Origin of the sequence: Kitasatospora sp. NPDC092286 (assembly GCF_044755565.1) — a bacterium.
Classification (GTDB): Bacteria; Actinomycetota; Actinomycetes; order Streptomycetales; family Streptomycetaceae; genus Kitasatospora.
In genome coordinates, this window is record NZ_JBIVRD010000046.1 from 1 (window position 1) to 57106 (window position 57106).

54 protein-coding genes and 1 pseudogene (1 of these 55 cut by a window edge) are annotated in these 57106 nt (G+C 72.7%); 35 read left to right on the top strand and 20 right to left on the bottom strand.

Features of this window, described 5'->3' with window-relative positions; translation table 11 throughout:
• The 10 genes from ACIQIB_RS33095 to ACIQIB_RS33140 all read left to right on the top strand — a co-directional run.
• Positions 1 to 204: hypothetical protein (locus ACIQIB_RS33095; protein WP_400762627.1), on the top strand; the 204-nt coding region annotated here is incomplete at its 5' end.
• Between the two features lie 77 nt (positions 205 to 281).
• On the top strand, positions 282 to 1148 hold the full coding sequence (locus ACIQIB_RS33100; RefSeq protein ID WP_400762518.1) for an SAM-dependent methyltransferase: 867 nt from the start codon (positions 282 to 284) through the stop codon (positions 1146 to 1148).
• Entirely contained in the window at positions 1145 to 2314 is a 1170-nt protein-coding gene (locus tag ACIQIB_RS33105; protein ID WP_400762520.1) for a hypothetical protein, read from the top strand. Before ACIQIB_RS33100 ends, ACIQIB_RS33105 begins: the two co-directional genes overlap by 4 nt.
• Before the next feature lie 61 nt (positions 2315 to 2375).
• Positions 2376 to 3374 carry a Scr1 family TA system antitoxin-like transcriptional regulator gene (locus ACIQIB_RS33110; protein WP_400762522.1) on the top strand — a complete coding sequence of 333 codons (999 nt, stop codon included), beginning with the start codon at positions 2376 to 2378 and terminating at the stop codon, positions 3372 to 3374.
• On the top strand, positions 3371 to 6481 hold the full coding sequence (locus ACIQIB_RS33115) for a Helicase associated domain protein (protein WP_400762523.1): 3111 nt from the start codon (positions 3371 to 3373) through the stop codon (positions 6479 to 6481). The genes ACIQIB_RS33110 and ACIQIB_RS33115 overlap by 4 nt, the downstream gene beginning before the upstream one ends.
• Positions 6482 to 6540: 59 nt before the next feature.
• Positions 6541 to 7377 (top strand): SAM-dependent methyltransferase, encoded by an 837-nt coding sequence (locus tag ACIQIB_RS33120; protein ID WP_400762524.1) that lies wholly within the window; start codon positions 6541 to 6543, stop codon positions 7375 to 7377.
• A gap of 2 nt (positions 7378 to 7379) precedes the next feature.
• Positions 7380 to 8309: a hypothetical protein gene (locus ACIQIB_RS33125; RefSeq protein WP_400762526.1), complete on the top strand. Its 930-nt coding sequence runs from the start codon at positions 7380 to 7382 to the stop codon at positions 8307 to 8309.
• Complete coding sequence (locus ACIQIB_RS33130; protein ID WP_400762528.1) at positions 8306 to 9298, top strand: phosphotransferase enzyme family protein; 993 nt, start codon at positions 8306 to 8308, stop codon at positions 9296 to 9298. Before ACIQIB_RS33125 ends, ACIQIB_RS33130 begins: the two co-directional genes overlap by 4 nt.
• Before the next feature lie 41 nt (positions 9299 to 9339).
• Positions 9340 to 10596, top strand: a complete 1257-nt coding sequence (locus ACIQIB_RS33135; RefSeq protein ID WP_400762530.1) for a hypothetical protein — start codon at positions 9340 to 9342, stop codon at positions 10594 to 10596.
• Entirely contained in the window at positions 10586 to 11959 is a 1374-nt protein-coding gene (locus ACIQIB_RS33140) for a transcriptional regulator (RefSeq protein WP_400762532.1), read from the top strand. The genes ACIQIB_RS33135 and ACIQIB_RS33140 overlap by 11 nt, the downstream gene beginning before the upstream one ends.
• Before the next feature lie 46 nt (positions 11960 to 12005).
• Here the strand turns inward: ACIQIB_RS33140 and ACIQIB_RS33145 are convergent, their stop codons facing one another.
• From ACIQIB_RS33145 to ACIQIB_RS33190, 10 genes are all read right to left on the bottom strand, one after another.
• On the bottom strand, positions 12006 to 12572 hold the full coding sequence (locus ACIQIB_RS33145) for a nitroreductase family protein (protein ID WP_400762534.1): 567 nt from the start codon (positions 12570 to 12572) through the stop codon (positions 12006 to 12008).
• A complete protein-coding gene (locus ACIQIB_RS33150; RefSeq protein ID WP_400762535.1) occupies positions 12569 to 13849 on the bottom strand; it encodes a cation:proton antiporter in 1281 nt (426 codons plus the stop codon). Before ACIQIB_RS33150 ends, ACIQIB_RS33145 begins: the two co-directional genes overlap by 4 nt.
• 136 nt (positions 13850 to 13985) lie before the next feature.
• Entirely contained in the window at positions 13986 to 15089 is a 1104-nt protein-coding gene (locus ACIQIB_RS33155) for a class I SAM-dependent methyltransferase (protein WP_400762537.1), read from the bottom strand.
• 151 nt (positions 15090 to 15240) lie between these two features.
• Positions 15241 to 16113, bottom strand: a complete 873-nt coding sequence (locus tag ACIQIB_RS33160; protein WP_400762538.1) for a dimethylarginine dimethylaminohydrolase family protein — start codon at positions 16111 to 16113, stop codon at positions 15241 to 15243.
• A gap of 123 nt (positions 16114 to 16236) precedes the next feature.
• Positions 16237 to 16707 (bottom strand): GFA family protein, encoded by a 471-nt coding sequence (locus tag ACIQIB_RS33165; RefSeq protein ID WP_400762540.1) that lies wholly within the window; start codon positions 16705 to 16707, stop codon positions 16237 to 16239.
• Entirely contained in the window at positions 16707 to 17570 is an 864-nt protein-coding gene (locus ACIQIB_RS33170) for a DUF3865 domain-containing protein (protein WP_400762542.1), read from the bottom strand. The genes ACIQIB_RS33165 and ACIQIB_RS33170 overlap by 1 nt, the downstream gene beginning before the upstream one ends.
• Complete coding sequence (locus ACIQIB_RS33175; RefSeq protein WP_400762544.1) at positions 17567 to 18847, bottom strand: hypothetical protein; 1281 nt, start codon at positions 18845 to 18847, stop codon at positions 17567 to 17569. The genes ACIQIB_RS33170 and ACIQIB_RS33175 overlap by 4 nt, the downstream gene beginning before the upstream one ends.
• Positions 18848 to 18917: 70 nt before the next feature.
• A complete protein-coding gene (locus tag ACIQIB_RS33180; RefSeq protein ID WP_400762546.1) occupies positions 18918 to 20057 on the bottom strand; it encodes an inosamine-phosphate amidinotransferase 1 in 1140 nt (379 codons plus the stop codon).
• A gap of 106 nt (positions 20058 to 20163) precedes the next feature.
• Entirely contained in the window at positions 20164 to 21240 is a 1077-nt protein-coding gene (locus ACIQIB_RS33185) for a fatty acid desaturase family protein (protein WP_400762548.1), read from the bottom strand.
• Between the two features lie 110 nt (positions 21241 to 21350).
• On the bottom strand, positions 21351 to 21482 hold the full coding sequence (locus tag ACIQIB_RS33190; protein ID WP_400762550.1) for a hypothetical protein: 132 nt from the start codon (positions 21480 to 21482) through the stop codon (positions 21351 to 21353).
• Between the two features lie 431 nt (positions 21483 to 21913).
• On the opposite strand from ACIQIB_RS33190, the gene ACIQIB_RS33195 reads away from it, so the two are divergent.
• The 16 genes from ACIQIB_RS33195 to ACIQIB_RS33270 all read left to right on the top strand — a co-directional run bounded on the left by ACIQIB_RS33195 (position 21914) and on the right by ACIQIB_RS33270 (position 37074).
• Complete coding sequence (locus ACIQIB_RS33195) at positions 21914 to 22807, top strand: amino acid--tRNA ligase-related protein (protein WP_400762551.1); 894 nt, start codon at positions 21914 to 21916, stop codon at positions 22805 to 22807.
• A gap of 14 nt (positions 22808 to 22821) precedes the next feature.
• Entirely contained in the window at positions 22822 to 23739 is a 918-nt protein-coding gene (locus ACIQIB_RS33200; protein WP_400762553.1) for a TauD/TfdA dioxygenase family protein, read from the top strand.
• A 42-nt stretch (positions 23740 to 23781) separates the two neighbouring features.
• Positions 23782 to 24882 carry a DNA alkylation repair protein gene (locus tag ACIQIB_RS33205; RefSeq protein WP_400762555.1) on the top strand — a complete coding sequence of 367 codons (1101 nt, stop codon included), beginning with the start codon at positions 23782 to 23784 and terminating at the stop codon, positions 24880 to 24882.
• A gap of 108 nt (positions 24883 to 24990) precedes the next feature.
• Positions 24991 to 25575, top strand: coding sequence for an NUDIX domain-containing protein (locus ACIQIB_RS33210; protein WP_400762557.1), 585 nt, complete (start codon positions 24991 to 24993; stop codon positions 25573 to 25575).
• 182 nt (positions 25576 to 25757) lie between these two features.
• Positions 25758 to 26333 (top strand): NUDIX domain-containing protein, encoded by a 576-nt coding sequence (locus ACIQIB_RS33215; protein WP_400762625.1) that lies wholly within the window; start codon positions 25758 to 25760, stop codon positions 26331 to 26333.
• Entirely contained in the window at positions 26330 to 26899 is a 570-nt protein-coding gene (locus ACIQIB_RS33220) for an NUDIX domain-containing protein (protein WP_400762559.1), read from the top strand. The genes ACIQIB_RS33215 and ACIQIB_RS33220 overlap by 4 nt, the downstream gene beginning before the upstream one ends.
• 8 nt (positions 26900 to 26907) lie before the next feature.
• The gene (locus ACIQIB_RS33225) at positions 26908 to 27900 is read left to right on the top strand and encodes an NUDIX domain-containing protein (RefSeq protein ID WP_400762561.1); all 993 of its coding nucleotides are present in this window, start codon (positions 26908 to 26910) and stop codon (positions 27898 to 27900) included.
• 467 nt (positions 27901 to 28367) lie between these two features.
• Positions 28368 to 30308, top strand: coding sequence for an ATP-binding cassette domain-containing protein (locus ACIQIB_RS33230; RefSeq protein WP_400762563.1), 1941 nt, complete (start codon positions 28368 to 28370; stop codon positions 30306 to 30308).
• Positions 30309 to 30513: 205 nt separating this feature from the next.
• The gene (locus ACIQIB_RS33235; protein ID WP_400762565.1) at positions 30514 to 31398 is read left to right on the top strand and encodes a phosphotransferase; all 885 of its coding nucleotides are present in this window, start codon (positions 30514 to 30516) and stop codon (positions 31396 to 31398) included.
• Positions 31395 to 31868 (top strand): NUDIX domain-containing protein, encoded by a 474-nt coding sequence (locus ACIQIB_RS33240; RefSeq protein ID WP_400762566.1) that lies wholly within the window; start codon positions 31395 to 31397, stop codon positions 31866 to 31868. The genes ACIQIB_RS33235 and ACIQIB_RS33240 overlap by 4 nt, the downstream gene beginning before the upstream one ends.
• Complete coding sequence (locus ACIQIB_RS33245) at positions 31865 to 33160, top strand: MFS transporter (RefSeq protein ID WP_400762568.1); 1296 nt, start codon at positions 31865 to 31867, stop codon at positions 33158 to 33160. The genes ACIQIB_RS33240 and ACIQIB_RS33245 overlap by 4 nt, the downstream gene beginning before the upstream one ends.
• Positions 33157 to 33729, top strand: coding sequence for a class I SAM-dependent methyltransferase (locus tag ACIQIB_RS33250; protein WP_400762570.1), 573 nt, complete (start codon positions 33157 to 33159; stop codon positions 33727 to 33729). Before ACIQIB_RS33245 ends, ACIQIB_RS33250 begins: the two co-directional genes overlap by 4 nt.
• Positions 33730 to 33757: 28 nt before the next feature.
• Complete coding sequence (locus tag ACIQIB_RS33255; RefSeq protein WP_400762572.1) at positions 33758 to 34552, top strand: class I SAM-dependent methyltransferase; 795 nt, start codon at positions 33758 to 33760, stop codon at positions 34550 to 34552.
• Positions 34549 to 35214 (top strand): PolC-type DNA polymerase III, encoded by a 666-nt coding sequence (locus ACIQIB_RS33260; RefSeq protein ID WP_400762573.1) that lies wholly within the window; start codon positions 34549 to 34551, stop codon positions 35212 to 35214. The genes ACIQIB_RS33255 and ACIQIB_RS33260 overlap by 4 nt, the downstream gene beginning before the upstream one ends.
• A gap of 155 nt (positions 35215 to 35369) precedes the next feature.
• The gene (locus ACIQIB_RS33265) at positions 35370 to 36206 is read left to right on the top strand and encodes a PIG-L deacetylase family protein (RefSeq protein WP_400762575.1); all 837 of its coding nucleotides are present in this window, start codon (positions 35370 to 35372) and stop codon (positions 36204 to 36206) included.
• A 40-nt stretch (positions 36207 to 36246) separates the two neighbouring features.
• Positions 36247 to 37074, top strand: a complete 828-nt coding sequence (locus ACIQIB_RS33270; protein WP_400762577.1) for a 5'-3' exonuclease H3TH domain-containing protein — start codon at positions 36247 to 36249, stop codon at positions 37072 to 37074.
• Positions 37075 to 37119: 45 nt separating this feature from the next.
• Here the strand turns inward: ACIQIB_RS33270 and ACIQIB_RS33275 are convergent, their stop codons facing one another.
• The 5 genes and pseudogenes from ACIQIB_RS33275 to ACIQIB_RS33295 form a co-directional block, all read right to left on the bottom strand.
• The gene (locus ACIQIB_RS33275; RefSeq protein ID WP_400762579.1) at positions 37120 to 38307 is read right to left on the bottom strand and encodes an NUDIX domain-containing protein; all 1188 of its coding nucleotides are present in this window, start codon (positions 38305 to 38307) and stop codon (positions 37120 to 37122) included.
• Positions 38307 to 42008 (bottom strand): hypothetical protein, encoded by a 3702-nt coding sequence (locus ACIQIB_RS33280; RefSeq protein WP_400762581.1) that lies wholly within the window; start codon positions 42006 to 42008, stop codon positions 38307 to 38309. Before ACIQIB_RS33280 ends, ACIQIB_RS33275 begins: the two co-directional genes overlap by 1 nt.
• A gap of 99 nt (positions 42009 to 42107) precedes the next feature.
• Entirely contained in the window at positions 42108 to 43082 is a 975-nt protein-coding gene (locus ACIQIB_RS33285; RefSeq protein WP_400762628.1) for a transcriptional regulator, read from the bottom strand.
• 114 nt (positions 43083 to 43196) lie between these two features.
• A pseudogene (locus tag ACIQIB_RS33290) lies at positions 43197 to 43406 on the bottom strand (multiprotein-bridging factor 1 family protein); the annotation flags it as partial.
• Between the two features lie 339 nt (positions 43407 to 43745).
• The gene (locus ACIQIB_RS33295) at positions 43746 to 45068 is read right to left on the bottom strand and encodes an XRE family transcriptional regulator (protein ID WP_400762583.1); all 1323 of its coding nucleotides are present in this window, start codon (positions 45066 to 45068) and stop codon (positions 43746 to 43748) included.
• Positions 45069 to 45258: 190 nt separating this feature from the next.
• Between ACIQIB_RS33295 and ACIQIB_RS33300 the strand changes: the two genes are divergently transcribed.
• From ACIQIB_RS33300 to ACIQIB_RS33330, 7 genes are read left to right on the top strand one after another with little or no spacing between them, the layout of a single operon-like run.
• A complete protein-coding gene (locus tag ACIQIB_RS33300) occupies positions 45259 to 46518 on the top strand; it encodes a radical SAM/SPASM domain-containing protein (protein ID WP_400762585.1) in 1260 nt (419 codons plus the stop codon).
• A 13-nt stretch (positions 46519 to 46531) separates the two neighbouring features.
• Positions 46532 to 47479 (top strand): hypothetical protein, encoded by a 948-nt coding sequence (locus ACIQIB_RS33305; protein WP_400762587.1) that lies wholly within the window; start codon positions 46532 to 46534, stop codon positions 47477 to 47479.
• Positions 47480 to 47527: 48 nt separating this feature from the next.
• Positions 47528 to 48289: a creatininase family protein gene (locus ACIQIB_RS33310; protein WP_400762588.1), complete on the top strand. Its 762-nt coding sequence runs from the start codon at positions 47528 to 47530 to the stop codon at positions 48287 to 48289.
• 56 nt (positions 48290 to 48345) lie between these two features.
• Complete coding sequence (locus tag ACIQIB_RS33315; RefSeq protein ID WP_400762590.1) at positions 48346 to 49524, top strand: arylsulfotransferase family protein; 1179 nt, start codon at positions 48346 to 48348, stop codon at positions 49522 to 49524.
• A complete protein-coding gene (locus tag ACIQIB_RS33320) occupies positions 49521 to 50480 on the top strand; it encodes a glycosyltransferase family 2 protein (protein ID WP_400762592.1) in 960 nt (319 codons plus the stop codon). The genes ACIQIB_RS33315 and ACIQIB_RS33320 overlap by 4 nt, the downstream gene beginning before the upstream one ends.
• On the top strand, positions 50467 to 51171 hold the full coding sequence (locus tag ACIQIB_RS33325; RefSeq protein WP_400762594.1) for a class I SAM-dependent methyltransferase: 705 nt from the start codon (positions 50467 to 50469) through the stop codon (positions 51169 to 51171). Before ACIQIB_RS33320 ends, ACIQIB_RS33325 begins: the two co-directional genes overlap by 14 nt.
• A 43-nt stretch (positions 51172 to 51214) precedes the next feature.
• Positions 51215 to 51793 carry an AAA family ATPase gene (locus tag ACIQIB_RS33330; RefSeq protein ID WP_400762596.1) on the top strand — a complete coding sequence of 193 codons (579 nt, stop codon included), beginning with the start codon at positions 51215 to 51217 and terminating at the stop codon, positions 51791 to 51793.
• Positions 51794 to 51976: 183 nt separating this feature from the next.
• On the opposite strand, the gene ACIQIB_RS33335 is transcribed toward ACIQIB_RS33330, so the two are convergent.
• The 3 genes from ACIQIB_RS33335 to ACIQIB_RS33345 all read right to left on the bottom strand — a co-directional run bounded on the left by ACIQIB_RS33335 (position 51977) and on the right by ACIQIB_RS33345 (position 54247).
• Positions 51977 to 52228: a hypothetical protein gene (locus ACIQIB_RS33335; RefSeq protein ID WP_400762598.1), complete on the bottom strand. Its 252-nt coding sequence runs from the start codon at positions 52226 to 52228 to the stop codon at positions 51977 to 51979.
• A 94-nt stretch (positions 52229 to 52322) separates the two neighbouring features.
• Positions 52323 to 52847, bottom strand: a complete 525-nt coding sequence (locus tag ACIQIB_RS33340) for a GNAT family N-acetyltransferase (RefSeq protein WP_400762599.1) — start codon at positions 52845 to 52847, stop codon at positions 52323 to 52325.
• Positions 52844 to 54247 (bottom strand): hypothetical protein, encoded by a 1404-nt coding sequence (locus ACIQIB_RS33345; RefSeq protein ID WP_400762601.1) that lies wholly within the window; start codon positions 54245 to 54247, stop codon positions 52844 to 52846. Before ACIQIB_RS33345 ends, ACIQIB_RS33340 begins: the two co-directional genes overlap by 4 nt.
• Before the next feature lie 170 nt (positions 54248 to 54417).
• Here ACIQIB_RS33345 and ACIQIB_RS33350 point away from each other — a divergent pair, with 170 nt between their 5' ends.
• The gene (locus ACIQIB_RS33350; RefSeq protein ID WP_400762603.1) at positions 54418 to 54900 is read left to right on the top strand and encodes an NUDIX hydrolase; all 483 of its coding nucleotides are present in this window, start codon (positions 54418 to 54420) and stop codon (positions 54898 to 54900) included.
• On the opposite strand, the gene ACIQIB_RS33355 is transcribed toward ACIQIB_RS33350, so the two are convergent.
• Positions 54848 to 55564, bottom strand: coding sequence for a PIG-L deacetylase family protein (locus ACIQIB_RS33355; protein ID WP_400762605.1), 717 nt, complete (start codon positions 55562 to 55564; stop codon positions 54848 to 54850). The two genes, ACIQIB_RS33350 and ACIQIB_RS33355, sit on opposite strands and share 53 nt — an antisense overlap.
• A gap of 68 nt (positions 55565 to 55632) precedes the next feature.
• On the opposite strand from ACIQIB_RS33355, the gene ACIQIB_RS33360 reads away from it, so the two are divergent.
• Complete coding sequence (locus ACIQIB_RS33360; protein WP_400762607.1) at positions 55633 to 56745, top strand: hypothetical protein; 1113 nt, start codon at positions 55633 to 55635, stop codon at positions 56743 to 56745.
• On the opposite strand, the gene ACIQIB_RS33365 is transcribed toward ACIQIB_RS33360, so the two are convergent.
• Positions 56724 to 57106 carry the end of an aldo/keto reductase gene (locus ACIQIB_RS33365; RefSeq protein WP_400762609.1) on the bottom strand. 562 nt of this gene lie beyond the right edge of the window, so 383 of the gene's 945 nt are visible here — the last part of the coding sequence; its start codon lies beyond the right edge, outside the window — the gene reads right to left on this strand; its stop codon occupies positions 56724 to 56726. The genes ACIQIB_RS33360 and ACIQIB_RS33365 overlap by 22 nt on opposite strands.

Here is a 57106-nt window from a genome sequence, read left to right on the forward strand (position 1 = left end):
GACCCGCGCGAGAAGCGCCAGGTCGGCAACTTCCCGCAGGCGTTCAGCCACGTCCCGCTGATCGACACCGCGCTGCGGCTGACGGCCTGCGGCGGCGCCTACCTGTCCGCCCAGCCGGACGGCCCCGCCGCCGACCAGGACACGGTCCGGCTGCCCGGCCAGCGCCGCCACACCGACGCCGACGCTCCGGCGGGCCGGCCGTGACCACAGTGAGGTACTCCAGCCCGCCTGCCCGCGCCCACCAGGACCGGTGGGACGCCGGACCCGAGCGCATGGTGGCAATGCTGGAAGACACCTCCTGCGCCGGCGTCCGCGACTACCTCCGCGGCGGGCACGCCGCCTACACCACCAGCCGCCAGGCCGCCTGGAGGCTGCTGGGCCTCCTGCCCCACGCGCCGTTCCTGGCCCAGGACGCCGCCTGGTTCGCCGAGCACGCCACCACGGTGCTGGTGCGTGACCACGGCGTGCGGCAGATCGTCCACCTGGACTGCGGCTATGCCAACGTCCCCGGTCACAACACCCACGAGATCGCCCGCGCGAGTGCTGCGGACTGCCGGGTCGTGTACGCGGCCGCCGACCCCCTCGCGGCTGCCGACGCACGATGCCTCCTGGCGGACAGTGACCAGGTCGAGGCCGTCACCACGCTCCTCGCCGCAGGAGTGGACGACATCCTGGACCACCCGGCCGTCAGCGCGTTGTTCGACCGGGCCCGGCCGGTGGCCGTGCTGTGCAGTTCCCTGGAGGCCGTCCCGGACCCCACGGCCGCCAGCCTCGCGGCCGCACTCGTCCGACGGCTGCCTGCCGGAGGCTACCTGGCGGTGTGCCAGCCGACGGTCCAGGAAACCTACCTGGCCCGACACATTGACGAGGAGATGGACGAGGCCCTCGACGGCCGGTGGGGACGCCTCCGCACCCCGGACCAGTTCGCGTCCCTGCTGCGCGACGCAGACCTCGGCGGGGGACCGGATGTGGTCACAGCGCCCCGATACATCCGGTCGTCCTACCGGCCCGCCGGTCCGCCCCGCGCCGCGGTGCTCGGCGCAATCGCCCGTATCCACCCGCACGGAGCGAACCGTGCGGCCGGCACCCGCACCACCCCGGCCGGTGCGGGTGCCGGCCCCGTCCCGGCGGAACGGAGCCGACCGTGACCTCGACCGCCCCTGTCACCGCAGCCGGCGCCCCGACGGCCGTCCTGCGTCCGCCAGCGCCCCTGCTCGGCGTTCCGGACCTCGCCGTGCTGCGCTTCGCGCTCCTGCCAGGCACGATCTCCACCGTCCTGACCCAGACCGACCCCCGGAGCTCCAGCGTGTCCACCAGCCCCCTCGCCCCATCCGTCCCGGCCACCCGGCCCCCCGAGGCGGCCGCCACCGTCGGGACCGCCCGGGCGGAGGTCCTGCTGACCGACGACCGCGGCCGCGTCCTGATCACCGCAGGCCCGGGGCCGGGTGACGCCGAGCTGCCGGGCGGCCCTCTCCTGCCCCACGAGACGCCGCCCGTCGCCGCCGAACGCCACGCCAAGGCCGCGACCGCGCTCGCGCACCTGACCCCAGGACGGCTGCTGGCCATCGACTGGCGGCCCGGCACCGGACCGACCTACACCTACGACCACCCGCCGCTGACCGGCGTCCAGGCCGCGGCACTGACCGCCGACGACGGCCGGCGCGGCGCACCGCGCCTGCTCGCCCCCGCCGAGCTCCTCACCCAGGCCCCCGCCGACGCGCAGCGCGTCCTCACCGCCCTGCGCGCCCGCGTCGAGGGCCGCACCGCCGAACTGGAACACGGCCGCCCCCGCACCCCGGGCGTGCTCGACACCCACCGCATCCTGCCCCGAACCGTCACCACCCCTGCGCCGTGGACGCCCGCCGACCGCCGGTACGACGGGGCCGCCACCAGCGTGGCGGGCTGGCTGTTCCTCTCCTCCGGGCTCGTCGTGCTCCACCACGACCCGGTGACCGGCCGCACCCGGCTGCCCGGCGGCCCTCTCTCGCCGAGCGACGCCGACGCGCTCGACCACGCGCTCGCCCGCACCTGCGCCGCCACCGTCGGCGTCCGCCCCCGCGACGGCGTCCTGATCGGCCACAGCGGAGCCGAGGCGCGCCTGGTCGCCACCGTGTCCCGGCTGGGGCCGTTGATCGCGGGCCCGTGCGAGCCCGCCGTCCTCCGCCTTCTCACCACGCCCGAACAGGCCGTCGAGCTGTGCGGGAACAGCATCACCGCGGCCGAGGTGCGCGACGCCCTGGAGAGCGCCGCGATCGCCACGGGCCTTCTGCGCCAGCCCGTCACCCTCGTCCCCGCCAACGGAATGACCTGGTAGCGACAGCCACCGCCTGCCGCACCACCGACCCCACAACGTCCCGTACACCCGGAGCATCACGTTGATCATCCGTCCACCGTTCCCGCCGGCCGCCCTCGCCGACCGGGTCCTCGGCGCGCACCTGCGCCACCTGCGGGAATGCCGAGGAGAGCAACTCGCCGCCGTGGCCGACCGGCTTCCCGCCCGGCTGCGCCTGACACCCGACGACCTGGCGGCCACCGAAGCCGGGCGTGGCACCATCCTGCTTCCGGCTTCGGTGACGGGCGAAGGCCCGGCGCTGGCGCGCGCGTACGGAGCCGGGCAGGTCGCGGCCGACGACTGGCGCACGTGCGCCGAGGAGCGTGGTCGACGGGCCACGGTCGGCTTCCCGGACGGCTTCTACGATCCGGGCCCCGGCTGGCCGCACCGCTACCAGATCCTTGAGGAGCGCGCTTCGAGCGTCCTGCTCACGGCCGGCGGCCGGTTCCTGCCGGTTCCGCTGCTCACCGACCGTCTCGAGGAGGAGCTGTGGAACCGGCGGCCCCAGGCACCTTCGCGCCGTGGGCATAAGGGCGTGCTGCTGGGGGCGCTACCGGGGACCGGGTGCACGCTGTGCCAGGTCTACCGCGGTGACCTGCTGACAGACCACGCGGCGCTCGCCAGGTGGCAGCGCGACGCCCACCGGGCCCGGGCCCGGGCCTTCGCGGCCCGGATCCGAACCCCCAACGCGCCGGCCACCACCGTGCTGCTGGACGAGGCGGTGCTCCACCGCCGTACCGGCGGCATGGAGCTGCACACCGAGCAGATGGCCCACTTGGCCGCCCTCGCCGAGTGCACGGCGCTGCGGATCCGTGTCGTGCCGATGGCCACCGGCATGCCGGTCCTCGTCGAGCACGTGCAGCTCGTCGTGGACGGGGACGTCCTCACCGTCGGCCTCTCGGAGTGGGAAGCCGCCTACCGGTCCGGCCCGGACCCGCGGCTGGCCGGCCTGGAGGAACACTCCCTGGGCGAGGGTGCGAGCCTCGGCCTTCTGCGGCAGGCGGCGGGCGGGACGCTGCACAGCGAGGGGATCGGGCGGTGAGCGTCACCATTGCGGCCCCCCGGCCACGACCCCCCGCGGCCCAGCCGCTGTGGCCACACCAGCGGGACGCCGTCGACGCCGTCTGCGCCCACCTGGCCGACGAGGAGAGGGCCGTACTCCACATGGCCTGCGGCACCGGGAAGACCCGAGTGGGAGCGGAGGTCGCGGCCCACGTCTCGGCACGAACCGCCAGCGCCACCCTGATCACCGTCCCCACCCTGCAACTGCTCAGCCAGACCGTCGCCGCATGGGTCCAGGCCCTCGGCCGCCCGGCCCTGGGCCGCCTGGTGGCAGTCTGCTCCCGGCCCGACATCGTGGACCACTACCGCAGCCGCCTCGACGGCTGGGAGGCCGTCGTCACCAGCGAACCGGACGTCCTGGCCGACCTGCTGCGCGGCGACCGCGTGACCGTTCTCTCCACCTACCAGAGCCTGGACGTCGTCACGGCCGCCTACCAGCGGTACAACCCGCCACCGCTCGCGCTCACCCTGGTGGACGAGGCGCACCGGACGGTCGGATCCGCGGGCAGCCTGTGGTCGCTGGTCCACGACGGCGTGCGCTTGCCCTCGCAACGGCGTCTGAGCATGACGGCCACACCGAAAGTGGTGCTGGGCGGTGGCGACGTCATCAGCATGGACGACGAGAAGCGGGTCGGCCCGGTGGCCTACCGGCTGACCTACGGCCAGGCACGCAGCCGCGGCCTCGTCGCGCACTTTCGCCTCGTGGTGCCGCTGGTGACCGACGAGGACACCGCGGCCGTCGTATCGGCGACCGAGCGGCCCGAATACCTCGCGAACGGCGGCGTCGGGATATCCGCACAGATGCTGGCCACCCAGATCGCGCTGCTGCGCGCCGCCCACGAGTACGACATCAAGCGCCTGATCACCTACCACCGTACGGTGGCGGACGCCAAGGCATTCTCCCGGACCCTTCCTCTGGCCCTGGACCACCTCGAGCCGCACGAACGGCCCGCCGGCCTGTGGGCCGGCCACATCCGCGGGAGCCACAGCCAGGCCGTCCGCGACGCGGTACTGGGCCGGCTGACGAACACGCAGGACGGCCTGGTCGTCGTGTCCAACGCCAAGGTCCTGTCCGAGGGAGTGAACATCCCGGAGATCGACGCCGTCGCCATCCTCGCACCGCGCAGCGAGATCGACTCCGTCCAGATCTTCGGGCGCGCCGGCCGGCTCACCGCACCGGGCACGTTCAAGATCGCGACGGTCTTCGTCCCCGCGGTCCTCGGCCCCGGGACCGCCGCCGGCCAGGCGCTCGAGGACTCCGCGTTCCAGCGCGTCTTCAGCGCCGCCCGCGCCCTGGCCGCCACGGACGACGTCCTCGCCGCGTACGGCACCAGCGCCCGGCGGGAGCTGGGATCGCAGGGCAGCGTCAGCGAGAGGGAGGACCAACCCGACTGGCTCGCCGTCACCGGCACCGCCGTCCCGGCCGGATTCGCCGACGCGATCCGGGTGAAGGTCGTCCGTGAGGTCTCCGCTCCCTGGCACGAGTACCTCGGCGCGGCCGACCAGTACCTCGCCGACCACGGCTCCCTCCAGGACATCCCCCGTAACTGGACCACACGGCAGGGCCTGCCGCTCGGGTCCTGGTGGCACACCACCCGGGCGGCCTTCAAACAGAACCGCCTGCCCGCCGACCTGCGTGAAGCCCTCGCCTCCATCGGCATGGTCCACAACCTTCTCGACCACACCTGGGACCTGTTCGTCGCCGACCTCACCGCGTACCACGCCGAATTCGGCCACGTTGACGTGCCACAGGACTACGTCAACACGGCCGGCCGGCCCCTCGGCGCCCAGGTCAGCTACCGGCGTGGACGCTTCGACAAGCTCACCGAGGCGCAGCGGGGGCAACTGGAGGCACTGGGGTTCACGCGCAGTGTCCAGGCGGCGGCCTGGGACCTGTTCGTCGCCGACCTCACCGCCTACCGCGACGAGTTCGGCCATGCCGACGTACCACAGGACTACGTGAACCCTGCCGACCGGCCACTCGGCAGGCACGTCCGCAGGCGGCGGCTGGCGTTCGACAAGCTCACCGCGGCCCAGCGGAGCCAGCTGTCCGATCTCGGGTTCACGCGCAGTGTCCAGGAGGCGGCCTGGGACCTGTTCGTCGCCGACCTCACCGCCTACCGCGACGAGTTCGACCACGTTGACGTGCCACAGGACTACGTGAACCCTGCCGACCGGCCACTCGGCAGGCACGTCCGCAGGCGGCGGCTGGCGTTCGACAAGCTCACCGCGGCCCAGCGGGGGCAGTTGAAGGCGCTGGGGTTCACACGCAGCCTCCAGGAGGCGGCCTGGGACCTGTTCGTCGCCGACCTCACCGCCCACCACGCCGAATTCGGCCACGTTGACGTGCCCCAGGACTACGTCAACGCGGCCGGCCGGCCCCTCGGCAAGCAGGTCCGCGGACGACGCGACGGGTACGACAGGCTCACCACTGCGCAGCGGCGGCAGTTGGAGGCGCTGGGGTTCACCCGCAGCGTCCACGGGGCGGCCTGGGACCTGTTCGTCGCCGACCTCACCGCCTACCGCGAGGAGACCGGCCACGCCGACGTACCGGAGGACTACGTCAACGCCGCCGGCCGACCCCTCGGCAAGCAGGTCCGACGGCGGCGGAACCGCTTCGACCAGCTCACCGAGGGACAGCGGCAGCAGCTGGCCGCCGTCGGCTTCGAGCGCACACTGCTCGAAGCCAGATGGCTCAAGCACCTGCGCGCGTGGGACGCCTACGCGAAGGCACGCGGAACGTCGGTCGTGCCCAAGGACCACACCGTCGACGGCTTCGCACTCGGACGATGGCGTCTTGCCCAACTCCACCTGCTACGCACCGGCAAGCAACCGCCCCACCGCGTGGCCCTCCTGGAACAGCACGGGTTCGCCAGCACGGGACCGCGTCCGGAAGGCGCTCTGGGGCAACCCGGAGCCGACGCCTCGACCACGGAGGAGCCCGCATCCACTGCACCGCCAGATCCGGGCAAGGCGCCCAACGACGCCGGTCTGGCGGGAGCTGAGCCCCAGGCGAGCTCCGGGACCTCCACGCGTTCCAGCCGCCGCGCCACCGGTCCGACCGGGCACAAGGGGGCAGCGCGATGACCCGAACCTGGAACAGAGGAACGGGGCCGGCGTCCTTTCCGCACGCGACCGTGCAGGGCATGGCGGACCAACTCGCCGGGGGCAACCACCACAACGCGCGACGCAACCTTACCGCCGCCCAAGCGCTGGACGCCCTGGTGAACGGGATCGGCGCCGCAGCCCGTGACGCCCACCTCTTCAAGGTAGCCGTGGTGCGCAGTGCGGCAGATCTCGGGATCGAGCAGATTCTCAACCTCGGGTGCGGCACACCCAGGGAGCCGACGCTCGCCGACGTCGCCCGACGGGCCGGTCGCCCTGCCTGCGTGGTCCATGTCGAGAACGACCCGCTCACCGCCGGCTACGGCCGCGCTCTGCTGGAGACCGACGGCAACACCGTCACCGTCGAGGCCGCCTGTCTGAGCGTCGCGGCTCTCGATCACCCCGCAGTGCGCGGGCACATCGACCTGGACCGGCCGGTGTGCCTGCTGCTGGTCGCCGCCGCGCACACCGCGCCGCTCGCCAGCCTCCGCGAACTGGTCTTCGCCTTGGCCGAGCGGCTGGCGCCGGGCAGCCTGTTCGCCGTGTCCCAATGGACGACCGACAATGCGGCGACTCGCTGGATGGTCAACGACTTCCTGTACGAGCAAACGCACGGCACGGCCGGCACGGTGCGCAGCACCGAGGAGGTCTCCGCGGCGTTCGAGCCTCATCTGCTCCTGGGCCCGCCGCCGGGCCCCGTCATCCGGTGGCAGCCGGCGCCCGGGCACGGCGGTGACCTGATCCCACTGCACGACGGGCGCAGCGGTGTCGTCGAGTTCGGCGCCGTGATCCGCCTCCCCGGCCCGGGCGGGCAGCAGGACCTCGCAGCCGGCGACGACCCTGGTGCGGCGTGGCGCGACGTGACCGGAGAAAGGTAACCGTGACCGACAGACTGCCCGTCTTCGACCCTTCCGACCCGGGCCGCAGCGCCCCCGCATTGGTCAACCACCGTCTGCGGCGGCTCGGGCTCGGTGAGCGCTACGGGCCGCGAGGGCGCGTGCTGCCCGAGGGGATCGGGTGGTGCAGGGCGCTGCCTGCCGCGGAGGAGGCGTGGCCGCCCGGGGCGCTGTGGTGCGTGCTGGTCGACTGGTACCCGGACGCTGCCCAGCGGCGCGATCCCGACACCGGTGCCGTCCCGCCCACGGCCGCCTGGCACTGGCGGGACCGGACCACGGCGACGATCACCGCCCTGACCCGGGCCGGCTTCGTGGCGCAGCTGCGCGGGCCGCGCCGCGACCCGCACCACCACCCGAGAGCCGAGCTCGTCGTCCACCAGCTGCCGCCCGGCGGCACCGTCGCGCAGGGGCCGCCGCACGGTGCCTGGGACGCGTACGGACCGGCCGAGCCTCACTTCCGGACCCGTCTCAGCGGCTGGGAGCCGACCCTGGGTCTTCGCCGGGTGATCGCCGACGCGGGCCTGCGGATGGGAGGCCGCGGCACCGGCGATTCCGTGACTGGGCTCGGCTGCGTGGTCCGGGACATCACGCAGTCGCTGTGGCCGGAGCAGGCGAGCGAGTGTGGCCTCGTCCTGTGGTATCCGCACCCCGACCCGCCCGACGGAGCCGAACTGCACTGGCGCAGCGCCACCGACCGTGTCCGGCAGGCGCTGGACGCGGCCGGCTACCGGGTCCGGCGCCGGGAGCGGCCCTGGCAGCCCGGCACCGACCAGTACGCGGCGTTCCTCGCCCACCGGATCGACCCCGCCCCGCCCGCACCGGCGACCCCCCACCCTCCCGAGGTGCTTCGCCACCCCGGGCAGGGCCGCGCACAGCTGAGCCTGCTCCCGGCACCCACCGACAGGACGACATGACCACCCACCGCACCACCGCGACGAGCTCGCTGGCGACTGCACGGCACACCTCGGGTGGGCGGGACTCCGCCATGCGAACCGCCCTCGAAGCCGCCGCCACCACCTACGGCCTTCCTACCGCCGGTGCCCGGATCCTCCAGGACGGCCTCAATCTCGTGGTCCGACTCCCGGATGCCGGGCTGGTCGCGAAGGTGTACCGGCCGGGCACCACACTGGCCGCGGCCGTGCGCCTGTCACGGCTCGCCGACTGGCTGCGGGCCAACGACGTCCTCGTCCCCGCTCCGCACCGGCTCCCGCTGTTCACCGAGGGCCGGCTCGTGGTGTCGTTCATGGAGGATCTCGGTTCGGCCGGAGCGATCAACCCGCAGCAGTTCGCCGCACTGCTGCGCCACCTGCACACTCTCACACCGCCGCCCGCCTTCGGCCTGCCCGCCTACGCCCCCGCCGACAGCCTCGCGGCCCGACTGCGTGCCCTGCCCGGTACGACGCCGGCGTCCCGGCAGGACCTGGAGCAACTGCTCACGCGCCTGGCAGAGGTCGCACGGCGCTGGCTGGAGGTCGACTGGCCCGGCGGCACGGGCCTGCTGCACGGCGACGCCGGGTACAGCAACACGGTCCTCTCACCGGCCGGGCCCGCGTTGATCGACTGGGACTACGCGAGCATCGGGCCGGTGTGCGTGGACCTCGCCCTGGAGGCATGGCACACGGAGGCATTCGACACCCCGGTGGCCCGCTACCGCAGCCTGGCCCGCGCCTACGGCCTGGACATCACCCGCCACGACGGCGCCGACGCCTACGCCCTGCTGCGGTCGGTGCTGGCGATCACCGGCGTGATCGTGTTCCTGGAGGCGGCCGCCGACGACCCGAGGTGGGCGGGCACGGCAGCGCACCGCCTGGCCTGCGTCCTCGGCGACGAGCCGCTTCCCTGGCACTGGCGGATCGATCCCGCGCTGACCGGCCGCACCGGGCTTCTGGCCCGAACGTTCTGATCCCGACCTCAAACCGGACCGAGAAAGGCAGTCGACCGCTCATGACCACCCGCACTCCCGCCGACGACACCCCCCGGCAGGCCTTCGCCGCCCGCCTCGCCGCCGAACCGGGCGTCCACGACCACCAGGTCGTCGCAGCCCTCGCCGCCGGCCACCGCGACCGGCTGATCCCGGCCGCGTTCGTCCCCGCCGACACCGGGCCCCGCCCCACGAAATGGAGCACGCTCACCGCCGACACGGACCCCGCCCGCCACCAGGAACTGGTGTGGGGGATGGACCAGGTCGTCGTCGAACTCGCCGGCCTGGCCGCCGAATCGGCCACACCCCGCACGGTTCACCAAGGCCGGCCCACCGCGCAGAGCAGCGGCGCCGGACTCGTCGCGCTCGCTCTCCAGGACCTCCAGCCCCTGGCGGGCACACGGCTGCTGGAACTGGGCACCTGCACCGGCTGGCTGGCGGCCGCGGGCGCCGCACTGACCGGCCGCCAGGTCACCGGGATCGAAGCGCAGCCCGAGATCGCCCGCCGCACCACCATGCGCCTGGCCGCCATCGGGGCCGACGTACGGATCGTGGCCGGCGACGCGCTGCGCCTGGGGTTCGGCGGTCCGGCCCGGCCGTGGAACCGCATCGCCGCCAGCTTCGCCGTGCCCTCGCTCCCGAAGCCGTGGCTGGACGCCCTCGCCGAGGGCGGCCGGATGACCGCCACCCTGTCCCAGGGCGCGCCGGGCTGGCACCTGAACGCCCTGGTCGAACGCGACGGCGCCGGGCGGCTGGCGGGGACGGTGTCCGCCGGCTTGTGGGGACATGTCCCGGCGCGCGGCGTCGACTGGCTGCCGGTGCCGGATCGTCCCGCGGGCGCCGGCATGAGCAGGTCGGCCGTGCTCGCCCCGCCGCACTTCGGTGAACGCGGGTTCTGGACACTGCTCGGCCTGTCCCTGCCCGGGGTCCGCCGCCACTGGTCACCCGGGGACGACACCGTGGTGCTGGTGGGCTCCGCCGACGGCTCGCGTGCGCACGTCGCTCCCGACGGCAGCACCGCCACCTGCTGGGGCCCGACCGACCTGTGGGCCCTGGCGGAACACCTCCACGAGCGGTGGACGTCGGCCGGCCGGGCGAGTTCGCCCTGGACCTCACCGGGGAGCACCAGGTCGTCGACGCCGGTGCCACGATCGGACGGGCCTTCCGCCTGCCCGCACCCCGGCACCCGGCAGGCGGTGCCGATGCCCTCTGACCAGGCGAACAGCGACGCACCGACCCAGGGTCCGGTGCGGGCGGACGGGCCGCCGCATGGTCGCTGACCCCGGTGACGGGCCCCGGCGCCCGCTCCCGCCCGGCCCCGTGGATCCACCGGGCGGCCCGGGACCGGCGGCCGAGGCAGACCGCAACGAGGCGCTGTACCAGGTCCTCCTGGATCTGGGCTGGTCCTACTCGGGCTTCGCGCAACGGGTCCGTGAGCGCTGCCTGGCGATCGGGGTGCCGAGGCCGGTGAGCACCAGCACGGTCTCGCGGTGGCTTGCGGGCGCGCAGCCGCGGCCGGAACTGGCGGCTGCAGCGTGCGATGTCCTCACCCGGGCGTGCAAGCGTCAGGTGACGCCCGAGAACCTGGGGTGGCCGTCCGGCGACAGGGACGTGGCGGAGCAGGCCGTCCAGTACGGCGATCTCGGGCACGCGGTACAGATGCTGCGACGGCTGTGGCAGATGGACGCCGCTCCCGGGAGCGCGTCGGTGCGAGGGATGCCGTTCGTGGTGACGCCCTCCGCGGTCGAGGCGCTGGTCATGCCTTCTGACACGGAGATCGCCGGGCACGGGCAGCGGCGGGTGACCGTCGCGGACATCGAGCTGCTGGACGCGCACACCGAGCTGTACGGGAGAACGGAGGCCCGGCACGGAGGTGGCCGGTTCCGGTCCGTGTTCGCCGGGTTCCTTGCCGCCCACGCCGGTCCGCTGCTCGAGGGCGGGTTCAGTGCCGGGCGCGGCCGGCTGCTGTACGGCAGCGTCGTCGACGCGGTCCTCGCGCTGGCGAGCATGGCCCACGACGACCAGTTGCCGGGCCTGGCGCAACGCTACGACCTGCAGGCGATGCGGCTGGCTCAGGCGATCGGGGATCGCGGTCGGCTGGCGCGGGGCTGCATCCACCAGGCGCGGCTGGCGGCGGTGCGGGGCGACGGCCGGGAGGTGCTGACCCACGCCCGCAGCGCGGTCGTCGCGGCGACCGGCGCGCCCGCGCTGGTACGGGCCTACGTCGCGGTGACGGAAGCGAGGGCGTGGGCCTACACCGGTGACGGGGCGCAGTGCCGGGCGGCGGTGGAGCGGGCGCGGGCCGCGTTCGACCGGGCCGGGCGCGGGTCGGACCCGAAGTGGCTGGCGTGGCTGGACCGTCCGGAGTTGGAGGGGCAGGCCGCGTGGGCACTGGCGATGGCCGGACTGACCGAGGAGGGCGAGCAGGCTCTGAAGGTAGCGGGGGGCCTGTCTCCGGAGCGCACCCGCGACAGTGTGGAACTGCTCATCACCGGTGCGGAACTGGCGCGGCTGCGCGGCGACCGCGCCGGGTGGGAGGAGTCGCTGGCGAAGGCGAAGACGGCCGCCCAGCACCTCAAGAGCCGGCGCCTGGCGCGGCGTCTGGCCGATGCCGGCGCCGGCGGCCCGCTCCACGACTTCTGACACCGGGCCGGTCAGCCCGGACCGGACCCGGTGTCAAGGCAGTAGGTCAGACTGCGGGCCCACCGAGCCAGGTGAGCTTGGAGCGGACGTCAGCCACGACACGGGGCCGCGGCGCCTCCCCGGGAGCGGGGGTTCCGACGTACAGGTAGCCGAGCAACTGCTCGTCGGCGCCGATGCCGAGGTGCTTGCGGACCTGCGGCGCCTCGGGGTACGGGCCGCCGAACCACACGCCGCCCCAGCCACGCGCGTCCAGGAGCAGCAGCAGGGTGGTGGCCATCGCCGACGTCGCGGCGAGTTGCTCCCAGCGCGGAACGGTCGGGTGGTCGCGGGGCTGGAAGACGAGGGCGATCATCAGCGGCGCGCGCAGGTGCTTGGCCCCGATCCGCTCGGCCAGGTCGGCGGTGGGCGCGGCCTCGGCGGCGGCTTCACCGAGCCGGGCGCGGGCCTCGCCGCAGATCGCGATCACACGCCAGGGGCGCAGCTGGCCGTGGTCGGGCGCGCCGGCGGCGGCCGCGAGCAGGTCGAGGAGTTCGTCCGGGCCCGGGGCGGGTTCGGTGAGGCGGATGGTGCTGCGCCGGGCGCGGATCGCCGTCTCGGCGGGAGCGTTGGTCATCGGGTCGCTCCCGGGGTGGCGGGCGTTGCGGTGACCGTCTCGGCGGCGGCGGCCGGGGTGGTGAGGTCGGGGGCGTCCCGGGTGAGGCGGTCGAGCAGGGGCGCGGTGGCGGCGGTGGTCACGACGGCCATCAGGACCATGATCGTGAACAGGTTCGTGGAGATGACGCCGAGCTGCAGGCCGATGCCGAGGACGACGATCTCGGTGATCCCGCGGCAGTTCATCAGGGTCCCCATCAGCGCCGACCACCGCCGGTCGCAGCCGGCGAGCCGGGCCGCGCCGGCGGCGCCGGCCCACTTGCCGGCGACGCCGACGACCAGGACGAGCGCGGCCCAGCCCCACTGGCCGGCCGGAAGGTGCACGAGGTCGGTGCGCAGGCCGGTGGCGACGAAGAACAGCGGGAGCAGCACCGGGACAAAGACCCCCTGGAGGCGGGCGGCGCTGCGCTCGACGGCCGGCAGGCGGCGCGGCACCGTCGCGCCGAACAGGAATGCCCCGAAGGCGGGATGGACGCCGATCCGGTCGGTGGTGGCTGCGGCCAGGAGCAGCCCGGCGATCAGCAGCACCGTCACCAGGTCCTCCGAGGTGCGCGCGGCGCGCGCCAGCGTCCGCCTCACGAGGGGGCGGGCCGCGGCCAGGGCGGCGGTGAGGGTGACGGTCAGGGCGAGGGCGGTGAGTGCGTCCAGTGGGGAGCCGGCGGTGGCCAGGGCGGTGACGGCGATGAGCAGACACCAGGCGAGGGCGTCGTCGGTGGCGGCGCACGCGAGGGCGAAGGCACCCAGTCGCGTATTGGTGAGGCCCCGGTCGGTGAGGATCCGGGCGAGGACGGGGAACGCGGTGACGGCCAGCGCGGTGGCGACGAACAGGACGAACGGCAGCCGGCTGACGCCGGGCGGTGCGAGAGCCGGGTACATGACGACCGCGAGGCCGGCCCCGAGGCCGAGGGGCAGCAGGATGCTGCCGGCGGCGACGGCGGCCACCGCGCAGCGGGCGGTGCGCAGCGAGCGGAGGTCGAGTTCGAGGCCGACGAGGAAGAGGAAGACGAGCAGGGCGAGGTTGCCAATCACCGAGGTGTACGGCAGGGCGGCGGGCGGCAGCAGCGTGTGCTGGACGGTGGGGGCAAGCCAGCCGAGAAGAGAGGGGCCGAGGAGCATGCCGGCGGCCATCTCTCCCACGACGGGCGGCTGGCCGAGACGGCGGGCGGCCCAGCCGCCTGCCTGGCAGGCCAACACCACGGTGGGAACGGCGACGAGGACGAGCGAGAGCGGACTGGACAACAGCGGTCTCCGGTCGAAGGTCGGCGTGGGGGCGGGTATGCGCGCGAACTCGGCGGCCCGGTGCGCGCGGGTGCTCCGGGACGGGCCGGGGCGGCCCTGGCCGGTGGCCCGCGTGTGGCCGCCCCCGGGCGTCCGGTCAGGCCGTGGGGAAGAGGCTCCGGTAGGCCGGGTGGGCCCTGAAGGGGCCGCCGTGGTGCGGTGACGTCAGGGAGCCGTGGTGTTCGGTCCCGTCGAGGGTGTGCAGCACGGCGACGAGCCGGTAGTCCGGGTGGATGCCGTCGTCACTGAGGGCCGTCTCCACGGTGAGCTCCAGGACGTCTCCGGGCGCGACCGGCACCGGGGCGTCGAAGAGCGGGAAATAGATGCTGGCCCAGTTGGTCCGCATGCGCAGCGCGTCGAGCGGCTCGTCGTCCGGCAGGCACCAGAGGTTGAGCCAGGTGAGCACGCCGTCGACCTGGCCGGCCCGGGTGATGGCCAGGCGGGTGGTGGTGCGCTGCTCGGTTCGCAGTTCGCCGTTGAAGTCGAGGACCTCGACCGGTCGGCCGTCGCTGAGCAGGGCGCCGGTGTGTGGGTTCTCGATCCGCAGCCGGATGTCGAAGGGCCTGCCGTGCCAGTCGAAGATGCTCTGCAGGTACGGGATGGCCGCCTGGGAGAACGCGACGGGCTGGCCGGGGAGCAGGTCGGCGAGGCGGACGGCTGCGGCGAGGGTCACCGCGCGGTGTGGCACCACCAGGCCCTCGGGTACCAGGTGGCGGTTGCGGGCGTCGGTCAGGACGGCTGCCGCGCCTTCGGCGCCGGCCAGGGAGCCGATGATCTCCGCCACGCAGACGTCGACCTTGGGCGCGAACCGCAGGGTGGTCGACTCGCCGAGCAGGAGCGTGATCAGGTCGCGCTGGTCGAGGGTGGCCAGGGTGTCGGCGGCCTTGTGGAACGCGTCGTCGATGACTTCGACGGCCAGGGCGTTGCGGGCTCCGGCTCGGACGCTCTCGTACGCCCAGAGGAGGTCTTCCCCGGTGCCGATGTCCAGGACACGTCGGCCCGGCGCGAGCTTGGCCAGCGCGGCGAGGAAGCGCTGGTTGCGCTCGTGGTCGGTGGTCATGGTCGAGTAGAGGAACTGGTCGTAGATGGGGTATTCGCCGACCGTCGGCCACAAGGCCGGCCGGCCGGCCCGTTTGGACCCGGGGTCCACGTCCACGAGCACGGTGTTTCCGTGCGCCTTGAGCTCTCTGGTCTCGTGCATGGTCGCCTTTCGCGGGTGTGCTGTCGGGTTCGGTGTGCTCGGGGCGTCGGTCGCCGTGCCGACGCTTCGCGGGAGCAGCGGGCATGCGGGCGTGGGAGTCCGGCCCGGCGGCAGGTGGCCGGCGGGCTCGGGCGGCTGGGTGAAGCGGGCTTCAGGTGCGCAGCAGGGGCAGGGTGGTGCAGCGCAGGGAGCCGGGGATGCGGGTGACCTCGGAGTAGTCGACGGCCAGGACCTCGAGTCCGAGGGCGGTCAGGGTGGCGGCGATGCGGTCGCTGCCCGCGGCGACGACGACCGTCGTGGGGGCGATGGCCAGGACGTTGACCTGGACGGCGAGGGCCTCGGCGTCGGTGACGGGGACGAGGTGGTCGAAGCGGGTGTCGAACCAGCGGTTCTGGTCGGCGGTGAATACGTCGCGGTGGATGAGGGCGGTGCCGGGTGCGACGACGGCGAGGTGGTCGTCGAGGTGGACGATCCCCTTGAGCGCGAAGGGCACGGGGACAACCTCGCGGTCGATTCCGTGCCGGGTGAGGGCGTCCTGGAGGGCGTTGGCGCCGTCGGGGCTGGTCTCCTCGCTCAGGCCGACGAGGACGGTGGCGGTGTCGGGGAGCAGAACGTCGCCGCCCTCGATCGTGCCGCGCGCGAGCCCGACCGGCTGCGTTCCGAGGGCGGGGTCGGCGAGGGCGTCGGCTTCGGCCCGGCGGTGCCCGGAGTTCAGGCGGGACCGGAACAGGACGTGGTCGACGACGAAAGCGATGTCGCGGGGGTAGTGCTGGACGGAACAGCCCGGCGCGTCGGGGAGCAGGACCACGTCGGTGCCGCGGTCGCGGAGCAGCCCGATCAGCTGGTCCTGCTGGGCACGGACGAGGGCCGGCTCGTAGGCGGCCCAGGTGCTGGTGGCCTGTTGGCGGGCGAGGACCGGGTGGACGTCGGGGCCGTCCAGGGGGCGGGTGAAGTCGCCGGCGTGGCGCATGGCCACGCGGGCGAGGGTTCCGTACTCGGTGGCGACATGGACGGCGGGGCGCACGGGTCCTCCTGGGGCCGGTCGGGGCGTGGTGGTGTGCGGGGTGGAGGTGCTCCCGGCACGGCCCATCGGCGGGCCTGCGGGGCGGGCGCTGTCAGGTGCGCCCGCCCCGCAGGGTCCGGGAACTCAGCCGGCCGCGGGGGGCGGGGTGTCGCACTGGGCGAGCCACGGCGCGGCCTCGGCGACCCGGTTGATGTTGGTGGGGACCAGGTCCGGGTCGGTGCCGTAGTGGTCGAGGGCGGTGGCGAGGATGCCGATGATCGTGTCGTCGCCGTAGTCGCGGGCGGCGATGTGGGTGCCGCACGTCCCGCAGAATCCGCGGGCGGTTTTGCCGGGGTAGGTGTCGTACCAGGTCGGCTCGCCGCCCTCGCCGCTCCACTCCAGCCCGGCCATCGAGAAGCCGATCCACCACTGGAACGGCGCGCCCGCTCGCTTGGCGCAGTGCCCGCAGTTGCAGACGTGCGGGTCGTCCACCGGGCCGGTGACGGTGAAACGGATCTCCCCGCACAGGCAGCCGCCGCTGCGGACCTCGGGGCCGGGGCGGGGGCCGGTGGCAGCGGCGGCCGCGGCGATGGCGGCGGCGACAGTCTCGGACACTAGTTCAATTCCTCAGCGCGGTAGGCCAGTTGGGTCCACCAGTGTGCCATCGCGTTGAAGATCTGCAGAAAACCCTCCAGGGCCTGCGGCAGGTCGAGGCCGAACAGGTCACTCTGACGGATGAACCGGGCCAGGCCCTCGACGTGGGCCTCCTCCACGCTCATGCCTCCGACCTGCGCGGCCTCGTGGTCCTCGTCGAGGTGGAGCCGGTAGTAGTAGTCCAGGCTCGTCAGCGCCGGGCCGCTGGCCCGGATGGTCAGCTCGCCGTACCGGTCGGTGATGGCCCGAAGGATCTCGGTCTCGGCGACGGCGACACCCTCGGTGGCGTAGTAGCCGCCGGCGATGAGGCCGGTCATGTGGGAGTTGACGAGAACCTGGTGCTGAAGGACCAGCAGGCCTGTCTCCGGGGCGGGGACGTGGCCGTTGACGAGCAGGCCGAGGTCGGTGAGCAGCGCGCGGGTGTAGAGGATGTAGTGGGCGGGGACTTTGCCGGGCTCGCCTCCCTCCTCCAGGAAGTTGCGGTCGAACTCGTGCCCAAGGGCTGGGCAGGAGCCGTAGACCTGGGCGGCGGCCAGGCGCAGGAACTGGGCGTTGTGCCGGGCGAACACGCTGAGCTCGGCGATGTACATGCGGGCCTGCGCCACAGTGAGGGTGGCGGGGTCGACCAGGGTGCGGATCTGCCGGTAGATCGCCTCGATCATGGGCTTGAGGTGCTTGTCGACGAGGTCGTCGCCGCTGGTGCGGTTGCCCTGGAGGGTGGCGTGGATGTAGCCGCGGGTCTCCGGGTTCGCCTGCAGGTACATCTCGACCAGGCTGGTGCCGCGCAGGTCCTCGAGCGTGGGTGCGGTGGCGGTGGTGGTCACGTGGTCTCCTCGGGCGTGGTGGTGAGGGTCAGGCCGCCGGTGGCGCCGAGCGTGCGGATCGCGGCGATCACCTGCTGGTCGTCGGGCAGGGGGGTGGGGCCGTTGTTGAGGCGCTCGACCAGGTCGGGGGTGAGGACGGCGGGGTCGGCAGGCGCCTCGCAGCCGCGCAGGAACGCCTGCTGGCCGGTGACGATCAGCCGGTAGGGGGCGCGGACGGCGACGTTCGTGCCGGGCGCGAGGGCGGCGGAGGCGAACGCGGCGGCGACCTCGTCACGGGCGAGGTCGCGCTCGGTCTGCTGCCAGCCGCCGTTGCTGAGGACGGTGTACCAGCGCTGGTGGGCGTGCTGGGCGGCGGCGGCCGGCGCCTGATCGGCGGCCGCGGTGAACGCGGCGGCGGTCGCCTCGCCCAGGCAGCGGGCGAGCGCGTCGGGGCCGGCGGCCAGCGGCTGCATCGGGGACGGCCGGCCGGCGGCGGTGTCGGGCTCGCTGGCCAGGAGGGTGTCCACCAGATCCGGCGCGATCCAGGCCCGGGCGACGGCGGCGTCGGGGAAGGTGTACAGGGGGATGGCGACGGAGACGGAGAACTCGCTCTGGCGGCCGACGTGGAAGACGCGCTCGGGCAGGAACAACGCGTCACCGGGCTCCAGGGCGAAGTGCTCGCCGGGCTCCAGGAGCCACGTGTAGTCCCCGTACAGCGGGTCGGAGCTGCCGGTGAGCTTGCGGTACTCCTCGGCCGACCAGCAGTAGAAGTCCTTGGTGCCGGGGCCGTAGTGGGTGAGGAACGCGTTCTCGTAGCCCTCGTGGACGCCGAACGCCGTCCCGCTGTAGTTACCGACGAACGCGACCAGCTCGGCGCCGCCGGCCGGAACGCCCCAGCCCTCGATCAGCGCGCCGACGAACTCGCCCAGGCCCGCGGCCAGCGGCTCGCTGACGCTCTCCAAGGTGTTGAGGACCAGGCTGAACCGCTCGGCGCCGACCTGCTCCTGCATCCACGCGACGAAGCCGGCCTGCGGCCAGGCGTCGGCAGCCAGCACCGCGTCCACCAGGTCCGGGCGGTGCTCCTCGCCCACGTAGACCCGGGCGTTCGCGGTGATCTCCACCCCGGCCCGGCTGGCGCGGCGGATCGCGGCGAAGCCCTCCAGCACGGCGGCCGCGTTCGCGGCCGAGGCGGGGACGACGTTCTTGAACAGGTACGGCCGGGTCATGCCGGCGGTCTTCTCCGGCAGGGTGCTGGTCCAGAACTCGCTCGGCGGGGGCCACTGTCCGGTGCTGCTCATAGCCGGGGAACTCCTTCGGGTGCGGGCCGCGCGGTGCGGCCGGGCGGGGGCGTGGACGCGGGGCGGCGGTTCAGGCCGAGAGGTAGTCCTCGGGGCCGCCGTCGCGGACGGTGTCGAGGGTGAAGCAGTGGTGCCCGCCGCCGAACAGGCGCCGGTGGCGGTGCTGGACCGGAACGACGGTGAAGCGGCGCTGCTCCAGTACCTCGATCAGCTCCGGGTAGAGCGAGTTGACGACGACCGTGGTCTCGTCGATCGACAGCACGTTGATGTCGATGTAGCGGGACGCGGTCGGGACCACGAACCCGAAGGCGTCGTAGTCGGGCTCGGGCACGGTGCTCGCCGGCGGGTAGATTGCCTCCCAGCCGCGCATCGCCTCCGGCAGGAGGCCGAGGTACTCCGGGGAGCGCAGCAGCATCAGGCCCGGGCGCAGCGGGACCACGATGGAGTCGACGTGGTTGTCGGCGATCCCCGGCAGCCGGTGCCAGCGCAGGTCGGGGAAGTTGCGCTCCAGCCACCGGTAGGCGAGCTCGTGGTTGTGGTTGGAGACGTTGACCAGCACGTCGCGGCCCAGGCGGATGCACTGGGCGCCGTCGAAGATCATCTCCAGGCCCAGGCCGTCGATGCTCTGGGCGTCCTCGCCGGTCATCGCCGCGGTGACGTCGATGCCGTGCCGGTCGAAATAGGCGGTGTCGAGGGAGTGGGCGGCGAGCGCGGGCCGCGGCATGGACAGCCAGTTCGACCCCTCGCCGAAGTAGCGGTTGAAGTGCGCCTTGAGGTGGTCGTTCTCGAAGACCCTGCCGCGGATGTGCGGGGCGGTCTCCACGATCGTCGTCCCGAGGATGACCGCGTTGTCGCGCACGTTCAGCGGCGGCGTCGCGCCGCTGCTCCACCACGGGGAAGCGATCTGGACGTCCTTGCCGGGGGTGGAGGGGCGCAGCACGCGCACCCCGCAGCCGGACAGGGCCTCTGCGAAGCCGGTGACGTCCTCGATCAGCTCGTCGACGATGCGCTGGGGGATCGTCAGCTGCCGCTGTCCGTCGGGCAGGTGGGGGGCCACGTTCTCGTAGTAGAACAGCCTCCAGCTACTGTCGGCGTCATGCTCGGTGTAGTGGTCGGCGCGGCCGACGACGACCTCGCGCAGCCTGGTGAAGTCGTCGAAGCTGTGCGCGCCGCGAGTGGGCGGGCCGAGCTGGGGGTGGGGTTGGGTCATGGGATGGGCCGCCTCCTCGGCGGCGGGTGCCGGCATGGCCCCGGCGGGCAGAGGGTGCCGCCCGGGCTGCACTGCGGCGGGCCGGTTGTGGACGGGGGACGGTCGGTCAGGCTGCGGCGTGTTCGGCGGCCGCGGCCTGGCGGGGGTCAGGATCGGCGGTGAGGCGGGCGATGACGTCCTCGATCACGCAGGGCACGTCGGGGGTGGAGCGGCGGCGGAAGAAGTAGCCGGAGCACCACGGCACCTCGTTCCAGCGCTCCAGGCGCTCGGCCAGGAGGGCCTGGGCCTCGGGCAGGCGCCGCCACGGGATCCTGGGGCACCAGTGGTGCACCGGGTGGTACATGTCGTCGAGGTGGCCGCCGAGCAGGTGCCGGGTGAGCCAGTGCGAGGACCAGCCGCGGGTCTGCAGCAGCACGTCGCCGTTCTCGATCAGCCCGGCGTGGTTGCCCAGGTCGGTGATCCAGGTGACCTGCGGCCGCACCAGCACCAGCGGGACCAGCCAGTACAGCAGCAGGTCACCGAGGACGCCGAAGGACCGGCACGCGGCGGCGACACCGGCCCACAGCACCGCGCGGGCGACGAGCGCCCACCGGCTCTCCCGCGGACCGCGGGTCACCAGCGTGCGCAGCGCCGACGTCGGCAGCCGCCACAGCCCGGCCCTGGCGATCACCCGCAGCGCGAAGGCGCTCCGGCTCATCGGCGTCCGGACCGTGTGCAGACGCCCGGCCCGGTAGGACTGGAACATCGGGTCGGCGTCGCTGCCCAGCTGTGCGTGGTGCACCCCGTGGGTGGCCCGGTAGGGCCGCAGTCCCTCGCCGAGCATCCCCGTGAGCAGGTACCCGACCAGGCGGTTTCCGCACGCGGTGGCCAGCAGCTTCGCGTGGACGCACTCGTGCGCCAGGTTCGACAGGTGGCGCTGGCGCACCCCGATGTACAGCATCGCCAGCAGTGGGCCGACGACGTGCCCCACCAGGGAGCCGGCCAGCGCGGCCACGACGATCGCACCGACATCGCAGGCGACATCCCGCAGCCCGACGCTCGGAGCGCCGCACAGGCCCTCGAGTTCGCCGATCAGCTCGGGCCCCAGCGCCTGCCGGACCGGACCGGACGCGCCGGTCGAGTGCCGGCTGCGGCTCCGGGTGTTCTCGCGCCGGCGTGCTGACCACCGGCTGGGCCTGCCCATCTGCTCTCCTCCGGACATCACTGGACTGTTGGAGTTCCGTGAACCGCTGACGGTGGGCGGGGCGCCCCGCCCACCGTCAGCAGCACGTCAGCCGATCAGGACGATCGGGGTCAGGCGGCAGCACCGGGACGCATGCCGAGCTTGACGCCCGGGCGGGCGCCGAGCTTCACGGCGGACGCGCCCGGGCGCATGCCGAGCTTCACGTCGCCCGGGCGCATGCCGAGCTTCAGGTCCTGGTCCATGGGTTCTCCTCTCGGACCGCGGGCATGCCGCGGCCGCGTGTGGTGAATCGGATGGTCGAGCCAGATGAGCACGGCTCGAAGAGCCGGCCGGGCGCTGCGCCGAAGGCGCCGGTGACCGTTGCGCCGAGTGGCCGTGCCATCACGCTAGGGCCGCTCCACGGTCGGCGGCAACGGGTCGTGCCGTTGCGTCAGATGCGCCGGGGCGTTGCGCACCCGTTGCGTCCATCTCGCGGTTGAACTGGGAAAACGCTCTGACGGCTTGCCGGATTCGCGGCCGTCTGCCCGGCGGCGGACCGCCCGGCGGCTGCGCGCGGTCTTCTGCACCCTCCGTGGCGGCGGCTACGTTGAGGCACCCCGGGAGAGCAGTACGCCCCGGAGACACTCCGTCGCATCAACGCCCATTCCAGGCAGTCGAGTTGAGGGGAATGCGCATGTCCGCGCCGTCCGACTCCATCCGCACCAAGGCCCACGTGCTGCACGGCCTGCGAGCCGTCCTCCACGACGAGGGCTTCACCGAGCTGGTCACCCCCGTCGCCCGCCGTGCCGACCTCGGCCTCGGCCGCCGCGTACCCGCCGGCCTCCACGAAGGCCGGCACCTGCGCGCGATGATCGGCCCGGCGCTGCGCGTCAACGTCAGCGCCAGCCTCCCACGGGTGTACGAGATCGGCCCCTGCTTCCGGCCCGAGCCCCCCGACGCCCTCCACGCCGCCGAGTTCACGATGCTCGACCTGTACACCGCGCACCTCGGCTTCGCCGACCTGATCGACCTCGCCTGGCGCCTGGTCGGCCCGCACCTGCCCCACTACGCCCCCGAGCAGCTCTCTGTCGCCGACCACGTCCACGACCAGTTCGGCATCGACCTGCGCACCGAGCCCCTCGGCGACCTGCACCCGCGCATGGCCGCCCGGATCGGCGCCGACGCGGCCGAGCCCTTCCGTGACATCCTCGGCCGCTACATCGCCCTCGAACTCGAGGCCGGCACCACGGGCCGCGCCGTGTTCCTGACCGACTACCCCACCGGCGGCGATGAGCCGTGTGCCCGGCTGGCCCCCGGGACCACCGCCGTCCTGGAGCGGTTCGAGCTGATCGTCGACGGCATCGAGCTCGTCCACGGCTACACCGACGAGACGGACCGCGCGGCCTTCACCGAGCGGGCCAAGGCCGTCGGCCTCTACGACGACGAGCAGCAGCTCGCCCTGGACGCCGTCGCGGCCGGGGCCGTGCCCGCGGACACCGCCGGCCTCGGCATCGGGATCGAGCGGTTGTGCGCCGTCTCCACCGGGCTCCGCGACATCACGCCGTTTCTCCAGTCCCCCCAGTTCTGACCCCGGAGGCCCCGATGGACCTTGAGATCACCCCGCTGGCCGGCGGCTTCGGTGCCCGTGTCGAGACCGACCTCGCCCGCACCGGTGGCCCCGCCGCGGCGGGCGCCCTCACCGCCGCACTGCACCGGCACCGGGTGCTGGTCCTGCCCGGCCAGCACCTCAACCACGCCGACCTGCATGCCGCCGCCGCCCTGTTCGGCGTCGTCGACACCGCCACCGACCGCCGCTACACCGTCCCCGGCTTCCCCGGCCTCACCGTCGTCTCCAACATCCACCAGGACGGCGCCCCGATCGGCATCTACGACGGCGACGAGGAGGAGGAGTGGCACGCCGACAACAGCTTCAAGCCGCAGCTGGCCGCCGCCACTCTGCTCTACTCGGTCATCACCCCCGGCCAGGGTGGCGAGACCCGCTTCGCCGACACCACCCGCGCCTACGCGGACCTGCCCGCCCGTCTCCGGGCCCGGGTCGACGGCCTGAGCGCCGTCCACTCCGTCCAGCACCTCGCCGCCCAGCAGGCCGGCAGCGCCGACGGCCGCTCCTCGACCAAGGCCGGCACCCTCGCCCGACTGCCCGAGGTCACCCACCCGCTCGCCCCTGTCCACCCCGTCACCGGCGCCCGTGCCCTCCTGCTCGGCTCCATGGTCATCCCCCGCATCGAGCAACTGCCCGACCCCGAGGGCCAGGCACTGCTGGCCGACCTCCTCACCCACGCCACCGGCCCCGACTACCTCTACACCCACCGCTGGAACCAGGGCGACCTGGTCGTGTGGGACAACCTCGCCGTCCTGCACACCGCCTCCCCCTGCGACAGCTCACGCCACCCGCGTCTGCTGGTGCGCGCCGCCGTCCGCCAGCCGACACGCCGCCCCGGTCCCTCCGACGGGGGAATCCCCGCCGAGCTGCCCGCCTCCCGATCGAACCGCCAGTAGGGTGGCCGAATGAGTTCCCAAGTGCCCATGAAGGAACGGGCCTTGAACCCGGATCGGATCGCCCGGATCGGGCGCGAGATGCAGGCCGCCTGCCCCGGCTTCGACGCCGTCTCGTTCACCGCCCAGGTCACCGCCGATCTGCCCAGCCTGGAGCTCAAGGCCCGCATCGTCCGCACCGCCGAGGGCCTGCACCAGCACCTTCCCGTCACCGGCCCGGCCGCCCTCGACACCTTGCTGCGCTCCCTGCCAGCCACACCGGAGGCCGCCGGCGCGGAAACCGAATTCGGCCTCTACATCTACGCCCCCCACTCCGCCTACGTCGCCGCCCACCACCTCCACGCCGAGCGGCTCGACCAGGCATTCGACGCGCTCGCCGCGATCACCCCGTACTTCTCCGCCGAGGACGCCGTCCGCGCCTTCCTCACCACCTACCCCGAGCAGACGCTGACGGCCGCCGCGACGTGGGCCACCGCCGCCGACCGCCGGGTGCGGCGCCTGGCCAGCGAGGCCCTGCGCCCCCACCTGCCCTGGTCCGTCGGCACCGGCCTGCCCGTCGACACCGCCCTGCCGCTGCTCGACGCGCTGCACGCCGACAGCAGCCGCTTCGTGACCACGTCGGTCGCCAACCATCTGCGCGACATCGCCCGCACCCAACCCGACCTCGTCCTGGCCACCCTGGCCAGGTGGCGCACCGAAGGACGCGCCACGAACACCGAGCTCGCCTTCATGACCCGCGAGGCGCTCAAGGCCCGCCTCAAGGACGGCTGGCCACCCGCCTACACGATCCTCGGCTACGACCCGCAAGCGGCCGTCAGCGTCAGCCCCCTCCGCCTGACCCACACCCACTACCGGCTCGGTGACGACCTCGCCTTCGAAGCCGACCTCACCGCCCCTACTGACACCCCAGTGCACGTCATGTACGTGCTGACCCGCACCGACCCCGACACCCAGGCCCGAGAGAAAGTCGCTCACCTCACCCGGGCCACCGTCAAAGCAGGCGCACCACTGCGCCTGGCCAAGACCCACCTCCTGACGTCCACCGGCACCGCCGCCCTCGCACCGGGCAGCTACCACCTCTCACTCCAGGTCAACGGCCGCCGCCACCCTCCGGCGCTGCTCCGCATCACCAACAGCCCGGCCTGACCAGGACGGCCCCACCGCACGCAGCCCTGGCGCCGGCAGACCCCGCGCACCGATCGCAGCGCCACACCGCCGTCCGTTCGACCGGCCGATCCCGAGGAGCAGCCCGCAGTGTTCCCCGCTCAACCCGACCACGACCGCCGTCGGCGGCTGCTCCAAGACCTTGCCGCCATCAGCCCCTGGGACTCGGTGGAGGCCCAGCACCTGGCGGAGACCGCGGCATGGATCTCCAGCGGGGCACCTCTGGACCGAACCGCCTACGACGCGCCCGACCCGCACCTGGTCGCCTACTTCGTCGTCGCCGACCCTGACCGCGAAGAGCTCCTGCTGGGCCACCACGTCAAGAGCGGCCTGCGCCTTCCGGCCGGTGGGCACGCGGAGCCCGGAGAAGCACTCTGGCAGACGGTCGAACGTGAGGCGGCGGAAGAACTTCGGCTCCCGGCTGTTCCCTTCCTCGGCCGGAGCCCGTTCTTCCTCACCCGCACGTCGACAGTGGGTCCTCGCAGTCACACCGACGTGTCGTGCTGGTTCGTTCTACGCGCTCACCGGCAAGACGTCAGCTGGTTCGACCCCGGCGAGTACACGGCCGTCGAGTGGCTGCCCTGGCGGCGGCTTCTCGAAGAGCCCATCCATCAACTCGACCCGAACATGCACCGGTTCACACGCAAGTTCCTGGCCGCGGTGACGGCCGACTGACCCGCGAAGGCACCCGGCAGCGGGACCCTGCGCAGCGAGATCGGCGGACCGCGGTCGGTGCCTTCGCGGTCCCCGCGACGACGAGTAGCCGGAGTGCCCCAGCAGGCGCTCAACGTCCGAGAGAACGAGGTGATGCAGTGACCGATCAGCAGACGGCCACGCCGGCGCGCTCAGTGCGGGAGGTGACCGCGAGCACGTTCCTCCTGCGCCGCGACGCGGGCCAATGGAGCGTGGGTTTGATCTGGCACGACCGGTTGGACAGCCACATGCCGGCCGGCGGTCACGGCGAGGTCGGGGAGGGAGTACACGACGCCGCTGTCCGCGAAGTCTTTGAAGAGACCGGCCACAGGGCCCGCCTGATCCCCGGCCCCACGGTACCCGTCCCAGCTGACTTCCCCCACCGTCCCGTTCCGGCTCCGTGGTGGATCTGCGAGGGCGGGGCGAGTCCTGACGGACACACCAGCACCCTGCACACCCACGTCGACCACATCTACCTGGCCCTCGTGGACACCGTGTCCGCGGCCGCCGAGCAGCAGGCCGACCACCAGCTCACCTGGTTCACCCACAGCCGCCTCACTACCGACCCGACCGTATCCGAGGACAGCCGACTCCTCGCGCTGCAGCTGATGACCTGGCTGGACGGCGCCCCCGCCGGTGCCGAGGACAACCCGGAGCGGCTCAGCGCCCACCTCGCCCACCGAGCGGCCCTGGGCCTCCTCCTGCCGACGCAGCAGCGCCAGCAGGAGGGCCCGGCATGATCGGCGGCTGGAGCACGGTCGCCTCGACCGTCCAATACACGGGACTGCGGGTGGTGGTGCGCCGCGACTCGGTCCGACGCGCCGACCAGAGCCTGGGGACGTACGAGTACACCGAGTCCGTCGACGGGGTGCGCGTCGTGGCCCTCAACGACCGGGGCCGGATCGCCCTGGTGGAGGAGGCCGTCTACGCCTGCGGCCAGCGGCTGCTGATGTGCCCCGGTGGCGGGTGCGAGCCCGGCGAGGACCCGCTGGCGGCCGCGCGCCGAGAGCTGGCCGAGGAGGCCGGAATCCACGCCGCCGAGATCGAGCTGCTGACGACAATGTGGCGGATGCCCGCTGGCGCGCGTACCCGCGAACACCTCTACCTCGCCCGGGGCCTGAGCGTCGGAGAACACCACCGGGACCCGAGCGAGGCCGACATGGAACTGCACTGGTTCCCCCTGGAGAAGGCGGTGGCGATGTGCACCGCGGGCCGGATCGTCGAGGCCGGCACCCTCGCGGCGGTCCTGCTGACCGCGCAGCGCGCAGACATCCAGGCCACGCCGTCCGCTGACCGCCCGAGCTGAGGAGACTGGTGACCGACACCGACATGGCCGGCGCCGAGCAGGATCCCGACCTAGTGCGTTACCTGGCCGCGCACGCTGCCCCCGCCGCGTGCGCGGACGCACTGATCCGCAACGCCCAGGGCCAGGTCCTGATCGTCGATCCGGTGTACAAGCCGGGCTGGGACCTGCCCGGCGGCATGCTGGACGACGAGGAGCCGGCCGAGGCACTCGTGCGGGAGCTGCGGGAGGAACTGGGGCTGCACGCCGAGGTCGGCCGCCTGCTGGCGGTGGACACGGTGTCCGCCCGCCGCTGGGGACGCACGATCGTCTGCTTCCTCTATGCGGCCCACCCCGGGAAGGCCATCGAGGTGGCCGACCTGGTGCTGCAGAGCAGCGAGATCCGAGAGGCCCGGTTCGTCGGCGACCAGGAGGCGCTCGCTCTGCTGGCCGAGCCGGTGGCCGCCCGCCTGGCGGCGACGCTGGCCGCGGAGCGCGGATCCCACACCGCGGTGCTGCGCGACGGCCGCCCTGTCCCGGTGGCGCGGCGTGACCACTACCTGCTGCTGCCGGCGCCGATGATGGCGGCCACCGTGCTCGTGCGGGACACCGCCGGTCGGGTCCTGGTCCTGGAGCCGAGTTACAAGGCGCACCTCGAACTGCCGGGCGGGATGGTCGAGGCGCACGAGACCCCGGCGCAGGCCGCCGGCCGTGAGCTGGCGGAGGAGCTCGGTCTGCGGGTGCCAATCGGCCGGCTGCTGGTCGTGGACAGCAACTCCGCTGCCCTATCCAAGTACGGGAGGGCTCTGACCTGCCACATCTACGATGTCGAGCCGCTGACGCCCGCTCAGGCACGGGAACTGTGCTTCGTTGACGGGGAGATCCGCGCGGCTCAGTGGCTGGAGCCGAAGGACGCCCAGAATTCGCTGCCTCCACTGCTGGCGGAACGGGTGGCCGCGGCGCTTCTGGCTCTGGAGGCCGGCACCGTCGAGGTGATCGAGCGAAGCAGACCGGAGGCAGCGTGAGCTCACGCTCCCCCGGCGGAGCGTGAGCGTGGCCGGCCACCACAGCCGCCTGCCCGATCCGGCAGCACAGCGCCCGGCATCGGAACCAGTGATCGCCACAAGTCATCGCTCGCCGCTCGGCCCGCGGAGGAGTCCCGCCGAGAGGGCCGCTCGAAGGCGGCCACGAAGCACGTGCTCAGTCAGCTCCACAAGGGTCGTGACGTACCGGAAGTCCCGCACTCTACAAGTCCGCCGGGCCCCATACGCACCAACGCGCCCCGCTGCCGTGCGGCGCTTGGGAACCTCGGCGATTCGGCCAACCGCCTCTTGTGGCAGTGCCGTTGCGCGAGCTGAGTCGGTGCAGCTTCCACGGTTCCCCGAACGCTCTATCCCGGGACTTCAGGACCGACCGAAAAACGTGTGTTCGATATCCCGGCTGTGTCGTTGAGCCTCGCGAACCAGCCGTGACGACCGACAGGGGGATCGACTTGACCTCGGGCAGCACAGCCGCACAGCCGAGCACGGACGAAGCGGAGGGGACTCCACCGGACAGCGGGGGCGCGGCGCAGGAGGAGGAGTTCCAGTACCGGGACGAGTCCCGGCTCCAAGCCGGCGCGCAGATGACGACGACCACGATGGCGCGGCGCCTGCCCGTGCTGGTGCGCCGGTCGCTGCGCATGGCGTGGCAGGTGGACCGGGGCGCGACGGCCGGGCTGCTCGCGTGCCAACTCGGCACTGGCGTGCTGGCCGCGCTGGGCCTGTTCGCTGTCACCGGGACCCTCACCGCGCTGATCTCCTCCGGCGATATCACCGAGCGACTGCGGGAGGCGGCTCCGCAGCTGGCCGTCATCGCGGCGGCTGCGGGGCTGCGGGCCCTGCTGGGAGTCACGGTGACCTGGCTGACCGGTCGGCTGCGGCCGGTGCTCGCCCGGGCCGCAGAAGTCAGCATGGTCGAAGCGGCTCTCGGCGCCGAGGCCGCGGCGAACAACAAGCCGGGATACAACGACCAGTACGACATCGCCGACCGCGGCGCCCAGGTCACCCCCGACCTCGTGGAGGAAGCCCAGGACGTGCTGGCCGCCACGGCGACCCTCGCCGCCGGCGCCACGGTCCTCACCGTGATCCACCCGATTCTCTTGCCTCTTCTTCTCCTGGCGTGCCTGCCGCAGGCCGCCGCGTACGTGCGCGCGGCCCGAGTGGTGTACCTCGCGGGCCTGGAGACGTCGGGGCGCCGGCGGATGCTGCACAAGCTCCGCTGGCACATGTCCTACATGGAGTCCAGCGAGGAGATGCGGGCCTGCCTGGCCGGCCCGTTCCTCCTGGGCCGCTACCGGCGCCTGGCCGCCTCCGTCAACGTCTCCGAGCGCGAGGCCGCGAACACGGGGGCCTGGATGGGCCTGGCCGGTGCGGCGGCCGGCGGAGTCGCCTCGGCGGCAGTCTGGGCGACCCTGCTGTGGCTGCTGGTCTCCGGCCGGATGGACCTGGCGGCTGGCGGCGGTGCGGTCTTCGCCCTGCAGACGGCGACCGGCTCCGTACGCGGCATCATCAACGGCGGAGCCCGGCTGGTGCGCACCGGCTGGTACGTGCAGGACTGGCAGAACTTCATCGATAACGCGCACGGGCAGGCGATGGTGGCCTCGCGTGGCTCCGAGGTACTGCCGGCGCCGCCGGAACGATTCGAGGTCCGCGACGTCACCTACCGGTACGACGGCGCGGACAAGGACAGCCTGGCCGGGGTGTCGCTGACGGTACGGCGCGGGGAGATCGTGGCGCTGGTCGGGGAGAACGGGTCGGGTAAGACAACGCTGTCCCGGCTGATCTGCGGGCTGCTGCTGCCGACCTCCGGGGAAGTGGCCTGGGACCACAAGACCACCGCGCGGCTGGAGCCGTGGGAGGCGTGGAAGCACGTGGCGGTGGCACCGCAGCGGTTCACCTACCTGCCGCTGACGCTGCGCGACAACGTCACCCTCGGACAGGGCGACACCAGCGACGCCGCGCTCATGGCGGCCTGCGAGGCGTCCGGAGCCGCGGACATGCTGCCCGCCCTCCGTTCCGGCCTCGACACCCTCCTGACCAGCGAATGGTTCGGCGGCCACCAGCTGTCCGGCGGGCAGTGGCAACGCGTCATCCTGACCAGGGCATTTCACCGGAAGGCCGAGCTGCTGGTGATGGATGAGCCCACGGCCGCGCTCGACGCCCGGGCGGAGCACCACGTCTTCACCGGCCTGCGGGACCTGGCCAAGGACCGGGCCATCCTTCTGATCACACACCGGCTCGCCAACGTCGCCGTGGCCGACCGGATCGTCGTCCTCGACCAGGGCCGTCTCGTCCAGGAAGGCACGTACGCGCAGCTCACCCGCGAACCCGGGCTCTTCCGGACCCTGTGGGAACTGGAGCAGCGCACCGGCGGCGCGCCCGGCCCCACCTGATCCCCGCCCGCAGTCCTGAGCCGACCCCGGCCGTCCGGCAACGGCCGGGGTCCGTCGATCCGCCAACCTGGCCGGCCGATCCGGCACCCCGACGACCAACGCGACCGACACCCCCGGGAGGAACCGTGTTCCCCGATCTCACCGAACCTGATGGCGGTGTGCCCTGGCGCTCCGCCGTCCCGCGCCCGGGCGCGAGGTGTGCCGGATGAGCCAGACGAAGCCGCTGCCCGCGGCCCTGAAGCGTTGGGCGGAACAACGGATCGGCCCCGTCGTGTCCGTCCGCGACGCCTCGCACGACTGGGACCGCTCCCGGGTGTGGGATCTGAAGGGCGAACGCGGGGTGCACCACTACCTGAAGGTCTCGCCCTCGGTGAAGTTCTTCACCCGTGAAAGCCGGGCCTACCGCCACATTGTCCCCGCACTCGGACACACCCGGGCACCCCACCTCATCGACAGCCGTGCCCAGGACCTGGCCCTACTGCTCACTGCGGTTCCCGGTGCCCCGGCGAAGGAACTCGGCTTGGACGCCGCCGGGTGGCGGACCGTGCACCAGCAAGCCGGGGCGCTCTGCGCCCGGCTCCACGAGGCCGGACCGCTCGACCCCGGCGACCGGGGGGAGGCCGAAGCCTCGTTGTCCGCCGCCGCTGACGGAGCGGAGAAGTATCTGGCTCGCGCTGGGAACCGGCTCAACCAGGACGAGCAGCAGCTGATCCGGGACTATGCTGACCGGCTTCGCCGCGTCAGCCCGGTGCCCGTCGGCTACGTCCACGGCGACAATCAGCCGAGGAACTGGCTGTGGTCCGAGCAGGGACTCGCCCTTGTCGACTTCGAGCGGTCCCGGCCGGCCGCCCGCGTCCAGGACCTCGTCATCCTCGCCACCACCCAGTGGGCTGACCATCCGGACCGTGAGAAGGCGTTCCTCCTGTCCTACGGGCGGGAGCTGTCCGACGCCGAGCGGCACGCGCTGCGCTGCCTGACCGCGCTGGACGCGGTCAACTGCCTGGCCTGGGGCCCGGACAACGGCGACGCCGAGGTCACTGCCCGGGGCCGGCGGACTCTGGACCGGCTCATCAGGGAGGACCGGCCGTGAGCGCCGTACACCGGAGTATCGGGAACGTCATGGTCCTGCTCCAGCGTCCCGCCGACGGCCGGATCCTGACCGTCCGGCACCAGGCGACGTCGTGGCACTCCCCCGGAATGCTCACGGTCGTCGGAGGACGCCTTGAGAACGGCGACTTCCTCGACGAGGGAGCGGTGCGCGAGCTCGCCGAGGAAGTCGGCATCCACATCAGTCCGGACCGCCTGCGGTTCTGCCAGCTGCTCCACTTCCACGCGGCGGACGGTGAGCGGGTGATCGGCGCCGCCTTCACGGTGCGGGAGTGGGAGGGCACCCCGTACAACCGCGAGCCGGGCACGCACACCGAGCTGGTGTGGGTCGACCCCGCCGCACCGCCGGCCGACTGCCACCCCTTCACCCACGCGGTCCTCACCCACTTCGCCACCGGCCGGCTCTATGCCAACGTGATCGCCCCGGAACTGCTGGGCGGTGAGGCCGGGTGACGACCTCCACCCAGACGGCCAAGGCCGCGACGGTCACCTTCCCGGATCTGCGCCGCTTGGTCGCCAGCGAGTGCGCGAGCCTGTCCGGATCCGCGGTCAGCACCGTCGCCCTCCCCACCCTGGCCGTACTGGAACTCCACGCCTCCACCACCCAGATCGCCGCGCTCGCCTTCCTCAGCCAACTGCCGAACGCCGTCGTGGCGCTCCCGGCCGGCGCGCTCTCGGACCGCTACGCCAAGCGCCCCCAGATGATCGCCGCGGACCTCACCGCCGCTGCGGGCCTCGCGACCATCCCGGCCGCAGCCTTCGCCGGGGTGCTCGGCATCGGCCAGCTGTACGCGGTCGCCGTCGTCCTCGGCATCACCAAGATCGTGCACGATGCGGCCGCCATCAGCTACCTGCCCATGCTCGTCGAGCCTGACCAGCTGCAGCACGCGAACTCGAGGCTCGGTGCGGCCTCGTCGGTGGCCGACAGCGCGGGCAGCAATGCAGGCGCCGCGCTGGTCGGCGCCATCGGCGCCGCCCGCTCGCTCCTCGCCGACGTCCTCTCCTACCTCGTCTCCGCCCTCCTCGTTTGGCGCATCCGCACCCCCGAGCCGCGAGCTCCGCTGCCCGTAGACCGGCGAAGCCTCGCGCGGGAAATCGGGGAGGGCCTGCGCTACGTGGCCGGGCAGCACACGATCCGAACGGTGATCGTGGCGCTCTCCACGCTCAGCTTCGGCCTGGCGATCATGAATACGTACTGGGCGTACTACCTGCTCGCCGACCTGCGCGTGTCCCCGACCGCGTTCGGCGTGATCATGGGGGTCGGTGGCGCCGGCAGCCTTGCCGGGGCACTCCTCGCCCCGCGGATCGCCTCCCGGATCGGGATCGGGCCGACGATCATCATCGGGTTCGCGGTCAGCCCACTGGCCCAGGTTCCCCTCCTGCTTGCCGGGCCCGGCATCCGCTGGCAGATCGCGCTCGCCGGGACGCTGACCGGTCAGCTGTTCTGGGCCACAGCCTCCGGCACGAGCCAGAGGTCCCTCCGGCAGATCTTGTGCGAACCCCGCTTCCAGGGCCGCATGCAGGCCGCGAGCACCACAATGACCGCCGGCGCCCGACCCCTCGCCGCCGCTACCGCCGGCGCCCTGGTCCTCCTCCTCGGGGTACGCGGCACCCTCGTCGTCGGTGCGGCCCTCCAGGTCGTCCCCGTGGCCCTCCTGCTCTTCTCCCCTGTCCGCGCTCTGCGGGACATGCCCGCCCCGCCCACGCGCGCCGCCGTTCCGCCCGCCCGTGAAGGAGCCTCATGACGACGACAGCGACCGCCGCGTACTGGGAACCGCTGTGGGCCGGGGGCCGCCGGTACCGGCAGCTCGACGTCCCCGAAATACGGCTGATGGACGAGCATCTCGGCCCCGGCCGCGGACGCCCCGCCCTTGACGTCGGCTGCGGCGATGGCGCCTTGGCCCGGCACCTCCACCACGAGCTCGGCTACCGCACCACCGGCATCGACATCTCCCCCAGCGCCATCGCACTCGCCGCCGGCCACAACTCAGGCCCCGGGCCCGCATGGCGGTGCGCCGACATCGCCACCGGCGACCTCTCGGCACTGCCGGAGCCCGCGTACGCGGTCATCACCTGCCGACTCGTCTACCGGTGGATGGACGACAAAAGAGCCTTCCTCAACCGTGTCCGCCAACTCCTCGCGCCCGGGGGGACGTTCTGGGTTGTCACCGAGATCACCGGCCGCCGCGAGAATGCCGACCCCCTTCACAGCCTCGGGATCAACCCCGCCGAGACCGAAAGCCTCACCTCGGCCTGGTCCACCGTCCGGACGGCCGACCTCGACGTGCTCCGCTGCTACGCCCTGCGCCCCTGAACCCATCCACCCCCTGATGAAGGACTTGGTGACCACCGAGAGGGACACCCTCGCTGTCTGGAACACCTATGGCACGCACCAGCTGACCAGAGACCTTCAGCTGCCCGAGCTGGACCAGTGGGACTGGGGCATCCCCGGCACCGGCCCCGGCATCGAATCCCTCGGCGAGGTGAACGGGCTGCGTGTTCTCGACCTCGGCAGCGGCCTCGGCCGACATGCCGCCCATCTCGCCGCCAGGGGCACCTCCGTCACCGCCGTGGACGCCTCCCCCGCCCAGCACCAACGTGCCCTCGCCCGCTACCCGGACACCCCGGGCCTGAACCTGGTGTGTGCCGATGCCGTCGCCCTCTTGCACGACGCCGACCCGTACGACCTGATCTACTCCGTGTGCTCCATGCCGTTCCTGGCCCCCGACCGGCTACTGCCCGCCCTGGCCAACGGCCTCACACCGGGCGGCCGACTCCTCTTCTCCGCGCTGCACACCACCTCGGACGGCACCGGACCGTCGACCGAGGTGGCCCCGCGCACCGAAATCCTGCGGCTGCCCGGCACCACCGAAGACCACCCCGTGAACATGTGGGTCCTCACCCCGCACCTGTGGCAGGACCTCCTGATCCGGCACGGCCTCACCTTGGAGTCCGTCACCGAGATCAACTCTCCGGAACCGAGCAACCACATCTCCTACCGGCTGTACGCAGCCCGGCGCCCGCAACGGGTGCCAAAGCCGGCATGTGGCGATCCCGCCGGGCCGGCCCCCGGGAGCGACGGCGACAGGACCGCCGACGGGCAGTCGACGGGGGTCCGACGGGAGGCGACGCCATGACCAGGCTGCCGAACGACCCCCGCTTCGCCGCGACGACGCTCGTGGTGATCGACTTCGAGGGCCTCACCCCAGCAGGACGGCCCGCCGAGCCGATCGAGGTCGCGGCGCTGGCGCTGCGCCCCGTGGATGGCCGACTGGTGGAAACCGGCCGCTTCGAGGCACTGATGCGGCCACCGGCCGACGTGCCCGTGACTGCACGGGACGTCCAGCTCAAGGGCATCACCCAGCAGATGCTCACCTCAGCCGCCCCTGCCGCCGAGGTGATGGCGCAGCTCGACGCGCGCCTGACTGCGTCGCCGTACCGGCTGGTCGCCCACCACGCATCCACCGAAGCCGGGATCATCGCCCGTCTGGCAGAGCACTGTCCCGTACTCGCCGCGACACCGCTGCTGGACACATTGCGCCTGGCCAAGGCCGTCGTGCCCGGTCTCGGCTCCTACGCCCTGGACAGCCTGCTCGGCCACTACGGCATCCCCAAGCCTGCCGGACGGCACCGGGCAATGCCGGATGTCGAGGTCACCGCCCAGGTGCTGACCCGGCTCCTGGACGACGGGTTCGTAGGCGGCCGGTGGAGCACGCTGCTTGAACTGGACGCGGCCGCCGGAATGCGGCCCACGCGGCCGCCCGCGGCCCCGGAAGCGGAACAGAGCGCCCTGTTCTGATGCTGCGCAGCATGCGCGAAGGATGGACGCCCCGGCGTCTACAGCCGCGGCTCCCGATGTGCTGGCAGGCCGAGAGCCGACCCGCCGCCGCAGGGAGGCAGCCGCTCATCCGGCCTCCCCTTCACCCGTACACCACCCCGAGGAGACGTCTTCACATGAACCACCCGCACCTGCCTTCGCTGCTGGGGGTATTCGCACACCCGGACGACGAAAGCCTCCTGGCCGGTGGTGTGCTCGCCCAGCACCACGCAGCCGGCGCCCGTACCGCCGTCGTCACCGCCACCTGGACAACCAACACCCACCGCATCCCCGAACTCGCCGACGCCCTGAATATCTTGGGCGCCGGAGGCCCGCGGCTGCTCGGCTACGCCGATGCCCGCAACCCCGCCTCGGCACCCGGCGGCGCCGTGCGCCTCGTTGACGCGCCGCTGGACGAGGCCGTCGGCCGCCTGGTCGCACACATCCGCGAACTCCAGCCCGACATCGTCGTCGGCCACGACGCCCTTGGGCAGCTCACCGGCCACCCAGACCACCGGCGTGCCCACCAGATCACCCTCCTCGCCGTAGAGGCCGCCGGCCTGCCACACCTGTATCCCGAAGCCGGCGAGCCCTGGCAGCCGACCGCCCTGTACGCGGCCACACACCCGGAATCGGGCGTGGGCCGGCTCGGCCCGCTCCTTCAAAGCGTGGGCCGCCCAGCCCCTGCCCGTCGAACATGCCGACACTCGGACCTGGCGCGTCACCGTCCGAAAAGGATGAGACCGCGGCCTGGTTCGCGTCGGCCAAGTGACCACCCGGCACGTCCGCCGTCGAGCACCGCGGCGAGGCTCAGCAGTGAGGCCGGCACAGCCCCCGTACGCAGGGCGAACTCGCTCAGGCGCGCCGCGCGGGCCGACCGTAGAACAGGTTCGATGTCAGGGCCCGCAGGGCCGGCCGCCGCTGCGGCTAGAATCCAGGGTCATCCGGGAACGGATGCCCGTACGCCGCGGTGACCGCACCAAACAGCACGCACCGCCGCCTGGAGACAGCGCCATGACCGCGCCCCTGCTGCTCGTTGACGGCCACTACCTCCTCCACCGTGCCTGGTACGGGTTCGCCACTCGCATTACCAGTCGCGACAAGACCAGCGACCGCACCGGCGTGTTCGGCTTCATCGCGCTCCTGCGCAAGGCACAGGTCCAGCATGCCGACGGGTTCGAGATCTTCGTGGTCTTCGACTCCGAGGAGGGCTCCCAGGGCCGGGCCGCAGTGGACAGCGACTACAAGGCCCAGCGGCCCGCCCCAGAGCCCGGGCTGATCGAGTCTCTTGCCCTGATCAAGAGCGCCCTCGACCGCACGGGCGTCCGGTGGATCGAGCAGGACGGCTGCGAGGCGGACGATGTCATCGCCACCCTGGCGACCGGTGCCCGCGCCGAAGGCCGTGCGGTCGACATCATGACCACCGACAAGGACTTCATCCAGCTCCTGGCCGACCCCAGCGTGCGCCTGTTGAACACCGGCTTCGCCATGGAGCACCGCTACACCGCAAGGGAGCACGTCCTCCCCCGCTACAGCGTCCTCGCCGAACAGTGGCCGGACTTCCGGGCCCTGATGGGCGACTCCGCCGACAACATCCGCGGCATCCGGGGCGTCGGCGCCAAGACCGCCGCGCGGCTCCTGACCGGCGGGCGCCGGCTCGAGAACATCCCTGCCGAGGAACTGCGCCCCGCCTGGACGGCGCAGTGGGCTCAGGTTCTGCGCTGGCGCGAGATGATCAAACTCGACACCAGGGCCACCGTCTCCGACAACCTCCTCATCACCTCCCCCACTGCGCCGCTGCCCACGGCCGCGCAGGTCCTGGAAGCGCTGCACCTGTGGTGATGACCAAGGTCGCGGCAACGCCTGGTTCTGTTCAGGCCGGGGTGGTCACAGGGCGCCGTCGAAGATCTGGCGATGAGCGTTGACGAAGGCATGCTCGCGGCGGCTCCATGCGATGCGTTGCGTGATGGCTTCCGCGCTGACGGGAAGGCCATCTGAGGCGAGCCCTTGCTCTGCCCAGAACCGGGCGTTGCGGATTTGCCTCTCCAGGATGGAGTCGACGAGCGCGCCGCGGGCCATGGCGTCCAGCCCGTACGCGTCCGCGAGGGCTCGGACCTGAGCCGCCTGGCCCTCGACGGCGGGTGCCGTCGGCTTGGCGCTGATGCACCAGGTCCACGCCATGTAGCCGAGGTCCTCCAGCGGGGAGCCGGGGGCCGCGGTGTCGAAGTCGATGAGAGCTGTCGGCACCCCGTCCCGGAAGACGACGTTGTTCGGACCGGGATCGTGATGGCAGACCACCGGGAAGCGGCCAGCGAGGTCGCTGCCTCTGGTCGCGTCGTGGAACGAGCGCAGGAGCGTACCGGCGGCGCTGACCTGCTGGTTTGACCAGGTGCGGAATCGCTGGGGGACCTCTCCGGGAAGGAAGTCGAGGATGTCGCTCGCTCCCTCGCGTCGAAGGTAGCGCGGAGCGCCGTCGAAGCCCCGGGCGTGCAGCAGCCCCAGGAGTGCGGCGACGAAGGGGGAGGCTGGGGTGGACGGGCGCCGGACGGTGGCACCGTCACGGACGATGCCCGTTGTCATGCGCCCGCCGGTCAACGCCACGGCGCCCGGTGTGGGCGTGGGGAGGACTGGCGGTGTGCTGGTCGCCGGGCGGCTGGGTCGGGCGGTGTGATGGGCGGTGCCTTCGGCGGCCAGCAGCGGGGGGAGGCCGCCGGTGGAGAAGGGCAGGTGCGCGTCGGCGGTGGAGAGTGCGACCCAGGCCGCTTCGGCGATCTCCTCGTCCCCGCCCGCGGCCGGATCGCCGTGGACGTAGGCCGCGCGGAAGACCGCGAAGAGGTCGTGGACGTCGGCAATCCGTTCGCCGACGTGGACCAGGGGGCCGACGTCCACGACCACCCCGGCTTTCGCCAGGGTCTCGCGGGCGGCGGCTTCGGGGAGGGTCTCACCGTGCTCACGGCGGCCTCCGGGTAGTCCCCATTGTCCGCTTCGGCGGCCTCTGACGAGCAGCACCCGTTGTGCCGTCGGGTCGGTGACCAGGGCGTACGCCGAGTCGACTCGTTCGAGTGGGGCCGGCATCAGCTGTTCCCTTCGCCGGGGCCGTTCCACCCCGGGTGTGGGCTCGCCGGGGAGGTCAGGACCTGGGCGAGGTGGTCGGCGATGGTGAAGGCGACCTTCGGGTCGGCGAGGAATCCGGCTGGTTCGATGCTGCGGGTGACCATCAGCGGGATGACGTCCCAGTCCAGGTCGTCGGGGGCCTGGCAGGCGCGGGCGGCCGCGGCCGCGTGGGCGGTGATGGTGGCGGCCTTGGCGAGGAGCTTGTCGCGGTAGCGGGCGGTGAAGCGCTGGACGTGCTGGAGCAGGGCGTGCGGGGCGACCGCGCCTTTGGGGTTCTTCGCCTCGATGACCCACAGCCGCCGGGTGGCCGGGTCGGCGACGAGCAGGTCGATCTCCCCGATGAGGCCGGGGATACCGAGCTGGGCGGCGGTCTTCTCCAGGAGGCGGAAGCGGTGGGGCAGGCCGGCGGTGCGGGCGACGGACTGGATGTCGGCTTCCAGGCGTTCGTCGAGCTGCTGGCGGTAGCGGCGCAGGGCGTCCCCGACGGGCCGGGGCAGGTCGGGGTGCGGGAGGCGACCCTCGTCGAGGTAGGCGGCGTAGAGCTCCTGGGAGGTGTGAAGGAGCCAGGGCAGCAGGAGCAGGCGGTCGCCATGTTCGATCAGCGGGTGGGTGGCGGGCCGGATGCGGCGTTCGACCTCGGTGTAGGCGTGCGCCCCAGACGGGGCGGCGTTGGCCGAGTGCAGACGCAGCCGGTCGACAGCGGCTGCCAGCTCGCCGTTGGGCAGCGCCGACCAGGCGGCGGCCTCGTTGATCAGCTCCTCGGCGGTGACGGCGGCGATGCCGTCCGCTCCGGTCGGCCAGTCGGCGGCCGTTGCCAGCACGGCCCCCAGCGCGGCGAATCCGAAGCCCCAGTGCCGCCGCAGGAGTTGGTCGGCGGCAGCAAGCTGGCTGCCCGCGGGCAGGCGCGGCGCGGTGAACTCGACGCGGGCCCGGGTGCGGGCCGTGGAGAACACGCTGGCCGGGTCGAGGTGTTCGGGCTGGGCAGCGGCGGCCTGGGAGATGAAGTGCTGCTGCCGGGCGTGCTGGTAGGCCTGTGCGTCGAAGCCGAGGTGGAGCAGCTCGGCGTCCGGGTCGGCGATGTGCGTCTGGTCGGTGTCGGTGAGGGTGAACACGCCGGTGGTGTGGATCTCGAGGTGGAGGTCGTGCAGCCGGCGGGCGGCGGCGACCGCGGTGGTGCCGCAGTGCAGTACGAGCTCGGCGAGGGCGACCAGCTCGGCGACGGCCAGCATGTCGACGGGCCGGCGGCCGGCGGGTGGGGTGGTAATCGCCTGTTGGAGGAGCAGCTGCAGGGCGGAGGTGGCAGCGGCGGCACCGGCCTGGCGGCGGCCGGCTTCTTGGACCCAGTTCTGCGCCCAGGGTGCGGCGAGGTTCACGGTCACCTCGTGGTGGCCGCGGGTGCGGCTGGCCCAGGCCGCATTCAGCTGCCGGGCCAGTTCGTCGACCAGGTCGGGCTGGTGGGATCGGATCTGCCCGGTGAGCTCGTCTTCGAGGGCGTGGAGCAGTTGCTCGGCTGGGCCGCCCCGGGCGTAGGCGTCGGCGCCGTGCCAGGTACCGGCGGGAACTCCGGCGCGGCGGACGGCGGTGGCCGCGCTGCGCAGGGCCCGGGCATGGACGTGGTGTGTGCGCGGAAGCGTGGAGTGGGGGGCGGTCGCGGGCCAGAAGGTGGCGGTGGCGGTGAGGCGAAGTACCGGGTGCGCGTTGTCCCAGGCTTCGGCGAAGGCTTCCGGATCGGCACCGCTCCCGGCGCCGCGGCCGCGGCGGATCTGCTCGACCAGGTAGTGCAGGAGCCGGCCGAGTATCCGGTGGCCCTGGTGGCCGTCGCCGGTGAAGGCGGCCAGCAGCGGCGGATCGAGGTCGATGCCGATCCGGGCCCGGTCGGGGTCTGCGCCGGCGTGAAGCGGCAGCCACTCCCCCGTATCCGGCTCATCCCCGCCGGGGCCGGGGCCCGGGGGCTTGTGGGGGTGGGTGGTCCCGGTCAGCTGTAGCACGACAGGGGCGCCGTCAGGCAGGGTGAAGTGCTCGGCAACCAGGGGGCAGCCGGTGACGGTGGTGCGGATGCTGTCGGCGAGTCCGCTCATCGCGGCCAGGTCGAGTACGGAGTCGTGGCCGTGGTCGGGCCGTGCGATGACGGCCACCGGCGGGTCGGTGCTGACCCGCACCAGCAGGTCGTCGGGGCCCGGTTGGAGAAGGTCGGCGTGGGCCCCGGGAACGCCGGGGTCGGGGTCAACGAGGTGGGTGAAGCGCCAGTGCAGCGCCGGCGGCAGCCCGGCAGCGGCAAGGACGTCGTCCGGACGGGCCCAGGCAGTGGCCCGCTGCCAGGTGAGGTCGACGCCGGCCGCCGGAACGACGGCGACCTCGCTGCGAGGCGGGCCGGGGAGCAGCAGCGTGCCCGCGAGCGACCAGGCGCGCCACGCGTCGAGCGGCTCCTGGTAGAAGACGGCGTCGACGCCGGGGTGCTCGGTGAGCTCCAGGACGAACAGGGCCAGCAGGGCCGGGGCGCCTTCCGCGTCGGCGAGGATCTCGGCGAGCTCTTCGACGTGCAGGTAGCAGGTGTCGCGGATCAGCTCCGGCCCGAGCACCCGGGGTCCGCCGTAGACCACGAGCCGCCCCCGGCCGGCCGGCTGCTCGGCCAGCGTGGCTCGGCCCTCCTCGACCCTCGTCGGCAGAAGGCCGTTCGCAAGCGCGCTGACGACGGCGATGTCGTAGCGGTGGGTGGATGAGGAGATCACGCACACCGGCCCGGGCCGGGCGGGTGCCGAATCCAGGCCCAACAACTGGGCGACGCGGTCCACGGTCAGCGCCTGGAGGCGCTCCTCCGCAGCCAGCCCGTTCGGGACAGTGGCGATCAGGCGGGCCAAGGCCGCGGCGAAGCTGTTCAGCATGGCAGAGGCCGGGACCAGCCGGCGGTGGCCGTGCGCAATGACGGCGAGCACCGGCCCCAGAAGCGGTGATCTGGGGTTGTAGCGCAGCGGCATGGAGGTGATGTCCGAGGTCAGCCACTCCAGCGCGCGAGCGGCGCGATCCGGCTCACGGCACCCGGCGGCGATCTCAGCGGGGTCCGGATCGGCCAGCTCCTGGGCGGCGTCATACTCGCGGGTGCTGATTCCGCAGGCGATGTCCTGCCCGGACCGGTCGTCGTACACCTCGGGCCACGCTGGAGCGAGCCCCGACACCAGCCGGTCGGTGCAGCGCAGTACGAGTTCGAGGACATCGGTGAGGGTGAAACCATGCATGGCCAGTACGGACTCGTCGACCGCCCGCGCCGTCAGCTCCGCGCAGCGAAGGAACATCACCGGGTGGTCAAGCTGCCCCGGGTGAACCAGCAGCCGCTCCCCCGCCACCTCGTACCGCACCAGCGCCCGCGGGTCATTCGGCTCCGCCTCCGTCAGCGTTCCGCGTCCAGGAGCAGCGCGGACGACGGCCTCGACCAGTCCTGGTAGATCTTCTGCGCCCGCCCGCTCCCCGGACCGGACGGAGCCTCGCAGGACTCGGGTCCACAGCAGCAGCAGGTGATCGTGGAAGCGGGAGCAGCCCGGAGAGGCGAGCGCGGTCTCCAACAGCACCAGCAGCGATTCGGTCGAGTGATGGGCCAGCGCCCGGTCAATGGGCTTCCACTGCACCCTCCGGTGCTGCGCGGACGTGGGCTGCTGCGCCGTGGCCATCGTGCTTCCGTTTCCTGTGCCGATCGCGGTCAAGCCAGCCTGACAGGAGGGCGCCCTCTAGTGTCGGGAAATCTCGTCTTCGGCCAGTCACTCTTCCGGTTACGGCTGGGCTGACCGCACGGCGGCTGACAGTTCACGGACGCCGCTGGACCGGGGATGACGTTGGGCGAGTTCGGTGACGATGGCGCGGATGCTGGGGCGGTTGCGTACCTCCGAGGGGGCGGCGCGGTGGGCGTCGAGTAGTGCGTGAGCGGTCTGCTCTGGCTTGCCCCACTGCCAGTAGGCGCGCGCGAGGTCGGTGTGGAGCCGTCCGCGGCGCTCGGCGGTAGGGAACTGGGCGGCGCGCAGGTCTCGGCCAGCGTGGACGGCTGCTCCGGAGTCGCCGAGGGACCAGAGGACACCCACTTTGTAGAGGGCGACGGACGCGGGGGTGACCGCGAATGGCTGCGTCCCGGTGGCTGGTTCGGGCAGGAGCGCGGCGGCACGTTCGGCTTGGCGGATCATGTCCAGGGCGCGGTCCCGGTCGCCGGCCTCGGCGGCGGCGTAGGCGACGGTGCAGAGCATCTGCGCGTACGTGGCGGCCTGAGCGGGGGTGTTCAGACCGGTGGCTTCGACCTGGGCGGCGGCGTGCAACGTGACGCGCTGCGCGGTGGCGGCCCGATCCTCGTGGCGCAGGACGATGCTGAAGGCGCGTGCGGAGGATGCGCTGGCGAGCGGGTCGCCCGAGAGCCGGGAGTAGGTGTTGGAGCGGTCCGCGGTGATCCGGCTCGCGCTGTAGCGGCCGACCTTGGACAGGGTCTCGGTGGCGAGGTCGTAGCACGCGGCGAGCCGGGCGTAGTCTGCGGCTTCCGTGGCGCAGGCCTCGGCGGTGGCCAGAAGGTCGGGCAGGGCCTGGACGAGGTCGGCGTGGGCGCCGACGTTGAACGCGGAGCGGGCCGCCCGGTACTGGGCTGCCAGCCCGGCCTTGGTCGGCTCGGTGGCGGGTGCGGGCAGCAGGGCCAGGGCGTCGTCGAGGTGGTCGAGCGCGGCGAGGGGCACGACGAGGCCTGCGGCGAGGAGTGACCGGCGTTTCATCGGGTCCTCCTCGGATGCGGCCGTGCGCAGTGCGGTGGCAACTGTAGTGCCCTGAGGCGGGGTTACACCGAGAACTGCGGCGAGAACACCCGGAGGGATGACGAGGCTGTCGGCGAACCGCTTGAGCATGTCTAGGTCAGTCGCGGGCCGCTCGGCGGTCTCGAGTCGGCTGACGGCAGAGGCGGAGTAGCCGGTCGCCTTGCCCAGATCGGTCTGGCGCCATCCGCGCTGCTGCCGGGCCCACCGGATCAGGCCCCCGACGTCGCCTGCCGCGATGAGGTTCCGTGCGCGGGGGGAGTTCCAGTCCGGTATCTGGGCGCGCATGGCTGCTCCCTTCGGGAACTCCACCGGACATCAGCCTGCTCACGGTAGCCGCGGGGTCACGTTCGGTCGAGGGCGTGTGCGTGATGCGCAAATGGCTTGCGCGCGGCGGGATTTGCCTCGGCTCTGATCCGGCTGCGGTGTGTCCTGGTCGGGAGCCAGCACCGCCAGATCGTGCGGTGCGTCGTCTTCTGCCGAGCCCACCGGGAGTCTGTTGTGGCCGATCCGAGCGAGTCCGGCACCACTCGCGACGGGCGGTGGGGCGCCGGCATGCAGGCATCGGGCAGGAACCCGTCCCGGCAGGAAGGCGTGGCGGTGTGGCCAGCCGGGTGTCCGGCGGCTTTAGGCCGCGGCGAGGGCGAGGAAGGCGGGGACGCCGTCAGCGGCACGGTAGCGCTGGAAGTCCGGCACGAGGTCCTGGACGAGCCGTTCGCAACGCGGGGCGCCGATGCGGCGGGAGAGGGTGAGTGCTTCTCCGGCTGCGTGGGCGGCGAGTTCGGGTTCCTTGAGCTGGAGGTGGCTGGCCGCCTCGTACGCCAAGAAGACGCCGCGGGTCTTGGCTCGGGAGTCGGGCAGGAGGTCTTGGCCCTCGGTGATGAGCTGGTGGGCGCGGCGGGCGTCTCCGAGGTCGAGGAGGGCCTGGCCGGAGTCGACCGCGAGGTCGGCTTCCGACAACCACGAGCACCAGGCCGGCAGTGGCCGGCCGGACGAGGCCCCGAAGTGGTGCTCGGCCGCTTCGAGGGCCCGCAGAGCGGGCTGCTTGTCCTGCTGCGCGGCGAGGGTGCGGGCGAGGCGAAGGTGGAGGAGGGAGCGGGCCGCAGGGTGCTGGGCGCGTTTGAGGGCCTGTCGGAGGATTCCGGCGGCGGTGGTGTGGTCCTGGCGCCAGGCGGCCTGGTAGGCGAGGTCGCCGAGCATTGCGGCTCCGAGGTCGGGGTCGCCGGTGGCATGGGCGCTGTGGAGGCCGGCGATCCAGAGTTTGCCGGCGGCGGTGTGGCGGCCGTGGTCGAAGCGGTGCCAGGCCACGGTCTGCGCAAGGGAGGCGGCCAGGGTGTGGAGGCGCAGGCCGGTGGCCTTGTCGTAGCGTCCGCCCTCGATGAGGTCGGTGACGGTCGTGAGGTGGGCGTCCAGCAAAGCGGAAACGTGCTGACGCTGCTCGGTGACCAGGCTGTTGAGCTGCCGGCTGATGTCCTCCAGGACGGTGACCGTCTCCTCGCCGACCAGCTTCTCTCCCCCCAGTCGCGCTGCGAGCGAGCTCCCAGACCCGGTGGCCCATGCCGCGGCGAGCGCGGTCAGCGCGGTCCCGGAGAGGGTGAGGAAGGTACGGCGTTCCAGTGGTTCCATGGCGGTGTTGAGGGCCTCTCGCAGTGCGATGACGGTGCTGGACGGTCCGAGAGGCACAACGCCCCCATCCCCCGCGGGCAGCCAGTGCGGCCAGGCAGCCGGATCGACCAGATCGAGCGGGAGCTCCAGGGCCTCCGCGATGTAGATCTGGGTCTCGGCCTCCGGGGTGACCCCGAGGACTTCCCACTTGCGGATCCGGTGCTTGTCGGTGCCCGAGCGCAGGCCGCGTCGCTCGGCCGCCGCGCAGATGAGCTTCGCGAGGTCGACCCGGGTCAGGCCCTTGGACGCGCGCTGGTGGGCCAACGGGTGAGTGCACTCGGTCACGTAGTCAGTCAAGCACCGTCCGTGGCTACCTGGGAGGTGTTCAGCGAGGGGGACCCCCGGCGGGACCCCCGCCAAGCCGTCGCGTCTGGGGGCACGTGTGCTCGAAGCTCGATCCTCCGAGCGTCCACGCCCGGCCGTACAAGGCCCGGCGTCCGTCTCGTTCCCGCATGCTCCGAAGGGAGACATCGTCATGCCCCGTTCCCCGGCTCCGCCTCCGGCGCCACTGGTGATGGCCGAAGCCGGCTGCCGTGCCGGGCAGAGCCCGGAGCCGATGCTGCAGACCTGTCCCTATCTCTCCAGCGTCCAGCCCGGCGCCGACCCGCGCCTGGTGTACCTGACCGACACCTCCGGTCCCGAGGCCCCCACCGGGCCGCTCCCTCCGTCGGCGGCCGTGTTCGGGATCGTGGGCCTGGACCGGACGATTGTGTGGCAGGACGACGCCGAGGTCCTCGACCTCCTGCGCTACGCCGCCTCCGGCCCGCGCGCGACCGGCGAGCTCGTGACCCGCTTCGGGCCGAATCGGGTTTCCGCGGCGGTCGGCCGGGGGTGGCTGCAGGATCCCGGCCGCTTGTGCCGGGAGTACTGCGTGGTCTCCGGTGAGATCGAGGTGACCGCGCACTGCAACTGGGGCTGCGTCTCCTGCCCGGTCGCCACGGACCCGAAGCCGCGCCGCACGATGCCGATGCCCCTGTTCGAGGAGATCATCGGCATGCTCGCCGCGGCCGGCGCCCAGTACGTGACCTTCCAGTTCTTCAACGAGCCCACCCTCGACCGGTACTTCGTCCGGCGGCTGAAGGTCCTGGCCGCCCGCGGGATGCCGCTGGCCCTGTACTCGAACGCCTCCGCGCTGACCGCGGACAAGATCGCCGCGCTCCAGCGGACCGGGGTGCTCAAGCACCTGATCGTCAACATCCCCTCCGCCGAGGAGGTCGAGTTCAACATCCTCACCGGCTCGCGGCACTTCCCGCACACGATGGGCAACACGGAGGCGGCTCTGGCTGCCGGCCTGCCGGTGCAGGTCGTCGTCAACGGGGTCGGCGCGCGCCTGAAACGGAATTTGGACGGCGTGGAGCGGCACTTCACGCCGCTGGGCGCCGAGGTGTATCCGAGCCTGACCTGCGACCGGGCCGGTGAGCTGGGCGGCGAGTACGCCCAGGACGTCCACGTGGCGGGGCGGCTGACCGGCTGCGGCTGGCCGGTGCAGCACGTCAACATCTCGGTCACCGGCGACCTGTTCCTGTGCTGCAACGACTACTACCAGCGCGAGACCTTCGGCCATGTCCGGGACGGCTCGATCGACGAGCTGATGTCGAGCGAGCGAGCAGTCGCGCTGCGCCGCAAGGTCTTCGGCGTCGACCAGGCCCCGGACGACTTCCTGTGCCGGCGCTGCCACAACCAGCTGCCCGACTTTCCCGGCCGGGACTTCCGCCCGATCGCGACCTTCGGATAGGAGGCGACCCATCATGAAAACGCCCGTACGGATCTGGTACGTAGCCGGACAGCGGCTGTGCAACCTGTCCTGCGAACGATGCGTGTCCGTCGGCGAGTGGGCCATGAGCAACCGCTACGACTGGAAGAACCCCGAGGACCGCGACGTCTACGAGCAGGTCGTGACCTGGATCGGGACCCGCCCCTACCCGGTGAAGGTCCGCCTGGGCACCCTCGGCGAGCCGTTCGCGAGCACCTTCTTCCTGAAGAAGGCGGCCTGGCTGACCCGGCAGAGCGACGTCGAGTACGTCGAGCTGCTCTCCAACGCGATCCTGCTGCCCAGGAGGCTACCCAAGATCGAAGCGGACGCGAACCTCGGCAAGCTGTCACTGTGGCTGACCTGGCACGACGGGCAGGTCGACCTGGAGCGGTTCATCAAGGCCGCATCCTTCGCCCAGGAGCGCTACGGCTGCTTCGTGGTCGTTAACACCCTGCTGTTCGAGACCAACGCGGAGGCCGTGGCCCGCGCCCGGGACGCCGCCGTTGCCGCCGGACTGCGGTTCAACGTCGACCTCGGCTACGACCCGAGCGCAGCCGTCCAGGACCCGTCCGCCGCCGTACCGGTCCTCCAGAGCTCCGACGCCCTGGACACGCTGGCCGCTCTCGGCGGGAACCGGGCCCTGGCCGAAGCCGCCCTGGTCGGCCTGACCTCCTGCCGGGGAATGCTCTGCCGCGCCGGCCACGACACGGCGTTCATCGACATCCACGGCCAGGCCTACCGCTGCTCCAACTACTCCTCCCAGGAGCAGCCCCCACTGGGCAGTGTCCTGGAGCCCGGCTTCGACCTGCCGCTGCGCCCCGAACCGTGGGCGCCGTGCGCGGCCAGGGGCGGGTGCGGCAACAAGGAGGACTTTCTCAATCTGCAGATCGCCGGCCCCCTGCGCCCCTCCACGGTCCCCAGCCTCGGCTGGACCGACGCCTGACCCCGCCCCCGCCCGTTCCCGCTCCCGTTCCCGGAAAGGAGCGCTCTTGTGTTCATCGGCGACATGACCTGGCCCGACCTGGTCCCGGACCCCGACACCCACGTCATCATCCCCGTCGGCGCCCTGGAACCCCACGGCCCGCACCTCCCGCTGGGCTCCGACACCATGATCAGCGACCACTTCGCCGACCGCCTCGCTGCCGCCGTCGAGGGGCACGTCGCCCCGAGCGTCGGCTATGGCGTGGCCACGCCCGGCCAGCGCCTGGGCGGCACCTTCCCCGGCGTCATCAGCATCACCGGCGCCACCTTCACCGCCTTGGTCGCCGAGATCCTCACCGCCCTGGCCCGCCACGGCTACCGGCGCCTGATCCTGCTGAACTCGGCCATCGACAACATCGCGTTCCTGTGCGAGGCCGCCCGCCACCTCACCGAACACGTCCCCAGCGTGCGGGTGATGATCGTGAACTGGTGGGACGTCGTGGGCGAGGACTTCCGCAACGCCCTCGCCAACGAGACCGGGACCGCCCGCGCGGACGACCACCACGCCGGGATGGTCGAGTCCAGCCTCGTCATGCACATCAGCCCGCACGCCGTCCGCCCCGACCGGCTGCCTGCCGACGGCGGCACCGAGCAGCCCCGCCGGATCAGCTACCACCTGTACCCGCAGCCGGCCGACACCACCACGAGCACCGGCATCGTCTACACCGCCGCCCACGCCGGCCCGGAGCTCGGCAAGCGGGTCGCCGACCAGGTCGCCCAGCAGCTCGCCGACGCCGTCCTCCGCGAGTTCACTGCGCCCCTGCCGTCCTGAACCCAGGCCGCCGCCCGGGGTCGGCCCGGGGGCTCCTCCGAAGGAGACCCACACCCATGTTCGTATTCTCGCCCTCCGCCTCCTACCCGAGGCCGTTCGCGGCCGTCATCGACGACCGCGCCCGGATCGTCCACGCATGGTCCAGCCCGATCGGCCAGCCCGACATCGAGACCAGCCCGCCGTCCTACCTCCGCGGCTGGAACCACGTAGAAGTCGCCCCGGACGGATCCCTGTTCGCGATCGTGCCGCTGCACGCCCTGCTCAAGCTCGCTCCGGACTCCACCCTCACCTGGCGCGCCGACCTCCCCGCCCACCACGACCTCGCCCTCGGCCCCCACGGCGAGATCTACGTCCTCACCGAAGAGCCCCGCCCCGTGCCCTGCACCGGCGGCTCCCACGTCCTGCTCGACAACTCCATCACCGTCCTGGACCCCGACGGCCAGCTGCGCGACGCGCACTCCCTGTACGAGATCCTCACCACCGATCCGGCCCTGGCCACACTGATCACCGACGCGATCGACCGCCACCGCGACGCCGGCCGGACCGCGGACACCGCCGCCCTCGCCCCGCGAATGGAAGGCCCGAACGGCTGGCGGCGCGGCCGCGACATCTCCCGCCTGCTGCGCTCCCGGCCCGGCTCGCCCAGCGACATCCTGCACACCAACACCCTCGAAATCCTCACCCACGCCCACCCGGCCGGCATGTGGGCGGCCGGAGACGTCCTGGTCTCGCTGCGCGACCTCGACCTCATCGCCGTCCTCGACCTGCGCGCCCGCGCCGTGCGCTGGTGGTGGGGCCCCGGCGACCTGTCCGGCCAGCACCAGCCCTCCGCCCAGAGCGACGGCACGATCCTCGTCTTCGACAACGGCCGCCGCGCCGGCCGCTCCCGCATCCTGGAGATCGAACCCCTCACCAGGGCCGCCGTCTGGCAGTACGAGCCCGGCCTGTTCTGCGAGATGGCCGGGGGCTGCGAGCGCCTGGCCGACGGCACCATCCTCATCAGCGACTCCCAGGCCGGCCGCGCCCTGATCGTCGACCGCGCCGGCCGCGAGCACTGGCAAGTCCAGGTCTCCACCAGCACCACGGGCGCGCGCTCCCGCGCGGAGTTCTACCGCCTCTCCGCCATCCCGACCGCCGCCGCCGACCACCTCGGCACCGGGGACCGGCCCGCCCGCGCCCTCACCGAATTCCGCGTCCGCTGCCAGCTCGTCCAGACCGTACGGAGCCCCCTGTGATCAGCGTGATCATCCCCACCCGCGACCGCCCCGGCCCTCTCCACCGCGCCCTACGCAGCGTCGCCCGCCAGACCTACCGGCACTTCGAGGTGATCGTCGTCCGCGATGGCGGCCACACCGTCGAGCCGGTCATCGACCGCTGGCAGCGCGAGATACCCATCCGCCTCCTGGAATCCGACACCCCGTACGGCGTCTCCCACGCCCGCAACCGAGCCATCGCCGCCGCTCAGGGCGACCACGTCGCCCTCCTCGACGACGACGACATCTTCCTGCCGCACCACCTCCAGGCCGCGGCCGACGCGCTGCGAACCCACCGAGTCGACACCGTCTACGGCCAGGCCCTCGTCAGCCCCACCTGGCTCGAGGACCTGCCGCGCGACCGGGGCCACCTGCCGTGCAAGGACTACGCGTTCGACCCGGCCTTCCTCTCCGTCGCCAACACCATCCACACCGGCTCCGTCGTCACCCGCAACCCGGCCGGCAGCCCCGTCCGGTTCGACGAGAAACTGCACCACTGCGAGGACTGGGACTTCCTCCTCTCCCTTCGCGCGGCCGGCAACCGCTTCGCCCGCCTCGACACCATCACCAGCGTCTACCACCAGGTACCTGTGCCCGGCGCCGTCCACACCGCCTACCAGTCCACCCCGACCCCGTTCACCCGGGCACGCACCCTCCTCTACGGCCGCTGGCCCGCGGCCACCGGCCGCGCCGAGGAGTACCGGGACTGGTTCCGCCGCTTCGACCAGCGCCTCGACACCCTCATCGCCCACGGCCGAAGCGTCCCGCCCCACGTGTACGAACACGCCGTCCGCGAGCTCCACGCCACCTTCACCGACCGCCGGTCCCCGGACCGCGACCTCCTGGGCCGGCTCCTCCCCCTCACCCCGGCCTCGCCCTCCCGGCACGACGACGGTGCCTTCGCTCTCCGACCGGCGGTGACGCATGCAGTCCGGTGACGCCCCGTACGACGGCTTCGCGGAGACTTTCGCCCGCGAGGCCGCCGTCAGCGCCTACAACGCCCACTACGACCGCCCCACCGTCCTGGGGCTGATCGGCGACGTGCGCGGCCTCGACATCCTGGACGCCGGCTGCGGCCCCGGCCTGTACCTGTCCGAGCTCGCCGACCGCGGGGCCCGGCCCGTCGGCATCGACCAGAGCGCCGACATGGTCCGCCTCGCCGGCCAGCGCCTCGGGCCCCTCGCGGAAGTCCGCCAGCACGACTTGGCCGAGCCCCTCACCTGGGCGGACGACGAGCGGTTCGACATTGTCCTGCTCACGCTGGTTCTCCACTACCTCCCCGACCGGGTCAGCACGCTGCGGGAACTCGCCCGTGTCCTGCGGCCCAGCGGGCAGATCGTCGTCTCGACCAGTCACCCCACGGCAGACTGGCTGGCCCACGGGGGCAGCTACTTCGCCAGCGGCTTCGTTGAGGAGCCCTGGTCGAACGGCATGACCCACCGATACTGGCACCAGCCCTTCCAAGCATGGCTCGACGAGTTCACTGCCTCCGGACTCGCCCTCGACCGCCTCGTCGAGCACCAGCCACTTCCGTCGATGGCCCGTCATCACCCTGGCGAACACGAGAAACTGACCCGTCAGCCTGGCTTCGTAGCCGTCCGGCTCCGCAAACGGCACCCTGGAATCTAGGCTCTGCGCCAGGCGCCTCAACGACCACCCTCGGAGTCCACCCGTGCCCGTCCGAACCCCGCTCCTGGCCGTGGTCAGCGGCCCGCCGGCGACCGGCAAGACCACCCTCGCCCGGGAACTCGCCCAGCACCTGGGCTGCCCCGCGATCATGCGTGACGAGATCAAGCAGGGCATGGTCATGAACCATCCCGGTCATGCCCCCGACGGCGACGACCCCCTCAACATCCCGGCTCTGGAGGCGTTCTTCGCGACGGTCACCGTTCTCCTCCGGGCCGGGACATCCGTCGTCGCCGAGGCCGCCTTCCAGGACCGTCTCTGGCGCCCCGGGCTGGAGCCGCTCATGAAGATCGCAGACCTCCGGATCATCCGGTGCACCACCCCCACGTCAACCATCGCGCAGCGCATCACTGACCGCGCCCACCGCGATAGCCACAGGGCCGCCCATGGTGACAAGGCCCTGCTCGCCGACATGAAGGCCGGCCTCTACGACCCCGACCAGTTCGTCCCCATCAGCCTGGACGCCCCGAACCTGCTGGTGGACACCTCCGACGGCTACACGCCCGGAATGACGGAGATCCAGAGTTTTCTGTTGCGGCCGGAGCGCGAAGAAGGCGCAAGCTGAGGATCCCACTGGACTGCCCTCAGCCTGACAGGACAGCCTTCGAGCTGGCCAACGCGCGGAATTGGTGGACCCCAGGGTGGCCTGCGGCGTAGCGTCAGGTATGAGGTCCCGCCGCATCCCCCGTCGGCGGGACCTCCTTGGTTCCTGGCTGGCGTGGCGGTGCTGGCGCCGCCACGATGTTCGTCAGGCCGGAGCAGGCTCGATCGCCGTCACCAGGGTGATGCGCTCAGCGCAGAGTGACGCATCTCCCGTGCGGTGCCCCGGTTCGAACACCGCGACGGTGTAGCTGTAGCTGGTGATCCCGGAGGGCAGTTGCAGGAACATGTCGTTGACGCGTGACTTGGTGTGTTCGAGGGCGTCGGACGCACTGGGCTGATCGACGGTCAGCATGCGCGGGCCGATCCCGGGGATGTCCACCTCGACGTTCCACTTCATGCGGCCATCCTGACAGAGCAAAGATCTGCAGCGTCGGCCCCTGGCCGGTGATCGTCTACCTCGGCCCGCCGGACGAATGCGATGCGGGCCGGGACTACGTAGGCAGGCCGGTGAGCCGGTGCGGCGCCACCAGTTGCAGGACGGCCTTCTTCAGCGCCCGGTTGATGTCGGGGTTGCGGCCGGGGACGTAAGAGCGGACCGGCTCGTAGCCGCATGCGGTGTACAGGGCGAGGGCGGCGGTGTTGTGGACGCCGGTCTCCAGCAGGACCTCGGTGTGGCCGCGGCCGAGTAGATCTTGTTCGAGAGCGGCGAGGATCCGGCGGCCTAGCCCTTGACCGCGGGCGGCGGGGGCCACGTACATCCGCTTGATCTCGGCTGTCGAGGGGCTGAGGGCGCGCCAGCCCCCGCAGGCCAGGGCCGGTCCGTCTCCGAGGCGGGCGAGGAGGAACTGGCCGTTGGGGGCGTCGAATTCCGCGCTGTCGGTGGCCTCGGGGTCGTCGGCGCTGCCGTAGGTGGCCATCTGCTCCTGGTGGAGGGCCCGAGTGAGGGTGCGGGCGTCGGCTGCGCGGTACGGGACGGCGGTGAGCGTCCACTGGGGGGCGGCCTGGAGCAGCGTCATGGTGTCGATAGTGCCGTGCGGAGGGCGTCCAGCGCATCCCCGTGCCCGGCTGCGCGCAGTTGGCGGCGGGCGGCTGTGCGGACGGTGGTGAGGAGGGTGCGGCACCGGATGGACTGCACTTGCGGGAGGGTCGGGGCGAGGGCGGTGATCCAGTGGGCTGTCGCCTCGGCGTCCCGGGCCCCGATGCTGGCGCGGACGAGGTGGATTCCGTGGAGGAGGCCGGAGCGGCGGTATCCGGTTGCCGTTCCCTGGGCGGCGATGGGGCCGAGGAGTTGGGCGGCTTCGGTGAGCAGGAGGGAGCGGCGTCCGCGGGTGTGGGCGGCAAGGTCGACGAGCGCTTGGCCCGCTTCGGCGTCGACCTGGTGGGAGGTGAAGTAGTACAGGGAGGGTGGGTCGTCGCTGTGACGCTGGCCGATCAGCTGTCGACATCGGTCGGTGGCCCGGCGGAAGGCGTCGAGGTCGCCGGCGGCGGCTTGGGCGGTGGCGAGCCGCCCCCATGCCCGTGCCTGGACCAGGGGAACGGCCTTCGCCGAGTGCTCGACCGCGGCGTGCGCGAAGCGCAGGGCCAGCCGCGGGTTTCCGCCGGCGGCGTGCTGGTAGGCGAGCATTCCGAGGGCGTTGGAGACGGTGTTCGTGTCGCCGGCGGCGCGCGCGATCCGGATGGCCAGGAGCTGGTAGCGGTGGCCGGCCGGGTCGAGGCCCGCGTCGAAGCTCATCCAGCCGGCGAGCTGGGAGGCGCTGGCGGCGTGCCGGAGGAGGCGGTTGCCGGTGGCGGCGTCGTAGCGGCCGGTGTGGATGAGGACCAGCGACTCGTGCAGGGCGATGCGGGCCTGGCGCTGGCTCAGGGGACTGCCGCCGGTGCGGTCGTCGAGGCGGCGCAACGCGGCGAGCTGCTCGAAGAGCATGTCGACGAACTCCGGTGCGACGTAGTCGCCTTCGCCGTGGCCGGGGGTGGGTGGGGCCGGGGGTTGCCGGGTGGCGTCCCAGACGGCCGCGGTGAGGTACTCGGCGGCATCCGAGTGGACCAGCGCCGGTTCGACGGACCCGCTGGTCCACGCGGAGGCGGTGCGCAGGACATCCCCCAAGGGGAGGGGGCCGAGGAGCTCCTCGGTCTCGGCGGTCTCGACGGCAGGCTGGTCGAGGCCCCACAGCTGCGCCGAGGTGTAGCGGCGGCCGGTTGCCTCGGTCAGGACCACTGCCGCGACGTCGCGTACGGCGGGTGAGCGGGGCAGATGCCCGCGCAGCCACTTGTAGCCCGCGGTGAGGTCGACCGGGGGGTGGCCCATGGCGTTCAGCCGCGGGTTGATGGCCTTCACCAGCTCGCGGGCCGACCACTTGGCGTGGTCCAGGGCTTCGGCGAGCACGAGCGGCGCCGAGGAGGGGGCGAGATCAGTCACCACGCCATGACGGTAGGTCACAATCGTTCGGAGTGGGGAGTTTCACGGGATTTCACGCTTGCCGTACCCACTTCACGTCCTTCACGGCGCGGGGAGCTGCCGGGCGCCGGGTAGTGGTGATGGGCTGGGCGGGTGCCGGTCCTTCCGCTTCCTCACGTTCTACGGTGGCTTTCGTGATCCCTGAGTACGTTGCCGCGTTGCGAGCTCTGGTCGGCCCTGCCCATCTGCTCTGGATGCCGGGTGTGCACGCCGTCGTCCGCGACGGGCAGGGGCGGGTGCTGCTGCACCGGCGCTCCGACACCGGGGACTGGGCGGTCTTGAGCGGCATCCTCGATCCGGGTGAGGAGCCGGCCGACGGCGTGGTGCGGGAGGTGGAGGAGGAGACCGGCATCCGGGTGGTGGTGGAGCGCCTCGCCGGGGTGACGGTCTCCCCCGAGGTGGTGCACACCAACGGGCACCGGGCCCAGTACCTGGAGCTGGTCTTCGTGTGCCGGCCGCGGGATCCGGGTCAGGTGGCCCGGGTCGCCGACGACGAGTCGTTGGAGGTCGGCTGGTTCGCTCCGGAGGCGCTGCCGCCGATGAGGCCGCGAAACCTGACCGCGGTCAGGCTCGGCCTGGCAGATGGGGAGCGGGCGTGGTTCCGGCCGGCATCGTGACGGTGTGCCGGATGACCTCGAATGCCTCGGCGGCTTGGACCCCGATCTGGGCTCCGCGCAGGCGGGCCGCGGCGAGCGCCGCCTGCGTCGAGCGGGTGTGCGGCCAGGGCCGCATCTCCGAGGCGTACACCGCCAGCGCCTGCTCCTTGACGGCCAGCGCGGTGGGGGCGAGCGGCTGGAACCAGGCGGGCCGGAAGGGCCGCCCGGGCCCCCACTCGGTGGCGGAACGGACCTCCCAGGCCAGGACGGTGGCCACGGGGTGGCCGGGCTGGGGCCGGGTGGCGGCGGCGACGGCCTCGCCGGTGATGCGATGGTCCAGGGACAGGTCGGCGCTGCTGTGGGTGTAGACGATCGACGGCCGCCAGCGCCGGATCGCGGCCTCGACGGTCTGGGTGATCTGCAGCCGGGGCACGGTGTCGAAGGCGTTGTCGTCGAAGCCGGCGATCTCGGCCTCGGCGCCGTAGAGGGCGGCGGCCCGGTGGACGCAGGCAGCGCGGTGGCCGGGGTCGTCGTCGACGCCGGGGCGGCTGGTGGAGCTGGCGCTCAGGACCAGGATGCGGACCCGGTCGCCGGCGGCGGCGTGCTCGGCCAGGGTGCCGCCGGCACCGAGGGTCTCGTCGTCGGCGTGGGCGGCGACGGCCAGCACGGTACGGGAGGTTGTCACGGCGCTCCTCATCAAAGGGTGTCGGGTCGGTTCGGGCCCAAGGGCCCGGTGGTGAAGGGGAGGACCCTGTGCGGATCGCGGAGTTTGCGGGAGTCGAGCTGCGGGTCGGGCGGGTGCGGATCGGGGAGGGGGTGCGGATCGGGGAGGGCACGGTGATCGTGGCCGACGAGCTGGTGCTGGCGGACGGGGCGGTGGTGGGGCCGGGCTGCGACCTGCGCTCGGCCCGCCTGGAGTGCGGCGCGGGCGCGCAGGTAGGGGCCGGTGCCCGGTGGCTGGTCGCGGACCTGGCACGCCTGGGTCCGGGCTCGGTGGTCGATACGGGCTCGGATGCGGTGTGCCGGGAGCTGACGATCGGCCGGGGCACCTACCTGGGGCAGCGGCTTCGGATCGGTGCGGGCGCGACGATGGAGGAGCGCTCGATCGTACGGATCGGTGACGGCTGCCAGATCGCGCCGGACGTGACGCTGAACTGCACCGAGCCGGTGCTGATCGGTCACCGGGTGGGGATCAGCGCCGAGGTCGCCGTCTTCACCCACGGCTACCACGCCGGTCATCCGGTCCGGGACGGTCACGGCGCGGCGTTCGCGGGCGTCGAGCTGGGCGCCGGCGTGTGGCTGGGCTTCCGGGCGGTGGTGCTGCCCGGGGTACGGGTGGGAGAGGGCACTATCGTCGCGGCGAGCGCCACGGTGACGGAGTCGCTGCCCGCCGGGGTGCTCGCGGCCGGGGTGCCCGCGAAGGTCAAGCGCGAGCTGCGGCCGCGCGCCCTGGATGCCCGGCACCGCCGGGAAGCGGTCGCGGACCTGGTGGCGGGCTGGCTGGACCGGCTCGTCTTCAAGGGCCTGGCGGTGTGCGAGAAGCCCGACGCCGTCCCGGCCAGGTGGGAGGTGTCGGGCCGGGGCAGCCGCTGGCAGGTGCGTCTGGACGCCGAGGTTGAGGTGGCGTCGGTGGAGCTGCGGCCGGCGGCCGGGGAGGCGGCGGTGTTCGGCTTCGGGGAGCCGCTCACGGTGACGGGGGTGCTGGACGAGCTCGGGCACGACCTGCGGGACTTCTGCCGCCGGGCGACGTGGCTGTTCGAGTACCCGACGAACAGCCGGGGCCTGATGCCGCAGCGGTTCGCGCGGCTGCTGGACGCCGAGGCACCCGGTGGGGCCGGCGCCGGTCACGGGCGGCCTTCGAGGTAGGCGGCGAGCTCGCGGGTGACCCGGCCGGCCTGCGCGGCGCCCGCCATGCTCTCGCCCAGCTGCTGGAGGGTGCGGGGGCCGATGACGGGGATCACCGGGGCCGGGCGGTGGGCGCGCAGGTAAGCCAGGGCCAGGCCGTGCGGGGTCATCCGCAAGGCGGCCGCCGCCTGGTGGAGCCGGTCGCGGCGCTCGCGCCCGGCAGCGGTGTCGTAGGTGCCGGCGTGATGGTCGGCATGGCGGCCGCTGTGACGGGCGGCCAGGTAGCCGGCCGCGAGGGTGCGGTATGGGATGACGGTCATGCCGTACCGGGCGGCCATGGCCAGGTGCCCGGGGTCGGCTTCGACGAGCCAGGGCTCGGCGG

What these genes read in the sequence shown, in the direction of transcription:
- ACIQIB_RS33100 (WP_400762518.1), top strand. Translation starts at nt 282, where the DNA reads ATGCTGGAAGACACCTCCTGCGCCGGCGTCCGCGACTACCTCCGCGGC.
- ACIQIB_RS33120 (WP_400762524.1), top strand. Translation starts at nt 6,541, where the DNA reads ATGGCGGACCAACTCGCCGGGGGCAACCACCACAACGCGCGACGCAAC.
- ACIQIB_RS33130 (WP_400762528.1), top strand. Translation starts at nt 8,306, where the DNA reads ATGACCACCCACCGCACCACCGCGACGAGCTCGCTGGCGACTGCACGG.
- ACIQIB_RS33135 (WP_400762530.1), top strand. Translation starts at nt 9,340, where the DNA reads ATGACCACCCGCACTCCCGCCGACGACACCCCCCGGCAGGCCTTCGCC.
- ACIQIB_RS33140 (WP_400762532.1), top strand. Translation starts at nt 10,586, where the DNA reads ATGGTCGCTGACCCCGGTGACGGGCCCCGGCGCCCGCTCCCGCCCGGC.
- ACIQIB_RS33145 (WP_400762534.1), bottom strand. Translation starts at nt 12,572, where the DNA reads ATGACCAACGCTCCCGCCGAGACGGCGATCCGCGCCCGGCGCAGCACC.
- ACIQIB_RS33155 (WP_400762537.1), bottom strand. Translation starts at nt 15,089, where the DNA reads ATGCACGAGACCAGAGAGCTCAAGGCGCACGGAAACACCGTGCTCGTG.
- ACIQIB_RS33175 (WP_400762544.1), bottom strand. Translation starts at nt 18,847, where the DNA reads ATGAGCAGCACCGGACAGTGGCCCCCGCCGAGCGAGTTCTGGACCAGC.
- ACIQIB_RS33180 (WP_400762546.1), bottom strand. Translation starts at nt 20,057, where the DNA reads ATGACCCAACCCCACCCCCAGCTCGGCCCGCCCACTCGCGGCGCGCAC.
- ACIQIB_RS33185 (WP_400762548.1), bottom strand. Translation starts at nt 21,240, where the DNA reads ATGGGCAGGCCCAGCCGGTGGTCAGCACGCCGGCGCGAGAACACCCGG.
- ACIQIB_RS33190 (WP_400762550.1), bottom strand. Translation starts at nt 21,482, where the DNA reads ATGGACCAGGACCTGAAGCTCGGCATGCGCCCGGGCGACGTGAAGCTC.
- ACIQIB_RS33195 (WP_400762551.1), top strand. Translation starts at nt 21,914, where the DNA reads ATGTCCGCGCCGTCCGACTCCATCCGCACCAAGGCCCACGTGCTGCAC.
- ACIQIB_RS33200 (WP_400762553.1), top strand. Translation starts at nt 22,822, where the DNA reads ATGGACCTTGAGATCACCCCGCTGGCCGGCGGCTTCGGTGCCCGTGTC.
- ACIQIB_RS33220 (WP_400762559.1), top strand. Translation starts at nt 26,330, where the DNA reads ATGATCGGCGGCTGGAGCACGGTCGCCTCGACCGTCCAATACACGGGA.
- ACIQIB_RS33235 (WP_400762565.1), top strand. Translation starts at nt 30,514, where the DNA reads ATGAGCCAGACGAAGCCGCTGCCCGCGGCCCTGAAGCGTTGGGCGGAA.
- ACIQIB_RS33250 (WP_400762570.1), top strand. Translation starts at nt 33,157, where the DNA reads ATGACGACGACAGCGACCGCCGCGTACTGGGAACCGCTGTGGGCCGGG.
- ACIQIB_RS33260 (WP_400762573.1), top strand. Translation starts at nt 34,549, where the DNA reads ATGACCAGGCTGCCGAACGACCCCCGCTTCGCCGCGACGACGCTCGTG.
- ACIQIB_RS33265 (WP_400762575.1), top strand. Translation starts at nt 35,370, where the DNA reads ATGAACCACCCGCACCTGCCTTCGCTGCTGGGGGTATTCGCACACCCG.
- ACIQIB_RS33270 (WP_400762577.1), top strand. Translation starts at nt 36,247, where the DNA reads ATGACCGCGCCCCTGCTGCTCGTTGACGGCCACTACCTCCTCCACCGT.
- ACIQIB_RS33275 (WP_400762579.1), bottom strand. Translation starts at nt 38,307, where the DNA reads ATGCCGGCCCCACTCGAACGAGTCGACTCGGCGTACGCCCTGGTCACC.
- ACIQIB_RS33280 (WP_400762581.1), bottom strand. Translation starts at nt 42,008, where the DNA reads ATGGCCACGGCGCAGCAGCCCACGTCCGCGCAGCACCGGAGGGTGCAG.
- ACIQIB_RS33285 (WP_400762628.1), bottom strand. Translation starts at nt 43,082, where the DNA reads ATGAAACGCCGGTCACTCCTCGCCGCAGGCCTCGTCGTGCCCCTCGCC.
- ACIQIB_RS33300 (WP_400762585.1), top strand. Translation starts at nt 45,259, where the DNA reads ATGCCCCGTTCCCCGGCTCCGCCTCCGGCGCCACTGGTGATGGCCGAA.
- ACIQIB_RS33305 (WP_400762587.1), top strand. Translation starts at nt 46,532, where the DNA reads ATGAAAACGCCCGTACGGATCTGGTACGTAGCCGGACAGCGGCTGTGC.
- ACIQIB_RS33315 (WP_400762590.1), top strand. Translation starts at nt 48,346, where the DNA reads ATGTTCGTATTCTCGCCCTCCGCCTCCTACCCGAGGCCGTTCGCGGCC.
- ACIQIB_RS33325 (WP_400762594.1), top strand. Translation starts at nt 50,467, where the DNA reads ATGCAGTCCGGTGACGCCCCGTACGACGGCTTCGCGGAGACTTTCGCC.
- ACIQIB_RS33335 (WP_400762598.1), bottom strand. Translation starts at nt 52,228, where the DNA reads ATGAAGTGGAACGTCGAGGTGGACATCCCCGGGATCGGCCCGCGCATG.
- ACIQIB_RS33340 (WP_400762599.1), bottom strand. Translation starts at nt 52,847, where the DNA reads ATGACGCTGCTCCAGGCCGCCCCCCAGTGGACGCTCACCGCCGTCCCG.